54 protein-coding genes and 1 tRNA gene (1 of these 55 cut by a window edge) are annotated in these 56,223 nt (G+C 64.4%); 21 read left to right on the plus strand and 34 right to left on the minus strand.

Annotation, left to right across the window (positions count from 1 at the left end):
- Positions 1-82: 82 nt before the first annotated feature.
- Positions 83-886 carry an NADPH-dependent F420 reductase gene (locus AAGT95_RS20625; protein WP_342594999.1) on the minus strand — a complete coding sequence of 268 codons (804 nt, stop codon included), beginning with the start codon at positions 884-886 and terminating at the stop codon, positions 83-85.
- Between the two features lie 100 nt (positions 887-986).
- On the opposite strand from AAGT95_RS20625, the gene AAGT95_RS20630 reads away from it, so the two are divergent.
- Entirely contained in the window at positions 987-1,886 is a 900-nt protein-coding gene (locus AAGT95_RS20630) for a LysR family transcriptional regulator (RefSeq protein ID WP_342595000.1), read from the plus strand.
- A gap of 47 nt (positions 1,887-1,933) precedes the next feature.
- Here the strand turns inward: AAGT95_RS20630 and AAGT95_RS20635 are convergent, their stop codons facing one another.
- Positions 1,934-2,860 carry a DMT family transporter gene (locus AAGT95_RS20635; RefSeq protein WP_342595001.1) on the minus strand — a complete coding sequence of 309 codons (927 nt, stop codon included), beginning with the start codon at positions 2,858-2,860 and terminating at the stop codon, positions 1,934-1,936.
- A 148-nt stretch (positions 2,861-3,008) separates the two neighbouring features.
- Here AAGT95_RS20635 and AAGT95_RS20640 point away from each other — a divergent pair, with 148 nt between their 5' ends.
- The gene (locus AAGT95_RS20640; protein WP_110598526.1) at positions 3,009-3,959 is read left to right on the plus strand and encodes a LysR substrate-binding domain-containing protein; all 951 of its coding nucleotides are present in this window, start codon (positions 3,009-3,011) and stop codon (positions 3,957-3,959) included.
- Positions 3,960-4,231: 272 nt separating this feature from the next.
- Here AAGT95_RS20640 and AAGT95_RS20645 read toward each other — a convergent pair.
- From AAGT95_RS20645 to AAGT95_RS20665, 5 genes are all read right to left on the minus strand, one after another.
- Positions 4,232-4,308 (minus strand) — tRNA-Arg (locus tag AAGT95_RS20645).
- A 149-nt stretch (positions 4,309-4,457) separates the two neighbouring features.
- Complete coding sequence (locus AAGT95_RS20650) at positions 4,458-5,141, minus strand: metal-binding protein ZinT (protein ID WP_342595002.1); 684 nt, start codon at positions 5,139-5,141, stop codon at positions 4,458-4,460.
- Between the two features lie 197 nt (positions 5,142-5,338).
- Positions 5,339-6,145, minus strand: a complete 807-nt coding sequence (locus AAGT95_RS20655; protein WP_342595003.1) for a tRNA-uridine aminocarboxypropyltransferase — start codon at positions 6,143-6,145, stop codon at positions 5,339-5,341.
- Positions 6,146-6,293: 148 nt separating this feature from the next.
- Positions 6,294-7,253, minus strand: coding sequence for a bile acid:sodium symporter family protein (locus AAGT95_RS20660; protein WP_342596558.1), 960 nt, complete (start codon positions 7,251-7,253; stop codon positions 6,294-6,296).
- A gap of 199 nt (positions 7,254-7,452) precedes the next feature.
- Positions 7,453-8,181 (minus strand): NAD-dependent deacylase, encoded by a 729-nt coding sequence (locus tag AAGT95_RS20665; protein WP_342595004.1) that lies wholly within the window; start codon positions 8,179-8,181, stop codon positions 7,453-7,455.
- Between the two features lie 181 nt (positions 8,182-8,362).
- Between AAGT95_RS20665 and AAGT95_RS20670 the strand changes: the two genes are divergently transcribed.
- The 5 genes from AAGT95_RS20670 to AAGT95_RS20690 all read left to right on the plus strand — a co-directional run bounded on the left by AAGT95_RS20670 (position 8,363) and on the right by AAGT95_RS20690 (position 12,103).
- Positions 8,363-9,181, plus strand: a complete 819-nt coding sequence (locus AAGT95_RS20670; RefSeq protein WP_342595005.1) for a pseudouridine synthase — start codon at positions 8,363-8,365, stop codon at positions 9,179-9,181.
- Positions 9,182-9,191: 10 nt separating this feature from the next.
- Positions 9,192-10,124, plus strand: coding sequence for a tRNA cyclic N6-threonylcarbamoyladenosine(37) synthase TcdA (gene tcdA, locus AAGT95_RS20675; RefSeq protein WP_342595006.1), 933 nt, complete (start codon positions 9,192-9,194; stop codon positions 10,122-10,124).
- Positions 10,117-10,347: a DUF1653 domain-containing protein gene (locus tag AAGT95_RS20680; protein ID WP_110708287.1), complete on the plus strand. Its 231-nt coding sequence runs from the start codon at positions 10,117-10,119 to the stop codon at positions 10,345-10,347. Before tcdA ends, AAGT95_RS20680 begins: the two co-directional genes overlap by 8 nt.
- Before the next feature lie 161 nt (positions 10,348-10,508).
- Positions 10,509-11,015 carry a 5-(carboxyamino)imidazole ribonucleotide mutase gene (gene purE / locus AAGT95_RS20685; protein WP_110598534.1) on the plus strand — a complete coding sequence of 169 codons (507 nt, stop codon included), beginning with the start codon at positions 10,509-10,511 and terminating at the stop codon, positions 11,013-11,015.
- The gene (locus AAGT95_RS20690) at positions 11,012-12,103 is read left to right on the plus strand and encodes a 5-(carboxyamino)imidazole ribonucleotide synthase (protein WP_342595007.1); all 1,092 of its coding nucleotides are present in this window, start codon (positions 11,012-11,014) and stop codon (positions 12,101-12,103) included. Before purE ends, AAGT95_RS20690 begins: the two co-directional genes overlap by 4 nt.
- Before the next feature lie 153 nt (positions 12,104-12,256).
- On the opposite strand, the gene bfr is transcribed toward AAGT95_RS20690, so the two are convergent.
- The 4 genes from bfr to lptF form a co-directional block, all read right to left on the minus strand.
- A complete protein-coding gene (bfr, locus tag AAGT95_RS20695; RefSeq protein ID WP_110598536.1) occupies positions 12,257-12,739 on the minus strand; it encodes a bacterioferritin in 483 nt (160 codons plus the stop codon).
- A gap of 301 nt (positions 12,740-13,040) precedes the next feature.
- On the minus strand, positions 13,041-13,244 hold the full coding sequence (locus AAGT95_RS20700) for a (2Fe-2S)-binding protein (protein ID WP_110598537.1): 204 nt from the start codon (positions 13,242-13,244) through the stop codon (positions 13,041-13,043).
- A 298-nt stretch (positions 13,245-13,542) separates the two neighbouring features.
- On the minus strand, positions 13,543-14,607 hold the full coding sequence (gene lptG / locus AAGT95_RS20705) for an LPS export ABC transporter permease LptG (RefSeq protein WP_342595008.1): 1,065 nt from the start codon (positions 14,605-14,607) through the stop codon (positions 13,543-13,545).
- Entirely contained in the window at positions 14,607-15,686 is a 1,080-nt protein-coding gene (gene lptF / locus AAGT95_RS20710) for an LPS export ABC transporter permease LptF (protein WP_110598539.1), read from the minus strand. The genes lptG and lptF overlap by 1 nt, the downstream gene beginning before the upstream one ends.
- A 356-nt stretch (positions 15,687-16,042) precedes the next feature.
- Between lptF and AAGT95_RS20715 the strand changes: the two genes are divergently transcribed.
- The 5 genes from AAGT95_RS20715 to AAGT95_RS20735 all read left to right on the plus strand — a co-directional run bounded on the left by AAGT95_RS20715 (position 16,043) and on the right by AAGT95_RS20735 (position 20,907).
- Positions 16,043-17,560, plus strand: a complete 1,518-nt coding sequence (locus AAGT95_RS20715) for a leucyl aminopeptidase (RefSeq protein ID WP_342595009.1) — start codon at positions 16,043-16,045, stop codon at positions 17,558-17,560.
- 85 nt (positions 17,561-17,645) lie between these two features.
- Positions 17,646-17,930 (plus strand): YciI family protein, encoded by a 285-nt coding sequence (locus tag AAGT95_RS20720; protein WP_110598541.1) that lies wholly within the window; start codon positions 17,646-17,648, stop codon positions 17,928-17,930.
- Positions 17,931-18,081: 151 nt separating this feature from the next.
- Entirely contained in the window at positions 18,082-19,182 is a 1,101-nt protein-coding gene (locus AAGT95_RS20725; protein WP_110598542.1) for a branched-chain amino acid aminotransferase, read from the plus strand.
- A 128-nt stretch (positions 19,183-19,310) separates the two neighbouring features.
- A complete protein-coding gene (locus AAGT95_RS20730; RefSeq protein ID WP_110598543.1) occupies positions 19,311-20,051 on the plus strand; it encodes an SDR family oxidoreductase in 741 nt (246 codons plus the stop codon).
- 424 nt (positions 20,052-20,475) lie between these two features.
- Positions 20,476-20,907 (plus strand): DNA polymerase III subunit chi, encoded by a 432-nt coding sequence (locus AAGT95_RS20735; RefSeq protein WP_110598544.1) that lies wholly within the window; start codon positions 20,476-20,478, stop codon positions 20,905-20,907.
- A 38-nt stretch (positions 20,908-20,945) separates the two neighbouring features.
- Here AAGT95_RS20735 and AAGT95_RS20740 read toward each other — a convergent pair whose 3' ends face one another.
- Complete coding sequence (locus tag AAGT95_RS20740; RefSeq protein WP_110598545.1) at positions 20,946-22,583, minus strand: methyl-accepting chemotaxis protein; 1,638 nt, start codon at positions 22,581-22,583, stop codon at positions 20,946-20,948.
- Positions 22,584-22,853: 270 nt separating this feature from the next.
- On the opposite strand from AAGT95_RS20740, the gene AAGT95_RS20745 reads away from it, so the two are divergent.
- From AAGT95_RS20745 to AAGT95_RS20755, 3 genes are all read left to right on the plus strand, one after another.
- A complete protein-coding gene (locus AAGT95_RS20745; RefSeq protein WP_110598546.1) occupies positions 22,854-25,709 on the plus strand; it encodes a valine--tRNA ligase in 2,856 nt (951 codons plus the stop codon).
- Positions 25,710-25,874: 165 nt separating this feature from the next.
- Positions 25,875-26,585, plus strand: a complete 711-nt coding sequence (locus AAGT95_RS20750) for a phosphatase PAP2 family protein (RefSeq protein ID WP_157958353.1) — start codon at positions 25,875-25,877, stop codon at positions 26,583-26,585.
- Positions 26,586-26,598: 13 nt separating this feature from the next.
- Positions 26,599-27,315, plus strand: coding sequence for a phosphatase PAP2 family protein (locus AAGT95_RS20755; protein WP_240612297.1), 717 nt, complete (start codon positions 26,599-26,601; stop codon positions 27,313-27,315).
- A 62-nt stretch (positions 27,316-27,377) separates the two neighbouring features.
- On the opposite strand, the gene AAGT95_RS20760 is transcribed toward AAGT95_RS20755, so the two are convergent.
- Positions 27,378-28,430 carry a GGDEF domain-containing protein gene (locus tag AAGT95_RS20760; protein ID WP_157958183.1) on the minus strand — a complete coding sequence of 351 codons (1,053 nt, stop codon included), beginning with the start codon at positions 28,428-28,430 and terminating at the stop codon, positions 27,378-27,380.
- A gap of 373 nt (positions 28,431-28,803) precedes the next feature.
- Here AAGT95_RS20760 and AAGT95_RS20765 point away from each other — a divergent pair, with 373 nt between their 5' ends.
- Entirely contained in the window at positions 28,804-29,205 is a 402-nt protein-coding gene (locus tag AAGT95_RS20765) for a DoxX family protein (protein WP_110598549.1), read from the plus strand.
- 9 nt (positions 29,206-29,214) lie between these two features.
- Here the strand turns inward: AAGT95_RS20765 and AAGT95_RS20770 are convergent, their stop codons facing one another.
- The 3 genes from AAGT95_RS20770 to AAGT95_RS20780 form a co-directional block, all read right to left on the minus strand.
- A complete protein-coding gene (locus AAGT95_RS20770; RefSeq protein ID WP_110598550.1) occupies positions 29,215-29,901 on the minus strand; it encodes a uracil-DNA glycosylase family protein in 687 nt (228 codons plus the stop codon).
- A gap of 64 nt (positions 29,902-29,965) precedes the next feature.
- The gene (locus tag AAGT95_RS20775) at positions 29,966-30,439 is read right to left on the minus strand and encodes a TspO/MBR family protein (RefSeq protein ID WP_110598551.1); all 474 of its coding nucleotides are present in this window, start codon (positions 30,437-30,439) and stop codon (positions 29,966-29,968) included.
- 4 nt (positions 30,440-30,443) lie between these two features.
- Positions 30,444-30,884, minus strand: coding sequence for a VOC family protein (locus AAGT95_RS20780; RefSeq protein WP_110598552.1), 441 nt, complete (start codon positions 30,882-30,884; stop codon positions 30,444-30,446).
- A gap of 173 nt (positions 30,885-31,057) precedes the next feature.
- On the opposite strand from AAGT95_RS20780, the gene AAGT95_RS20785 reads away from it, so the two are divergent.
- The gene (locus tag AAGT95_RS20785; RefSeq protein ID WP_110598553.1) at positions 31,058-32,083 is read left to right on the plus strand and encodes a metal-dependent hydrolase; all 1,026 of its coding nucleotides are present in this window, start codon (positions 31,058-31,060) and stop codon (positions 32,081-32,083) included.
- A gap of 65 nt (positions 32,084-32,148) precedes the next feature.
- Here AAGT95_RS20785 and AAGT95_RS20790 read toward each other — a convergent pair whose 3' ends face one another.
- The 3 genes from AAGT95_RS20790 to metE form a co-directional block, all read right to left on the minus strand.
- Entirely contained in the window at positions 32,149-32,757 is a 609-nt protein-coding gene (locus tag AAGT95_RS20790) for an FMN-dependent NADH-azoreductase (protein WP_110598554.1), read from the minus strand.
- Between the two features lie 161 nt (positions 32,758-32,918).
- Positions 32,919-33,707: a C-type lysozyme, inhibitor gene (locus AAGT95_RS20795; RefSeq protein ID WP_110598555.1), complete on the minus strand. Its 789-nt coding sequence runs from the start codon at positions 33,705-33,707 to the stop codon at positions 32,919-32,921.
- A 284-nt stretch (positions 33,708-33,991) separates the two neighbouring features.
- Positions 33,992-36,280: a 5-methyltetrahydropteroyltriglutamate--homocysteine S-methyltransferase gene (gene metE, locus AAGT95_RS20800; protein ID WP_342595010.1), complete on the minus strand. Its 2,289-nt coding sequence runs from the start codon at positions 36,278-36,280 to the stop codon at positions 33,992-33,994.
- Between the two features lie 125 nt (positions 36,281-36,405).
- Here metE and AAGT95_RS20805 point away from each other — a divergent pair, with 125 nt between their 5' ends.
- The gene (locus AAGT95_RS20805) at positions 36,406-37,335 is read left to right on the plus strand and encodes a LysR family transcriptional regulator (RefSeq protein ID WP_110598557.1); all 930 of its coding nucleotides are present in this window, start codon (positions 36,406-36,408) and stop codon (positions 37,333-37,335) included.
- A 48-nt stretch (positions 37,336-37,383) separates the two neighbouring features.
- Here AAGT95_RS20805 and AAGT95_RS20810 read toward each other — a convergent pair whose 3' ends face one another.
- The 9 genes from AAGT95_RS20810 to AAGT95_RS20850 form a co-directional block, all read right to left on the minus strand.
- Positions 37,384-39,021 carry an ATP-binding protein gene (locus tag AAGT95_RS20810; protein WP_110598558.1) on the minus strand — a complete coding sequence of 546 codons (1,638 nt, stop codon included), beginning with the start codon at positions 39,019-39,021 and terminating at the stop codon, positions 37,384-37,386.
- A gap of 283 nt (positions 39,022-39,304) precedes the next feature.
- Positions 39,305-40,024 carry a response regulator transcription factor gene (locus AAGT95_RS20815; protein WP_110598559.1) on the minus strand — a complete coding sequence of 240 codons (720 nt, stop codon included), beginning with the start codon at positions 40,022-40,024 and terminating at the stop codon, positions 39,305-39,307.
- A gap of 327 nt (positions 40,025-40,351) precedes the next feature.
- The gene (locus AAGT95_RS20820; protein WP_110598984.1) at positions 40,352-40,999 is read right to left on the minus strand and encodes a glutathione S-transferase family protein; all 648 of its coding nucleotides are present in this window, start codon (positions 40,997-40,999) and stop codon (positions 40,352-40,354) included.
- A 66-nt stretch (positions 41,000-41,065) separates the two neighbouring features.
- On the minus strand, positions 41,066-41,605 hold the full coding sequence (locus AAGT95_RS20825) for a carboxypeptidase-like regulatory domain-containing protein (RefSeq protein WP_110598560.1): 540 nt from the start codon (positions 41,603-41,605) through the stop codon (positions 41,066-41,068).
- A 112-nt stretch (positions 41,606-41,717) separates the two neighbouring features.
- Positions 41,718-44,171: a membrane-bound PQQ-dependent dehydrogenase, glucose/quinate/shikimate family gene (locus AAGT95_RS20830; RefSeq protein ID WP_110598561.1), complete on the minus strand. Its 2,454-nt coding sequence runs from the start codon at positions 44,169-44,171 to the stop codon at positions 41,718-41,720.
- Positions 44,172-44,277: 106 nt separating this feature from the next.
- Positions 44,278-44,802 carry a retropepsin-like aspartic protease family protein gene (locus AAGT95_RS20835; RefSeq protein WP_110598562.1) on the minus strand — a complete coding sequence of 175 codons (525 nt, stop codon included), beginning with the start codon at positions 44,800-44,802 and terminating at the stop codon, positions 44,278-44,280.
- Positions 44,795-45,064: a DUF3253 domain-containing protein gene (locus AAGT95_RS20840; RefSeq protein ID WP_110598563.1), complete on the minus strand. Its 270-nt coding sequence runs from the start codon at positions 45,062-45,064 to the stop codon at positions 44,795-44,797. The genes AAGT95_RS20835 and AAGT95_RS20840 overlap by 8 nt, the downstream gene beginning before the upstream one ends.
- Before the next feature lie 6 nt (positions 45,065-45,070).
- Positions 45,071-45,694 (minus strand): YbhB/YbcL family Raf kinase inhibitor-like protein, encoded by a 624-nt coding sequence (locus AAGT95_RS20845; RefSeq protein WP_110598564.1) that lies wholly within the window; start codon positions 45,692-45,694, stop codon positions 45,071-45,073.
- Between the two features lie 153 nt (positions 45,695-45,847).
- Complete coding sequence (locus tag AAGT95_RS20850) at positions 45,848-46,546, minus strand: extensin family protein (RefSeq protein ID WP_342595011.1); 699 nt, start codon at positions 46,544-46,546, stop codon at positions 45,848-45,850.
- A 243-nt stretch (positions 46,547-46,789) separates the two neighbouring features.
- On the opposite strand from AAGT95_RS20850, the gene AAGT95_RS20855 reads away from it, so the two are divergent.
- The gene (locus AAGT95_RS20855; protein WP_110598566.1) at positions 46,790-47,566 is read left to right on the plus strand and encodes an EAL domain-containing protein; all 777 of its coding nucleotides are present in this window, start codon (positions 46,790-46,792) and stop codon (positions 47,564-47,566) included.
- A 78-nt stretch (positions 47,567-47,644) separates the two neighbouring features.
- The gene (locus tag AAGT95_RS20860) at positions 47,645-48,985 is read left to right on the plus strand and encodes a GGDEF domain-containing protein (protein WP_162302600.1); all 1,341 of its coding nucleotides are present in this window, start codon (positions 47,645-47,647) and stop codon (positions 48,983-48,985) included.
- Between the two features lie 33 nt (positions 48,986-49,018).
- Here the strand turns inward: AAGT95_RS20860 and madM are convergent, their stop codons facing one another.
- The 4 genes from madM to AAGT95_RS20880 all read right to left on the minus strand — a co-directional run bounded on the left by madM (position 49,019) and on the right by AAGT95_RS20880 (position 53,274).
- Positions 49,019-49,780, minus strand: a complete 762-nt coding sequence (madM, locus tag AAGT95_RS20865; RefSeq protein ID WP_110598568.1) for a malonate transporter subunit MadM — start codon at positions 49,778-49,780, stop codon at positions 49,019-49,021.
- A 14-nt stretch (positions 49,781-49,794) separates the two neighbouring features.
- Positions 49,795-50,196, minus strand: a complete 402-nt coding sequence (gene madL / locus AAGT95_RS20870) for a malonate transporter subunit MadL (protein ID WP_110598569.1) — start codon at positions 50,194-50,196, stop codon at positions 49,795-49,797.
- 143 nt (positions 50,197-50,339) lie between these two features.
- Complete coding sequence (locus tag AAGT95_RS20875) at positions 50,340-51,878, minus strand: malonate--CoA ligase (protein WP_110598570.1); 1,539 nt, start codon at positions 51,876-51,878, stop codon at positions 50,340-50,342.
- Between the two features lie 31 nt (positions 51,879-51,909).
- On the minus strand, positions 51,910-53,274 hold the full coding sequence (locus AAGT95_RS20880; protein WP_240612298.1) for a malonyl-CoA decarboxylase: 1,365 nt from the start codon (positions 53,272-53,274) through the stop codon (positions 51,910-51,912).
- Positions 53,275-53,477: 203 nt separating this feature from the next.
- Here AAGT95_RS20880 and AAGT95_RS20885 point away from each other — a divergent pair, with 203 nt between their 5' ends.
- Positions 53,478-54,152, plus strand: a complete 675-nt coding sequence (locus AAGT95_RS20885; RefSeq protein WP_110598571.1) for a GntR family transcriptional regulator — start codon at positions 53,478-53,480, stop codon at positions 54,150-54,152.
- 87 nt (positions 54,153-54,239) lie between these two features.
- On the opposite strand, the gene AAGT95_RS20890 is transcribed toward AAGT95_RS20885, so the two are convergent.
- Positions 54,240-54,410, minus strand: a complete 171-nt coding sequence (locus AAGT95_RS20890; RefSeq protein WP_167404614.1) for a hypothetical protein — start codon at positions 54,408-54,410, stop codon at positions 54,240-54,242.
- 201 nt (positions 54,411-54,611) lie between these two features.
- Positions 54,612-56,223 carry the 3' portion of a BCCT family transporter gene (locus AAGT95_RS20895; protein ID WP_110598572.1) on the minus strand. Its footprint extends 23 nt past the window's final position, so only the last 1,612 of its 1,635 coding nucleotides appear in the window; its start codon lies beyond the right edge, outside the window; its stop codon occupies positions 54,612-54,614.

Consider the following 56,223-nt stretch of genomic DNA (forward strand, 5'->3'; position numbering starts at 1 on the left):
TTTCGCCTCGCGCCTGAGCCCAGTCTGACTGGCCCGAATGGAGCATCGGGCACCACTGGTTGGGCGCCCGAGGTAGAGAGTTTTACTGCTTGACGGTATCGGCGCTGGCCTGTTCCAGGAACAAGTCCACATGGACCTGTGGCATCCCCTCCAAGGTTCCGCCGATCGGAGACGGGCGTACCGCTTCATTGATGAGCTGTCGAGCCTCTTCTGGGGTAACGGGCTCGCCGCGTCGCTGATAGATTCTTTTAGCTTCATCGCTCGAAATGCCCTCTGGAACGACAGGAGCATAACGCCAGAAATAGATCGGCGTACCGGGTTCGATGCGCCAGCTTTCCACGAGCGAGCCGGCGTCAACGACATCGTAGCCAATTTCCTCGATGAAACGTGTCACGGCCTTCATGGCGGCAGCGTCGTCGCCAGCGATGGGTAGGGCCGTGCGATCGGCATCGCCCTTGGGCCGGGCATTACTCTGCATGTGGATCCAACTGAGGTTGTGAAGTCCCTTGACCAGCTTCGCGCCGAGAAGGTGTCGCTGCATGAGCTCACTCGACGTCAACTCCCCCTTGTCGAGGTCCTCCCGGCGGAATCCGCCCATGCCAGGATAATAGTTCGTCTGATCGAGAACGATCTTACCGACGAGATTGACAGCAGGTAACTTCTCGAATGTCGCCAGGGGGATTGCGAGCGAGACGATATCCCCCGCTGCGATCGCCTCTTCGACCGTCCCGGCGCGTGCGAGCGGGCCGAGCTCCTTGACTAGCCCGGAGAGCGAGTCAGGGCCACGCGAATTGCTGACCACGACGTGGTATCCCGCCGCAACGGCCAAGCGCGCGACGGCCTTGCCCACGAGCCCGGCGCCGATGATTCCAATGGTCTGCTTCATCTTATCTATTCCTTCTATGAGAATGACGTGTTGCCCGGATCGCACTCTAGATCCGCCTCTCTGATTGATAAATAGCGCCAAATCACAAATACTGTTGTCCATGAACACATCAATCGATCTAGCGGAGATGCGAGTCTTCGCAGCGGTAGTGACCGATGGCTCCTTCACTGCGGCAGCGGAGCGGCTGGGCACCGACAAGGCGCGTGCCAGCCGCATCGTCCGGCGCATGGAAAAGAAGCTTGGCGCACAACTCCTGACCCGCTCGACACGTCGCCTCAGCGTGACCGAGGTCGGGCGTGACTACTTCGAGCGCGCCGTGTGCATCCTGACCGCCGCCGAGGCAGCGGAGGCTGCGGTGGCTCAACAGACTAAGGAACCCAAGGGCCTGCTCAAGGTAACGGCTGGCTCTGAATTTGGGCCAATGGTGGTAGACGACTGGATCGCGGCGTTCCTGAGGCAATCTCCGAAAGTCACGGTGGAGGCGGAATACACCAACCGCCTGGTCGACCTCATTCATGAAGGGTTCGATGTCGCGGTCCGCGTCGGCGAACTCGAAGATTCTGGGCTCTCGGCGCGCAGGCTCGGCGAGGTGGCCTACGGGCTGTATGCATCGCCCGATTACCTGAGACGCGGGCCAACGCTCTCGGCAGTCGAGGACCTGAAGCATCACGATCTGATCATGAAAAGGACGCGTGGCCGCTCCAACTGGACCTTGGTAAACGGTTCAAGCGTGGAAAGAGTCATGTCATCGCCGCGCTGTGCGGTCAACAACACTATCGCAGCGAAAAACCTGGCGCTTGCGGGGCTGGGAATCGCTCAATTGCCCTGTTTCATAGCTGAGCCGTACGTAACGGATGGAGCCTTGTCTTGCGTACTGCCCGGCTGGGCCGAGGTACCGGCTCCTGTACACGCCGTGTTCGCATCGAGTCGCTACATGGACCCTAAAGTTCGTAGCTTCGTGGATCTAAGCCTCAGCGTTTTCAGTGGTGGCTCGTCATGAATGCCTGGCCGTCGAGCGAAGCGAGCCGCGAACGATGTCATTGAGGTTTAGCCACGGGAGACAGTGACGATCCCAGCCAACAGCATGGCTCCGCCGACCAGGAAACTGACGGTCAACGGTTCATCAAGCAGTAGCGCGCCAAACATCACCCCGAAGATGGGCGACAGAAACGAGAACACCCCCAACTGCGATGCCCAGTACCGGCGCAGTAGCGCGAACCACAGCAGCAGGGCCGCGCAGGAGATCACCAGCGTCTGGAAGGCCAGGCTGGTAACGGCGATCCAGCTGAATCGTATCGCCGCGAGATCGCCGCTGAACAGCGCCACCGGCAACAACAGCACGCCCGCGGTCAGCAGTTGATAACCTTGGGTCTGCAGCGGCGGCGCCTCCGACAGCGAGGTACGCCGCAGCACCAACGTCGTGGCCGCCCAACTCATGCCCGCCAGCAGCCCGAAGATATCCCCCACCAACATGGCACCCGCATTCGCGCCCTCGCCGCTGGGCGCCATGGCGAGCACCAGGCCCGCAAAGGCCAGCGCCATGCCCCACCACTGGCGCTTGGCCAGCTGTTCTCCAGGTACCAGGAAATGCAGCCCAAGGCCCGCGAATACCGGCGCGGTATACAGGAAGACCGACATGTGAGATGCGGTGGTGTAGTGGAGTCCCAACGCCACGAACACGAACTCGAAGGTAAAGCCCAGACCAACCAGTATCCCCGGCCCGAGGCCCGCCACGAAATCACGCCACTGGATGCCTCGCAGGGCCGCCAGCCCCCATATGAGAATGGCCGCCAGCATCGAACGCAGCGCGATCTGAGTCAGCGGCGCAATGTCCGCCGCTGCCGATTTGATCGCCACCTGCTGCAGGCCCAGCGCCACACAGAACAGCACCATGGCCGCACCGGCCGGCACATCGATGGCACGACGCGTCGGTAACGCCGTTGCGGCTGTGGATGATGCGGAAGAACAAGACATGGGGCCTCTCCCTCGGTACGGCTCACACAGGCATCGGCGATATCTGCACCGTGCCTGGAAACTCGATGAATCCGATCGAAGTGGACCATTTGCCGCCTGGGCCGCCAAGCGATTATCTTGCAGGGCCAGACTCAGGAAAACTCAACTCATGAAGATCGAACGCCTGCCTCTCAATGGCCTGCGTGCCTTTGCAGCAGCCTCTCGCGAGGGCAGCTTCAAGGTGGCGGCAGACCGACTTGGAGTCACGCCTGGGGCGGTCAGCCGTCAGATCAAGCAGCTCGAGGAGCGTCTGGCGGTGACGCTGTTCGAGCGCCATGCCAACGGTGTCAGAACCACGGCCGCCGGAAGACGCCTCGCCGAGGATGTCGATGCCGGTCTGGCCCGTATCGCGGCCGGCATGGAAGCGATCGCCAATATCACGCCTGACATCACTCGCCTGCTGCTCAGCGCACCGCCCTCTTTCACCCAGCTGTGGCTGCTGCCACGGTTGGCCGATTTCGAACTCCGTCATCGCCAACTGGAGATTTCGATCGACGCCAGCCAGGCGCTCAGCGAACCCAGTTGGCACGATACGGACGCCCGTCTGGCGCTGCGCTACGGCCGGCCTCCCTGGCCCGGCGTCAGTACGCTGCCACTGTTCGGGGATGTACTGGTCCCGGTCTGCTCGCCGACATTGCTCGACCACCGGCCCATCGAACAGCCACACGACCTGCTGGCACACACCCTGTTCGATGTCTGCTGGTCGACGTCGGGGAGTGGCGGCTTTCCGAACTGGAGAGACTGGTTTGCCGCGGCGGGCCTGGCCGGGCAGCCGCTTCCAACCTTGCGTCACTACTCGCTGTATGGCCTCGCTCTGGATCAGGTCATCGCCGGTCGCGGCCTGATCCTCGCCAGCCTGCCGGTGGTAGCGGATCGCCTGGTCAGCGGCATCCTGACCTGCCCGTTCGGCGATCGATGGATGCTGCCGTCTCCGTTCCGGTATGAGCTGGTCATTCCCGACAACGGCAAGCCACCGGAAGGTATTCGCGAGTTCATCGATTGGCTGCTCGACGAGGCCCGTCAGTTCAGCCTGACCACCCCCGGCATGCCGGAGCCGTAAGTCACCTGTATGCGCTTGGTGGCTTGCACCGGCCACGCCTGCCTCGCCCAAGGTTTCAGCTTCGGGGTACAGACCGGGTTTCTCGATCCGGCGGGCGGCCAGTGACGTCCTGGTATCGCGCTCGAGTGCGAACAGGCGGTAGAGCACACGCGATACCACGAGGTTACCGCATGAACCGGAAATGACGAGGAACGGCGGGAAAGAGAGCGTCTCGAATATCGCTGCATGTCGGCAGCTCGCGAGAGAAGTCGTCGACGAGGAAGATGAGGAACTGGCGCCCGAAGCAGGACTCGAACCTGCAACCCACGGCTTCGAAGGCCGGTACTCTATCCAATTGAGCTATTCGGGCGCACGGCGCAGAAGATAACATTGCTCGGGCCTCCGATGCGAGTGCGACGGAGGCCCGAATCGGCGATTAGGCTTTGTCTGAAAAGTCGGCGAGCGAAGAACCGGTTTTTAACGCAATGGGGTTGAGCGCAGCCAGTCTTCGGACAGCGCTTAGTGCGCCATCATCTCTTCGGCGATCTCCTTGCCGCTCAGGTCGGAGGGATAGTAGGTCGGCCAGTTGGTGACCTCCTCGAGCAGTGCTTCTCGGTCGTCGCCCATGTAGAGGTGGTAGTGGTCCGCATCGTTGGGCGCGATGGTGTGGTCGCTGAACTGGAAGTATTTCGGCGCTTCCTCGTCGCCGGCTTCTCGCTCGAAGATGTAGCGCACGCCTCGATTGCCGGCTTCATAGGTCAGGATCTCATAGCCGTCGTAGACGTACTCGCCAGTATGCGCCTCGTCCCCTTCGTAGAAGGTGACATCGTCGCCGTCGATGACGATCCGATTTACGTCGGTCTGGTAGCCCTTCTCGTAGTAGGCCTTGTATTCGGCCGCCGTCTTGTCGCCATGCGCTGCCTTGTGAGCGAACACCGGGTCGAGGGTGCCGTCCTGCAGGTAGGGATAGACGGACTGCCAGTCCCCTTCCCAGTCGGAGAGCTGTCGATCCTCGACCTGGTCGTCGTCGAAGTAGCCGGCGTTGACGTCCTTGTCCTGGCCGTGGTCATGGGCATGGTCGTGGTCATGGCCATGGCCATGGCCATGATCGTGGTCGTGATCCGCCATGACCGCGGAATAGCTCCCCATCGCCAATACGCCGACGACCACCACACCCGCGCTGTGCGCTGACAACAATTTCATGAAGTGACTCTCTCTTGTGAACAGACGAAGATCGAAAACGCCATTGAACAATACGTTATATCATAACACTACATCAAATATGACGAACGCTTGCAGACGGCGCCGCTAGAGAGGATGCGTGACGCATGGGGTTCGGCGCTGGCCTCGCGTCGGTCGCTATTCCGGGCGCGAGGCGCGCTGGCAGACAGCGGACGGGATCAGACGTAGCTGACGCCGAAGGCCCGTCGGTCGAGCAGCCGCTGCATGGCGGCATTGGGCTTTTCGATCTTGTGATAGAAGCGGCTTGCGGCGTAGCTTTCGTTGAAGGCGTCGAAGTAGTCGTCGAGCACGTTGGCGGCGTTGACGTCGCCGGTCTTGCGCAGCAGCTCGGCGGCGACCTCGGCGGTGCAGAGATGCGCGGCCGAGGCCGGCTTGCGAAGCCGATAGCGGGTCAGACGATCCGTATGGAGCGGCAATACCGGCAGGTTTTCCAGATACGGGCTCTTGCGGAAGATGCGCCGCGCCTGACGCCAGGTCCCGTCGAGCAGGATGAACACGGGGATGAAGCCGTCCTGCTTGGCGCCGACCACCGCCCGCTCGTCGACCACGCGATGCTGATAGTCGGGCTGGTCGTCGGGGAAGACCACGAACGGCACGTAGCGCCGATCCGCCAGCAACTCGAGCAGGCGCGCCTCCGGGGCGGTGCGATACCAGGTGAAGGTCTCGGTCTGCGGCAATACGTCGGCGATCAGTCGGCCGGTATTGGTGGGCTTGTTGTGCTCGTAGGGATGAGTCAGCAGCCATACCTGGGCGTCGCTGGTCGCCGTCACCCGGTAGGGGCAGAGGCAATTGAGCGCTGGCAGACGACAGCCCTCGCAGCGCTCGACGAAGCTGCCGCGGGCCTTGAACTCGCGACGCGGCGGGAGCGCTTCTCCGGCCGCCGGTTCACGACGGGGGGCGGCGTTCGGCGCGTCATTCTCGCTCGGCGACCGATTGTCGGTCGTCAGGTCGGCATCGTTACGCATGGCTCGGCGGTCTCTGCACAAAAAAGCGGGGCGCGCATTCTAGCACTTCGCCCCGCTGGCTCGGACCCGCAATCGAGGAAAGATCTGTATCAATCCCTCAGAGGGTGTCTACAAAATCCCTGCGCTCGGCGGATTTGTAAACACCCTCTCAGCGGCCGAGGCTCTCGCTCGTCTTGCCCGATTCACCGTGGGCGGGAACGCCGCGCTGCTTCCAGTATCCCGCCAGCACCGAGCCGGAAACGTTGTGCCAGACCGAGAACAGTGCTCCCGGCAGCGCCGCGCCGGCGGTGAAGAACTGGTTGGCGAGGGTGACCGCCAGCCCGGAATTCTGCAGTCCCACCTCGAAGGCGATGGTGCGCGCGGTACGGATATCGAAGCCCAGCGCGCGGCTCAGCCAGTAGCCACCGGCGAGGCCGATGCTGTTGTGGGCGATGACGGCGATCGCCACGATCGGCCCCAGCGTTGCCAGGTTGCCGGCGTTGAGCGCGACCACGATGGCGATGATCAGCACGATGGCGGCCATGGCCAGCGTCGCCAGGGCCGACTCGATCTTGCGGATCCGTGCCCCCAGCAGATGGTGGACGACGACCCCCAGCGCAATCGGCGCGATCACCAGTTGCGCGATGCTCATCAGCATGCCCAGAACCGGCACGTCGATGGTCTGGCCGACCAGCAGCCAGGTGATGAACGGCGTGGCGACGACCGAGATCACGGTGGAAACCATGGTCATCGAGACCGACAGCGCCACCTGGCCGCCGGCGAGCCAGGTCATCACGTTGGAGGAGGTGCCCCCGGCGGTGGCGCCGACCAGGATCATCCCGGTGGTCAGCTCCGGGCTCAGGCCCAGCACACGGGACACCAGCAGCGCGGCCACCGGCATGATCAGGAACTGCAGCACCACGCCGACGGCGATCGGCTTGGGCGCCTTGATCACGCGGGCGAAGTCCTCGCGGGTCAGGGTCAGGCCCATGGCGAACATGATCACCACGAGCAGCGTCTTGATATCCGCTTTCAGCCCGACGAACAGCTGCGGCTCGAAGGCGGCGATGACGGCCAGCAAGACGGCCCAGACCGGGAACAACCGGTTGATGCGTTCAAACATGATGATGTGTCCTAGCGATGGTGTGACTCGCCGATGGGGCAAGCCGGGGCCGCTCGAGCGGCTCTGTCGGGATCGATACGAAAAGAAGCCACGGTTTCGATATCGACCGGGCGCGCTATTCTGCCGTACCGCGAGCCGTGACTAAATAGGCAAAAGGCGGCAGATGCCGCGGTTTCCCGCCCCCGGTCGGCAAGCCGCTGGGGATTCAGTCGCCGAAACCGCCCTGCTCTCGCCACCGTGCCGCCAGCGCCGGCACGCCCTGGCTGGCCGGTTCCGCAACGGGGCTGACGCCGGGCGGCGCCAGGTCGCGGGCGTGGGGATCGACCAGCCAGCACGGCGCCTCCAGCGGGGCCTGTTCCAGCAGCAGCGCCGCCGGCATCACCGCCAGCGAGGTGCCGACCACCAGCAGCGCATCGGCCTCGGCGACGATATCGCAGGCTTCGGCGTAGCGCGGCACCGCCTCGCCGAACCAGACCACGTCCGGGCGCAACTGGCTGCCCTTGTCGCACAGATCGCCGATCGCGATGGTGCCTCGGGGCGAGATCTCCTCCACCGGATAGCGCAGATTGGCATCGACGGACGAGCGCGCCAACCGAATCTCGCCGTGCAGGTGCAGTACGTGGCGGGAACCGGCGCGCTCGTGCAGGTCGTCGATATTCTGGGTGACCACGCTGACCCGAAACCCCGCCGCCTCGAGCTCGGCCAGTGCCAGGTGGGCGGCGTTGGGGCGCGCCCGGCGGGTCTGCTCGCGGCGCTCGTCGTAGAAGCGCAGCACGGTTTCCGGGTCACGCGCCCAGGCTTCGGGCGTTGCCACATCCTCGACACGATGGTTTTCCCACAGGCCGTCGCCGTCGCGGAAGGTTCTGAGGCCGCTCTCGGCGCTGATGCCGGCACCGGTCAGCACCACCAGATGGGGTTTGGTGTGATCACTCATGACGCCGTACGCCTCCCTTCGGGCTGGAACTTCAGCGAGGCTAGCATGGGATGGCGCCGCGGACATCCGCCGCCGGCAAAAGCCACGCGGCCCTCGCTCCTGGGCAGCGGTCGACGGGCCCCTTGAGATACCCCGGCCCAGCCCCGACAATAGCGACCCGTTCCGCTTTGCGAGCCGTTTCATGACCGCGACACTTGCCACGACCGCGCGCCCGGCGCCGCTGGCGGTGATCTACCGCGATGCGCGGCTGATCGCCGTGGCCAAACCGCCGGGGATGCTGGTGCATCGCACGGCGCTGGCCCGCGGCGAAACCCGGTTCGTGATGCAGACGCTGCGCGACCAGCTCGGCCAGCACGTCTATCCGGTCCACCGGCTGGACCGACCCACCGGAGGCATACTGCTGTTCGCGCTGGACAGCGAGGCAGCCGCGGCATTGACGCGCTCCTTCATCGAGCAGCAGGTGACCAAGCGCTATCTGGCCGTGGTTCGCGGCTGGGGGCCGGAAGCGATCAGCATCGACGCCCCGCTGCGTGAGGAGGATGGAATCCGACCCAAGGCGGAGATGCCGGCGCAGGCGGCGCTGACCCATTTCCGGCGCCTGGCGACGGCAGAACTTCCGGTGGCGATCGACCGCTATCCGCAGTCGCGCTACTCGCTGATGGAAGCGCGGCCGGAAACGGGGCGTCGCCACCAGATCCGTCGCCATCTGGCGCGCTGCGGTCACCCGATCATCAACGACGCCAAGCACGGCAAGGGCACCCACAACCGCTACTTCCGCGATCACCTGGATTGTCCGCATCTGCTGTTGTCCAGCGTACAATTGACGCTGACACACCCGTTCGAGGGTCGCCGACTGACGCTGGAAGCGGCCCCTGACGACCATTTCTCCGCCCTGCTCGTCCGGTTCGGCTGGCAGGCGCACCTGACACGAAACGACGCCCAGTGGCAGACGCCCGGCGAAAGCATGACGCCAGCCGAACCGAGCGATGCCCTTTCATGATCGAGATCCCATGAGCGACGACGCCAAGACTCTTCAGGACGCCCCCGAATCCGGCGACGACGGCCTGCGTGACGACTACGATTTCCGCTTCGGCGGTATTCGGCGCCTCTACGGCACCCGTGCGGCCAGCGCCTTTCGTCGCGCCCACGTGGTGGTGATCGGCGTGGGCGGTGTCGGCAGCTGGAGTGCCGAGGCGCTGGCGCGCTCCGGTATCGGCAAGCTCACCCTGATCGACCTGGACGATGTCTGCGTCTCCAACGTCAATCGCCAGCTCCACGCCCTGGACGGCCAGATCGGCAAGCCCAAGGTGGCGGTGCTGGCCGAGCGCTGCCGCGCGATCTGGCCGGGCATCGAGGTGGTCGCCGAGGAAGCCTTCATCACCCCGACCAACCTCGCCGAACGCATCCCCGCCGACGCCGACCACGTGATCGACGCCATCGATCACGTCGGCGCCAAGGCGGCGCTGATCCACTACTGCAACCGCCACAAGTTGCCGATCACCGTGACCGGCGGCGCCGGCGGCCAGAGCGATCCGACCCGCGTGCGGGTCGCCGATCTCACCCGTACCGAACACGACCCGCTGCTGGCCAAGGTGCGCTCGAAGCTGCGCCGGGATTTCGGCTTCTCGCGCAACCCCAAGCGTCGCTTCGGCGTCGAGTGCGTCTATTCGGACGAGCAGCTCGTCTATCCCGGCGAGGATGGCGAGGTCTGCCTGCAGAAGCCTGCGCCGGGTGAATCCACGCGGCTCGACTGCGCCGCCGGCTTCGGCGCGGTCAGCGTGGTCACCGGCACCTTCGGCTTCGTGGCGGCCGGGCGCGTGCTGACCCGGCTCGCCGCCAGGGCGGAACGCTCTGCCGCCCCGGCGGAGGCGCTAGCGTCGACGGAGACGACCCGCACATCGGCAGAACCGTCAATCGACACCCAGGAGGCCCCCCATGAGTGAACATCACAAGCCGGTCCCGGGCATCTACCGTCACTACAAGGGCCAGCTCTACGAGGTACTCGACGTCGCCCAACACAGCGAGACCGAGGAGTGGCTGGTGGTCTACCGCGCGCTCTACGGCGACTACGGGCTGTGGGTGCGCCCGCTCGCCATGTTCTGCGAACAGGTCAGCGTCAGCGACGAACCGGTGGCACGCTTCGCGCTGGAGAAAGCATTCCGCTAAACGCTGCCTGAAAGATGATGGTTTCCCCGCAGGAACGATTTTACGGCTGATCGATTTTGCGTATTCCCGTACAATTCGCTGCTTTCCAAGCGACGGCCCGACGATTCCACACGGTGGTAGCCACAACGGGGGCCGGCGAATCATTTCCCACGGGAGGAAGCATGAGCGTACGCGTCGGCGTGATCATGGGTTCGAAGTCGGACTGGTCGACTCTCTGCCATACCGTCGAGACCCTCGAAAAGCTGGGTATCGAGCATGAAACCAAGGTGGTCTCCGCCCACCGCACGCCGGACCTGCTGTTCGAATACGCCGAGACCGCTGCCGACCGGGGCCTGGAAGTGATCATCGCCGGCGCCGGCGGCGCGGCCCATCTGCCGGGCATGTGCGCCGCCAAGACGCGCCTGCCGGTGCTGGGCGTGCCGGTGAAGTCGAGCACGCTCTCCGGGGTCGACTCGCTGCTCTCCATCGTCCAGATGCCGGCCGGCATTCCCACCGCGACGCTGGCGATCGGCCGCGCCGGGGCGATCAACGCCGCCCTACTCGCCGCCGCCATGCTGGCCAACCACGACGAGCGCATCCGCGAGGCGCTGGAGGCCTTTCGCGCCGAACAGACGCAACAGGTGCTCGACAACCCCGATCCTCGACCCGCAGATCAGGAGCCCTCATGAGAATCGGTATCGTCGGCGGCGGCCAGCTCGGCCGCATGCTCGCCCAGGCGGGCGCGCCACTGGATCTTCGCTTCACCTTCCTCGACCCCGGCAGCGAGCCGTGTGCCGCCGTCCACGGCCAGCACCTGCAGGCCGACTGGCAGGACCCGGAGGCGTTGAACACGCTGACCGCCAGCTGTGACGCCATCACCTTCGAATTCGAGAACGTGCCGGCCGAGGCGGTCGAACGGCTGGCCGAGCGCCGTCCCGCCTATCCGCCCGCCTCGGCGCTGGCCACGGCAAGGGATCGCTGGCTCGAGAAGTCGCTGTTCCGTTCGCTGGATATCGACGTGCCGCCCATCGCCCGGATCGACAGCCAGGCCGACCTCGATACCGCAGTGGCCGAGATCGGCCTGCCGGTGGTGATCAAGACCCGAACCCTGGGCTACGACGGCAAGGGCCAGAAGGTGCTGCGCGCGCCGGAAGAGGTCGCCGGCACCTTCGATGAACTCGGCGGCGTGCCGTTGATCCTCGAGGGTTTCATCGACTTCGACCATGAGATCTCGGTGATTGCCGTGCGCGGCCGCGACGGCGAGATCCGCCACTGGCCGGTGGTGCGCAACGCGCATCGCCAGGGCATCCTGCACTGCTCGGTGCCGCAGATCGCGCATCCGCTGCAGGCCCAGGCCGAGGACTACGCCAGCCGGGTCATGAACGAGCTCGATTATGTCGGGGTGATGGCGTTCGAGTTCTTCGTCACCGCCGCCGGGCTGCTCGCCAACGAGATCGCACCCCGGGTCCACAACTCCGGCCACTGGAGTATCGAGGGCGCGGTGACCAGCCAGTTCGAGAACCACCTCCGCGCCGTCGCCGGCCTGCCACTGGGCGAGACCGCCCGCCTGGCACCGTGCGCGATGCTCAACGTGATCGGCGCCTTCCCGGAGCGCGACGCCGTGCTCGCCGTGCCCGGCACCCGCTGGCACGACTACGGCAAGGCGCCCCGATCGGGCCGCAAAATCGGCCATGTGACGGTGCTGGCCGCGGACGACGAGACGCTCAAGAAGCGTATCGAGGCGGTCGAGGCGCTGCTGGTCAACGACCTGGGCTAGCCTCTGCTAGGGCGGCGGGCGCTCGCGACACTCACGCCAGCCGCCGCGCCCTTGCCCGCAGCCAAGGCGTGAGCAGGCAGAATGAAAAAGGCCCCGCTGTCGGTGACAGCGGGGCCTTCTCGTTGCAGCGTGCGCCTGGTCAGGCGCGGCGCCTCACTCCTTGTCCGTCGTGAACATGTGCTTCTGCAGGTAGTTCTGGATGCCGACCTTGTCGATCAGGCCCAGTTCCGCCTCGAGCTTGTCGATGTGCTCTTCTTCGTCGTCGAGAATCTTGATGAACAGATCGCGGCTGACGTAGTCACGCACGGATTCGCAGTAGGGAATCGCTTCCTGCAGGTCGGCGCGCGCCTTGTGCTCGATCTTGAGGTCGCTCTCGAGCATCTCCTGACAGTTCTCGCCGATGTTGAGCTTGCCCAGGTCCTGCAGGTTGGGGATGCCTTCCAGGAACAGGATGCGCTCGATCAGCTTGTCGGCGTGCTGCATCTCTTCGATGGACTCTTCGTACTCCCACTTGGCCAGCACGCTGAGTCCCCAGTCCTTGTACATCTTGCTGTGCAGGAAGTACTGGTTGATCGCGACCAGCTCGTTGCCGAGCACGGTGTTGAGATAGGTGATGACCTTGGCGTCGCCTTTCATTGTCGTGTTCTCCTCATGGTGTCTCTGGAATGGGGAGGCACGTTCTGGCTACGCACTCCCGTCGAATCCACGCCACCCGGCCGGGCGGCATCGATCCAGTGACGGCAGTATCACCCATGCGATCCAGAAATTACAACCATTACAGTAGGTTACGACAATATCTCATCTGCAAGCCGTTGGCAGATGGGAACGCGGCTGATAACGACTCGCGCTATCGCGGAGCCATCGCCAGCACGGCGTGATGAGGGAAATCGGTTGGTAATCAAGCAGAAGCGGCAGCCACGGGAGGTGCCAGTCGCGCTCAGACCGCGTAGGCGAGATCTGGATCCATCGCCATTTCCTGGCTGATCGCCTCGCGCATCACGCTCTTGCCGGTGCAGGCGCACTTGCCGCACTGGCCGGCACAACCGGTGCTCTCGCGAACTTCACGCCAGCTGCGGGCGCCGTCAGCAACGGCATTTTCGATATCGCGGTCAGTGACCCCTACACAGAGACAGACGTACACGGGCAAACCTCACTGGTAACGTGATAGCAAATGTAAATGATTCGCATAGGCAATTTCAACCCGTAATCGAAATCATCTCGCCAGACATTACTCGAGGCTGACTTAACGCAACCTGAAGCCGCCGACGCTCGCCATCCACGCTCTCCCCCGCCCCCCGTACCCCTGAATCCGCCGCCGCTGGCGATAGTCCCCGAACGCAAGAACGCCGCGCCCTTTCGGGTCGCGGCGTCCTGTGATTCATCCTGATCACGATGTCTGCAGGAGTCTGTCTTACGAGCCAGCGAGCGAGGAGTGGCTCTCAGCCGGTACGGCGCAAAAGCCAGAACCCCAGCAGGTAGCAGGCCGCCGTCGGCACCACTACCGCCAGCGAAGGCGAGAAGCCGAACAGCACCGACGCCGGCGCCAGCAGGTCCTGAAGATACTTGAAGGTCAGGCCGACGATCACGCCATAGAAGATACGCGTCCCCGCGGCCACGCTGCGCAGCGGACCAAACACGAACGAGGCCGCCAGCAGCACCAGGCCGGCCAGCGTCACCGGCAGCAGGCTCTTCTGCCAGAAGTAGAGCAGTGGCTGCGTGGCCTCCTGCCCCTGCACTCGCAGATAGTCGGCATATCGCCAGAGACTGGTGATGGGCTGGCTGCCCAGGGGGCGCAGCAGGCGGTTCAACTGCGCCGGCGTCAGCGCCGTGTCCCAGCTCTCGCTGGGCAGTGTCTCGGCACGCGTCGCGCCATCTTCGAAATGGGTGATCCTGACATCCTCCAGCGTCCAGGCGTCGCCATCCCATACCGCTCGCGCTGCCTGGGTGGCATCGACCAGGCGCTGGCCATCGAAGTGGTACCTGGTGACGTTGATCAGGGTATCGTCGGCGCGAATGGTGCCGAAGCGGTAGAAGTCATCCCCCTCACGCTGCCAGCCACCGCGATGCGACAGCACGGCCTCCGAGCCTTCGGACTGCTCCAGCCGCCACGCCTCGGCGTGCTGCTCGGTCGCCGGGCTGACGAACTCGCCTATCGCCATGGTCAGCAGGATCACCAGTACCAGCGGCTTGAGCACGCCCAGCAGGATTCGCCCCAGTGAACGGCCCGAGGCACGCATCACCGTCAGCTCGTTGTTGGATGCCATGCCACCGAGACCGACCAGCGCGCCGATCAGCACCGCAACGGGGGCGTATTCGTAGAAACGCCAGGGCAGCCGCATGACCAGGTAGATCAGCACATCCAGCGCGGTGTAACCGCCCGAGACGTCCCCCAGGTCGTTGATGTAGGAGATCACCAGGTCCAGGCCCAGCACCATGACCTGAACCACCAGCATCGCGCCGAGCACGTTGCGGGCGATATAACGGTCGAGACGATCGATCAACATCAGCGGCCCCCCCGTGCCTGGTCACGACGGATCAGGAAAAGCCCCAGCGCCAGGTAGACCAGATGGATCGGCCACATGCCGATACTGGGCGGCAAGCTGCCCCGTGCGATCGCGTCCTGTGCCGCCAGCAGCAGGCTGAGGTAGCTGATGTGCAGGAAGATCGCCGGCAGCAGCTTGGCGAAGCGCCCCTGGCGCGGGTTGACCCGCGCCAGCGGCAGCGCCAGCAGGGTCAGGATGGGAATCATCAGCGGCATGGAGATACGCCACTGCAGTTGCGCCATGGACTCGTCGTCGCCGTCGGCGATCAGCTCCGGCGTGCTCATCAGCTCGCTGTCGACATCGACCTCGCCGGTATCGTCGGTCGCCAGACGAACGCCGTAGCTGCCGAACTTCAGTCTTTCCGCGACCGGGCTGCCGGGCTCGACGCTGTAGCGCTGGCCATTCTCGAGTACCAAGTAGCGGCTGCCGGTATCCGGATCGGTGGTCTGGTAGCCACCCTCGGCCCGCGTCACCACCTGCTGCGGCGAACCGTTGCCGCCGGTCTGGCGCTCGCTGATGAAGACATTCTGCATGCGTGACCGGTCATCGTTGAGAGACTGGGTGTAGGCGGTACGGTCATTGCCGAAATCCTGGAATCGACCCGGCGTCAGCAGCGAGAAATCGAGCTGACTCTGTTGCTCGTCGATCAGGCGCTCGTTGTGAGCGGCACCCGCCGGTGTCAGCCACAGGCTGCAAAGCCCGACCAGCACCGCGATCAGCGCCGCCGGCAGCAGGGTGACCTGCAACAGCCGATTGGGACTGATGCCGCAGGCGACCAGCACGGTGATCTCGCTGTTCAGATAGAGCTGGCCGTAGGCGAGCAGAATCGCGAGGAAGAACGACAGCGGTAGCACCAGCTCGAGGAAGCTGGGCATATGGAACAGCATCAGCGTGCCCAGCGCGCTGAGCGGCAGTTCGCCCTGGGCCGCGTCGGTGAAATAGCGAATGAAGCGACTGCCCATGATCACCAGCAACAGCACGCCGGCCACCGCCGACATGGTCAGCAGAATCTCGCGTGTCAAATAACGGGATACAATCAACTTCGACTCCTGATTTGGCTTCCTGCCGCAGCTCGACCCTGCGCTCGGACTGGACGACCCAGGCCATCGGACTTGCTGCCGGGAAAACGGTCGCTGCCCGCCACTACGTCCCGAGAATACGAATCACCGATACGTCTTGTGCAACGCGCTTCGGCTTTGCGTAAACTGGCCCATCGATGGGCCATTCATCGGCGGCGATGGGTTTGGCTGCTCGAGAACGTTCGCGATGGCGTTCCCGACTGACTGTCACTGCCGCGCACCTTCACCCGGCGCCATTATCCTGAATCACCGCTCGCTTGTCTCGTTGCCGACAGGCATGTGACGTGAAGCCAGCGCAATCGTTCATTGGAGACGACATGGAATTTTCCGTACTGACCGTCAATCCGGCCAAGGTCGAGACAGCCTGCCTCGTGGTGCCGCTATTTCAGGATGGCGAACTGCTGTCTGTCGCGGCCAAGCTGGATGACGCCAGCGAGCGCTTGATCGCACAGCTCATCGAGCGCGGCGATTTCACCCCGGAGCTGGCCAATGTCCAACTGATTCCTTTCGCGCCGGGGCTGGCCGCCGAGCGACTGCTGCTGGTCGGTCTGGGCAAGCGCGACGCCTTCAATGAAGGTGCCCTGCGCAAGGCGCTGGATGGCGCCTTCACCGCGCTCGCCAAACTGCCGGTGGATAGCGCCGCGGTGGCCTTCGCCGACGCCGAGGTCGAGGATCGCGATGCCGCCTGGAACGCGCAGATGACGCTGGAGGCCGCCACTCGCGCCGTCTACCGCTTCACCGAGTGCAAATCCACCCAGCCGACCCTGCCGCAGTTGGCCACGATCGAACTGCTGGTCTCGGAGGCCAACCAGGCCGATGGCGCCAAGGCCGGCGCCCGCGTCGGCGCGGCCCTGGGCGATGGCGTCAACCTCGCGCGCACGCTGGGCAACCTGCCCGGCAATATCTGCACCCCGAGCTATCTCGCCGGCCAGGCCGAGACGCTGGCGGGGGAATCCGCCGGTTCGCTGACGGTGGAGATTCTCGACGAAGCCGAACTGGAGGCGCTGGGCGCCCACTCGCTGCTGGCGGTCGGCCGCGGCAGCGCGGAACCCTCGAAGCTGATCGTGATGAAGTATCAGGGCGCCGAGGACCCCGAGGAGTCGCCCCACGTTCTGGTCGGCAAGGGCATCACCTTCGATACCGGCGGCATCTCGCTGAAGCCCGGCGCCGGCATGGACGAGATGAAGTTCGACATGTGCGGCGCCGCCAGCGTGTTCGGCGCCATGAAGAGCGTGATCGCGCTGAAGCCGAAGCTCAACGTGGTGGCGATCGTCGCCAGCGCCGAGAACATGCCGGACGGCCGCGCGATCAAGCCAGGCGATATCGTCACCACGCTCAAGGGGCTGACCGTCGAGATTCTCAATACCGACGCCGAAGGCCGGCTGGTGCTGTGTGACGCCCTGACCTATGCCGAGCGTTTCACGCCGGCCAGCGTCGTCGACATCGCCACGCTCACCGGTGCCTGCGTCATTGCTCTGGGCGATCACGCCAGTGGCCTGTTTTCCAACGATGACGATCTCGCGCTGGACCTGCTCGAGGCCGGCGAGGCTTCCTGGGATCGGGCCTGGCACATGCCACTGTGGGACGACTACCAGCAGCAGCTCGAGTCCAACTTCGCCGACCTCGCCAATATCGGCGGCCGTCCGGCTGGCAGCATCACCGCAGCCTGCTTCCTGTCACGTTTCGCCGACAGCTACCCGTGGGCGCATCTCGACATCGCAGGCACCGCCTGGGACAGCGGCAAGCAGAAAGGCGCCACCGGCAGGCCCGTGGGTCTGCTGACCCGCTACCTGCTGGATCGCGAGAGCGAACGGGTGATAACGCAGGAGGCGTAATGCCGAATCACGAACCGGGCGACTCACGCCCGGTTCGTCGTTCAGAGCATCACCGACACTCCCCTCTCAACAAGGAAAATCCGACGTGTTCATCGTTTCGCTCTCCTACAAGGTGTCGATCGACCAGGTCGAGGCGCACCTCGAAGGCCACATCGCCTGGCTGAAAGACGCCTATCAGCGCGAGATAGTGGTGGCATCGGGACGCAAGGTGCCACGGACCGGTGGCGTTCTGCTCGCGCGCGGGGACCGTGCCACGCTCGAGGCGTGCCTGGCCGAGGATCCGTTCAAAATCCACGATCTTGCCGAGTACGAGATCGTCGAATTCGAGCCGTCCCTCACGGCGCCAGGCCTGGAAGGGCTGCTGGAATAAGCCGCTATCCGCCACTACCCACACCAACGCTTTGCATGCTAATTTGGATGGTCCGCTGCCTGGGGTCCCGGGCAGTTTTCAACCGAGGTCGTCGACCGCCTGCCGCCCCGCTCGCGTGGTCAGGCATCATGGACTGTCAGGAGAAGTCGCAGTGTCCACTTCAGGTTTCGAAGCCCGCCTTTCCTCCAACCCTCTCGATGCCACGCTGCGCAACGAGATTCTTGCCAACCCGGGCTTCGGCCGCTACTTCACCGACCATATGGTACACGTACGCTGGACCAAGTCGGACGGTTGGCAGCGTGGCGAGATTCGCCCCTACGGACCGCTGCTGATCGACCCGGCTTCACCGGTGCTGCACTACGGCCAGGAGATCTTCGAGGGCATCAAGGCCTACCGCCATGCCGACGGCTCGGTCTGGACCTTCCGCCCGGAGAAGAACGCGGCGCGCTTCCGCGCTTCCGCCCGCCGCCTGGCCCTGCCGGAACTCGATGACGAGACGTTCCTCGGATCGCTCAGAACGCTGGTCGCCCAGGATGCCGACTGGGTGCCGACCCCGCGGAACGACACCGAGGAGTGCAGCCTCTACCTGCGTCCGTTCATGATCGGCAACGGCAAGTCGCTCGGCGTGAAGCCCGCCGCCGAGGTCGACTACTACCTGATCGCCTCGCCCGCCGCGTCCTATTTCAAGGGCGGTGGCAAGCCGGTCTCGATCTGGCTCTCCCAGCACTACAATCGTGCCGCGCCCGGCGGTACCGGCGCCGCCAAGTGCGGGGGCAACTACGCGGCTTCCCTGCTGGCCCAGGCCGAGGCCGAATCCCATGGCTGCGACCAGGTCGCGTTCCTCGACGCCGCGGAGAACAAGTGGATCGAGGAGCTGGGCGGCATGAACCTGTTCTTCGTCTACCGCGATGGCCGTCTGGTCACGCCCGCGCTGACCGGCACCATCCTCGAAGGCGTCACCCGCGACTCGATCCTGGAACTGGCCCGCGACGAAGGCCTCACGCCGGAGGAGCGCCCGATCAGCATCGACGAGTGGCGTGAAGGCGTCGCCAGTGGCGACATCGTCGAGGTGTTCGCCTGCGGCACCGCCGCCGTGATCACCCAGATCGGCCAGTTGCTGACCGAGGAAGACCGGATCGTGACGCCGGCCACCGATGGGGAGCCGGTCAGCGCGAAACTGCGCAAGCGACTGCTCGACATCCAGTACGGTCGCAGCGAGGACACCCGCGGCTGGCTGATGCAATTGGCCTGATGCGAGTGGCCCGGTTTCGTCCTAAGCTGCTGTAAGCACTGGATCGCTCGCCGGTCCCGAAACGACCGCCCTCCGGCGGTCGCTTCGTCTGGAGAGCCTCGACGCCCATTGATGAAAAGGATGATGCAATGAAACCCGTGATGATCATCACCGGTGCCGGCCGCGGCATTGGCGCCGCTACCGCGATCATGGCCGCCCAGAAAGGCTACGCCGTGGCCGTGAACTATCGCAGCGACAAGGCTTCCGCCGACAAGGTGGTCGCCGAGATCGAATCCGATGGCGGCCGCGCCATCGCGGTTCAGGCCGACGTGGTCGACGAAGCCGCCATCGTCGCCATGTTCGAGACGGTCGATCGTGAGCTGGGCCGGGTCGACGTACTGGTCAACAACGCCGGGGTGGTCGACCAGATCAGCCGCGTCGACGAGATGAGCTTCGCGCGTGTCGACCGGATGATGAAGATCAACGTGGTCGGGCCCTTCGTCTGTGCCCGCGAGGCGATCAAGCGCATGTCCACCCGCCACGGCGGCAACGGCGGCGCCATCGTCAACGTCGGCTCCGCCGCCTCGCACCTCGGCGGCGCTGGCGAGTACGTCGACTACGCCGCCTCCAAGGGCGCCATCGACACCATGACCGAAGGCCTGGCCAAGGAGGTCGCCGGCGAGGGCATCCGCGTCAATACCGTGCGCCCCGGGGTGATCCGCACCACCATTCACGCCAGCGGCGGCAACCCGGACAAGCCCGATGTCGCCGGTGAGGTGATCCCGATGGGCCGGATCGGCGAGCCGGAAGAGATCGCCAACGCGGTGCTGTGGCTGGCCGAAGCCGGGTTCACCACCGGGGCGCTGATCGACGTCGACGGCGGCGTCTAGAAGAGGTCGGGCCTGCGCGAGCGACTGGCTTTGTTGCACGCCGCGTGCGGGCCTCGCCTAACCCCTGTTATATCTCGTTCCTCACGCGCCGCGCACCTAGCCACTCATCTCGCTCGGCGCCGACTCAGCGAGAAGATGCTGAAGCTAGCTCGCTCGATCGCTCGGGTTCGCTTGCGAGCACTCATCTCGCTCGGCGCCGATTCAGGTAACATTGGTAACTCGCAACCTGGGCTCTTAGCTCTTAGCTCTTAGCTCTTAGCTCTTAGCTCTTAGCTCGTAGCTCTTAGCTCGTAGCTCGTCGCTCGTCGCTCGTCGCTCGTCGCTCGTCGCTCGTCGCTCGTCGCTCGTCGCCCAGATTGTCTTTCTTCCCGCTTCCAGGCGCGAAGCGCCGCTCTTACCGCTTACAGCTCCCCGAAGGGGATTTATGACCAAAGTCGATTTCTACATCCTGCCGGATACCACGCTGGAAGCCCGGCTGACCTTCGCCTGTCGACTGGCGGAGACGATCTATCGCAAGGGTTACCAGCTGCATATCCACACCCAGGACGAAGCCATGGCTCGCGAGCTCGACGAGCTATTGTGGACGTTCCGCGAGGATAGCTATGTCCCGCACCGGGTCGCGGGAGACGAGATGGACCCTGCCCCACCGGTCACCATCGGCTGGGAAACCGTGCCGGAACCGGGCGTGCAGGCGATGCTCAACCTGAACGACGAGATCCCCGAGTGGTTCTCGCGGCTGGAGCGCGTCGCCGAGATCATCAACCAGCATCAGGATGTGCTGCGCACCAAGCGCGCCTGCTGGAAGACCTACAAGGATCGGGGGTACCGGGTCGAGGCGCACAAGCTGGGGCAGTGAGCCCCAGCCTGGCGCCGGCCTCACGAAGAGGATGTGATCTACAGCTTGAAGATCCGAATCGCCTCGCGCAGTGCTACCGATCGCTCCCGCAGGGCATCCGCCATGCTCGAGGTCTGCTCGACCAGCGCGGCGTTCTGCTGAGTGGTCTGGTCTAGCTGGGATACGGCGTCGTTGATCTGCTCGATACCACCGGTCTGCTCCAGTGCCGCATTGGCGATCTGGTCGAACAGCGTGTCGATCTCGCGGATCTGGCCGTCGATTTCCTGCATCTGCGCCTTGGCATCGTTGACTCGCGTTGCGCCGGTGGCCACCTGCGCGCTGGAGGTCTCGATCAACCGCTTGATATCCTGCGCGGCCGTCGCCGAGCGGTTGGCCAGCTGCCTCACCTCACCGGCCACCACCGCGAAACCGCGTCCATGCTCACCGGCACGAGCCGCCTCAACCGACGCATTCAGTGCCAGGATGTTGGTCTGGAATGCGATGTTGTCGATCAGGCCGATGATCTCGGTGATCTGACTGGCGCCTTGGCGGATCTCCTGCATCGACTCCACCGCGCCGAGAATCGCCCGCTGGCCGGTCTGCGAGGTCTCTCCGGTCAGCTCTACCAGCGCACGGGCACGCTTGGCGTTATCAGCGCTGTGACGGGTCGTCGCGGTCATCTCCTCCATGCTGGTCGAGGTCTGCTGGAGCGCCGCGGCCTGCTCCTCGGTGCGCGATGCCAGCTCCTGATTGCCGGCCGCGATCTCCTCGGCGCCCTGGCCAACGTCCAGACTCGACGCCTGGATATTCCCCACGGCCGCTCGCAGGCGATCCCGCATGCGCTGGATATCTCCCAGCAGGCTGTGCGCGTACCGACGATCCAACGCGATATCGACACCCAGATCGCCTCCGGCGATACGCTCCACCACGCCGGCGGTGTAGGCCGGCTCGCCACCGAGACGGCGCAGCACCCGAGCGATCATGAACCAGAAAGCGATCGTCACCAGAGCGCCGGCAACGAGGCTGACGAGTGCCGAACGCAGCAGTTGCGCCATGACATGAGCGTCGACGTCGCCCATGAAGACACCACTGGCCGCGTAGACGCCCCAGGGTTTGAAGGCTTCCACGAACGAGTGAACGCGTGGCTGCGCCGACGCGCCACGGGCGAAGTTGGAGCGATAGTCGACGAAGCCCTGACCGCTGGCCCGCGCCGCCTGGATCATATCGACGAAGATCAGCTTGCCGGTGGGGTCCGTCGCCTTGGACACGTCCTGGCCCTGCTCACGCTTGGGATGGGCACGGATATGCAGATCGTCACCGAAGACGTAGATGTAGTTGTCACCGCCCTCGAATCGGATCTCCCGAATGGCGTCGAACGCCTGCGCCTGTGCCTCGGCGTCACTGATCTCGCCGCGTTCGACGCGCTGCCGGTAATGCGCCATCAATGACACCGACATCTCCACTGCGGTCATCATGCGCTTCTCGCGCTCCTCGATCAGCGCACTACGCATCTGCAACGCATTGGTGACCAGCATCGCGATCAGGATCAGCCATAGTACGGCGATGCCGATCCATCGCTGCCGGCGCAGCGACACGCCCCTTCGCGTCGTGCCATCGGCCGGCGGTGCGACGTCACTCCTGCCCGCCTCTCGTTCGATGCCGCCCGCTGCAGCCTGATATTCCGTTGCCTGGTTCATGTACTATCGAATGCTCCCTGTCATCTATCCAGCCATCACATACGACTAAAGTCGTATGACGAAGCGGCTTTATCGTCCCGAGAGCAGGGAGATTGAGTTTTGTTGCTAAATAAAGCGGCTCCCTGACGCCACCCTTGCTCAAGCGTTATAATCCCCGCCATTTTCGCGACGCCACGCCTCGATCCAGCTCCGGGATCCTGCAATCCCGGCCCGGGAGCCGAGGCGCGGCGACTGCCATCGACACCGATTGCCGAGCCCGATATAGCCGCCATGGACAAGACCTACCAACCCGATCAGATCGAAACCCGCTGGTACGAGAGCTGGGAAACCAACAACCGTTTCGCCCCGAGCGGTCAGGGCGAGCCGTTCTCGATCATGATCCCGCCGCCCAACGTGACCGGCAGCCTGCACATGGGCCACGCCTTCCAGGACACGATCATGGACACGCTGGTGCGCTGGAAGCGCATGCGCGGCAACAACACCCTGTGGCAGGTGGGAACGGATCACGCCGGCATCGCCACCCAGATGCTGGTGGAGCGCAAGCTGGCCGCGGAGACCGGTCAGACGCGTCACGACCTGGGGCGCGAGGCGTTCATCGACAAGATCTGGGAATGGAAGGAAGAGTCCGGCGGCCATATCACCCGCCAGTTGCGCCGCATGGGCGCCAGTGTCGACTGGAGCCGCGAACGCTTCACCATGGACGACGGCTTCTACAAGGCGGTGCAGGAGGTCTTCGTCAAGCTGTTCGACGAGGGCCTGATCTATCGCGGCAAGCGCCTGGTCAACTGGGACCCGACCCTGCATACCGCGATCTCCGATCTGGAGGTGGAGAACCGCGAGCAGCAGGGCCAGTTCTGGCACTTCCGCTATCCGCTGGCCGACGGCGTCACCACCGCCGACGGCAGGGACTACCTGGTCGTCGCCACCACCCGTCCGGAGACGCTGCTGGGTGACACCGGCGTGGCGGTCAATCCGGAAGATCCGCGCTATGCGTCGCTGATCGGCAAGTACATCGAACTGCCGCTGGTCGGCCGCCGCATCCCGGTGATCGCCGACGAGCACGCCGACATGGAGAAGGGTTCGGGCTGCGTCAAGATCACCCCGGCCCACGACTTCAACGACTACGAGGTCGGCAAGCGCCACGACCACGCGCTGATCAACGTCTTCTCGCAGGACGCGACCATTCTCGAACGCGCCGAGGCGTTCGACCTGCAAGGACGTCCGCTGCCGGACGTCGACGTCACGCTGCCTGCCGCCTACGCGGGGCTGGATCGCTACGTCGCACGAGAGCGCATCGTCGCCGACATGGAAGCCGCCGGGCTGCTCGAGCAGATCGAGACGGTCACCAACACCCTGCCCTACGGCGACCGTTCCGGCGATGTGATCGAGCCGCTGCTGACGGACCAGTGGTTCGTCGCCGTCGAGAAGCTGGCCAAGCCGGCCATCGAAGCGGTGGAGAACGGCGACATCGAGTTCGTGCCCAAGAACTACGAGAACATGTACTTCGCCTGGATGCGCGACCTGCAGGACTGGTGCATCTCCCGCCAGCTGTGGTGGGGCCACCGCATTCCCGCCTGGTACGACGCCGAGGGCAACATCTTCGTCGCCCGCACCGAGCAGGAGGCCCGCGAGAAGTACGCCATCGCCGACGGGGTGACCCTGACCCAGGACGACGATGTGCTCGACACCTGGTTCAGTTCCGGGCTGTGGACCTTCGGCACCCTGGGCTGGCCCGAGAAGACGCCGGAGCTCGAGACCTTCCACTCCACCAGCGTACTGGTGACCGGCTTCGACATCATCTTCTTCTGGGTCGCCCGGATGATCATGCTGACCGGCCACTTCACCGGCCAGGTGCCGTTCAAGACCGTCTATGTCCACGGCCTGGTGCGCGACAGCCAGGGCCAGAAGATGTCCAAGTCCAAGGGCAACGTGCTCGATCCCATCGATCTGATCGACGGCATCGACCTCGAGACACTGGTGGCCAAGCGCACCGGCAACATGATGCAGCCGCAGAAGGCTCGCGCCATCGAGAAGGCCACCCGAGCCGAATTCCCGGAGGGCATCGAGGCCCACGGCACCGATGCCCTGCGCTACACCTTCCTGTCGCTGGCCACCACCGGTCGCGACATCAAGTTCGACATGGGCCGCCTCGACGGCTACCGCAACTTCTGCAACAAGCTGTGGAACGCCTCCCGTTACGTACTGATGAACGCCGAGGACCAGGATGTCGGCCTCGGCGGCGAGAGCGTGGCGCTGTCGCTGGCGGATCGCTGGATCATCTCCCGTCTGCAGCAGACCGAAGCGCAGGTCACCAGAGCGCTGGAAGAGTATCGTTTCGACCACGCCTCCCAGGCGCTCTACGACTTCGTCTGGAACGAGTACTGCGACTGGTATCTGGAGCTCTCCAAGCCGGTACTGTGGGACGAGAACGCCTCGGCGGAGGCCAAGCGCGGCACCCGCCGCACCCTGGTACGTGTGCTCGAGGTGATTCTGCGCCTGGCGCATCCGATGATGCCGTTCATCAGCGAAGAGATCTGGCAGCGCGTGGCGCCCCTGGCGGGCACGGCATCCGCCGCGGAAGCGACGAGCCTGATGATCCAGCCGTGGCCGGAGGCGGACCCCTCGCGCATCGACGAGCAGTCCATTCGCGACATCGAGTGGCTCAAGGGGGTGATCGTCGCGGTGCGCAACATCCGCGCCGAGATGAACATCGCCCCCGGCAAGCCGCTGGATGCGCTGTTGACCAAGGGCGTCGCCGGCGACCGCGAGCGCCTCGCCGCCAACCGGCTGTTCCTGGCCAAGCTGGCCAAGCTGGAGAGCGTGACCTGGCTCGACGATCCGGCCGAGGCGCCCCTGTCCGCCACCCAATTGGTGGGCGACATGGAAGTGCTGGTACCGATGGCCGACCTGATCGACAAGGAGGCCGAAATGCAGCGGCTGGCCAAGGAGATCGACAAGCAGGACAAGCTGATCGTCGGCATCGAGAAGAAACTCGGCAACGAGAGCTTCACCGCCAAGGCACCCGAGGCAGTGGTCGAGAAGGAGCGCGGCAAGCTCAAGGAGTATCTGGCGGCGCGCCAGCACCTGGTCGAGCAGCGCAACAAGATCGCCGAACTCGACGGCTAGGCACGTTCTACCTCGCGCGAGTCAGGCGCCGGCCCTACCCAGGGGCCGGCGTCTTTTCGTTCAAGCCGATGGAAAGAGCGGCGGCGAGTCGGGACCAGTTTAGAAACACTGTTCCTTATGTATGGCTTAAATTATAATGGCGAAAAGTCACACCGAGCCTTCGTCATGGATATTCGCCGAATCCTCTTCTACAACCTGCTCGCCCTCGTGCTGGTCATCAGTTGGTGGCTCCCGACCGTACTGTTCTGGACCCGGCTGGACGACGACGTGTTTTTCTTCTTCAACCAGTTCATAGGCCCCGTCTACCCCCACTGGACGGAACTCCTGGCGGTTCTCAACACCCGCGCGTTCGACAAGATCCTGTTCGGCGTGTTGCTGGGGATTCTGTGCATGGCCATGCTTCGCGACCGCAACGGCGGGTGGCCGAAGTGGCTGGCCATTGGCCTGGTCATGTCCGCCGTTGCCGCGACGCTCGGTGCGCTATTGCACGAGCACCTGCTGATGGTGCGCCCCAGCCCGACGTTGTGGCACGGCCAGGTCAACCTCCTGAGCGATTACACCTCGCTCCACGCCAAGGATTCGGCATCCGACAGCTTCCCGAGCGATCACGGGCTGATGGCGATGGTCTTCGCCAGCTTCATGCTGCGCTTCGCCGACCGGCTGACGGCAGCGCTGGCCGTCACCCTGACGGGCCTGGTCACGCTGCCGCGAATCATGGTCGGCGCGCACTGGGTCAGCGATGTCTACCTGGGATCGCTGGCGATCGCCCTGGTGGTCCTGCCCTGGGTACTTTGCAACGCCTGGATCGTGCGGCTGATCGGCGCCATGGCAGCGGCATTCGACACCCTCTATCGGCGCCTTCGCCCGAGCCACTAACAAGGAGTTGGTCATGACACCGACGCGGATAGATCTCAAACGCATCATCGCCTTCAACCTGACCGGCCTCGCGCTGCTGCTGAGTTGGGCACTACCCCACGGGCTACCCTGGACCGACCTGGACGACAAAATCTTCTGGGCTTTCAACCAGTGGATCACCCCCGAGAACGGACTCTGGAACGATACGCTGGCGCTGCTCAACACGCGCTTCTTCGATGCCGCGTCGTTCGGCGTCATGGGCGTACTGTTTGCCATCGCCATGCGCCGCGATCCGCGACCCGACCGGGTGCGTCGCTGGTTCGGCATCGGCGTGACGATGCTGCTGACCGCCGGCATCATCGCGGTGGTCACCAACAAGGCGATCACCTACGGGCATCCCAGCCCGACACGCTTCTTCGAACATGCCGCCCACCTGACGGATATCGTCTCGATCCCCACCAAGGATTCGGCGTCGAACAGTTTCCCCGGCGACCATGGGCTGATGTTGATGATCTTCGCCGGATTCATGCTGCGCTTTGCCGATCGCCGCACGGCCGGCTGGAGCGTGGCCTTCGTGATGCTGCTGAGCGCCCCCAGGATCATGGTCGGCGCGCACTGGTTCAGCGATGTCTACATGGGCGCGCTCAGCATCGCGCTGCTTGCTCTGCCCTGGGTCCTGTGCACGCCGGTGGCGACCAGCGTGACGACGCTCGTCCAGCGCGGGCTGTCACGCCTGCCACTGCCCCACTGACCGCTCACCGGCCCGCGGTTGGAACGAAGCGCTTCCCTCCGGCGCTGCGGCGGCGATTCCCTTCAGACGCGGTCCGTCTCCAGCGCCCGCTCGACCCCCTGGGCGAGGCGCTGCGAGTTTCGCGACGTCGCGGCGCCGGCATGCCCCTCGGCCACCACTTGATCTCGCCCGGCGGACTTGGCGGCATAGAGTCGCCGATCGGCCAGTTCGATCAGTTCCCGCAGATGCAGGGCCTCGTCGGCAGTGGCGATTCCCATCGATAGCGTGACTGGCAGCTCGATACTGTCGAGTCGGCAGGGATTGCGCGCCAGTCGATTGCGCATGCGCGTGGCGGCTTCGATGCCCTGGCGCTTGCCGGCACCGGGCAACAGGATCAGGAACTCCTCCCCGCCGACCCGCCCGACGCTGTCGTCACTGCGCAGCGTCTCCCGCAGCAGGGTGGCCAAATGGCGCAGAACGGCGTCGCCGGCAGAGTGTCCATGGTTATCGTTGATCTCCTTGAAGCGGTCGGCATCCACTAGCACCAAGGCAAACTCGCGATGGGTCTTCCAGTAGAGGGAGGCCCGTTCGAAGATCGCACGCCGATTGAGCACCCGCGTCAGCGAGTCATGCATGGCGTCACGCCGATAGCGATGCTCGTGGTAGTCGGTGATCGCCAGCATGCGCAGAATCACGATGCATAGCATGGTGAAGACCAGCCCCAGACCCAGTTCGGCAAGAAACATGTCGATGCCGGAAGCCTGACGGGGTGCGCCAGGCAACGGGGGCAGATGGAGGACACCAAGAGAAAACGTGACGAGGCAGCCGGTCGCGATGATCTTGGTGCGACGACGAAGGTCGGCAAGCATCATTTCGACTTCGGCAAACAGGAGAAAGTAGATCAGACTGGCCTGGTTGGCGGTGACGACGGCACCGACAATGACGAAAACGAGAAACGCGCCCAGCTTGACCGCCAGCGCGGTCGCCACGAACAGGCGACGATGCAGCACCAGTGCCACCACGTAACCGGCAAGACAGGCCAGATTGAGCCAACCGAGGACCGGGCGGCCGACGAGAAACAGCACAGGCGCGATCATCGACTGCGCACATAGTGCCAGCAGATAGATCTCGGCCATGATCTCGAAACTTCTCCGACGCTCCGCCGGGAGGGAATCGGGCGCTTCGGTGCATTTCCGCCAAAGGGAGAAGAACTGGCTCCGCATTTACGACTCGTTGTTGTGTTTGGGTAGGACCCTTCTACGAGCACTTTGCTCGGGCCAGCGCCAGAAAAAACCCCGGCCCGGCGGGCCGATGCTCCCCCCTCACCGAAGAATCGGCACAAGTATCACCGTTTTCGACGACAGAGGACATTGTCAGAATCGCCATCGCCAACGTAGTCCATCGCTTACAAAAAGATACCAATATCCCCGCGCCACGAATCCAGCGCAAGTTCTGTTAGCCTATGCGCGCCAATAAGGCACTGGAACCTTGGACAATACGGAACTCCCTATGCGCTTCCTGCAAAACGATGATCTGGGCAAGCTTCTGCTGCGCCTGTGCGTTGGCGTCCTGATACTGCTGCATGGCATCAGCAAGCTGATGGATCCGACCAGTCTCAACGGGATTGCCCATCAGCTATCGGGCATGGGCCTCCCCTCCTTCGTCGCCTACGGCGTTCTGGTCGGCGAGATCGTCGCCCCGCTGATGGCGATCGTCGGCTGGCAAGCGCGGATTGGCGGGTTGCTGATGGCGGTCAACATGATCGTGGCACTGATACTGGTCCACATGTCGCAACTGTGGACGCTCAATAGCCAGGGGGGATGGACGCTGGAGCTGCAGGGCATGTTCCTGTTCGGCGCCCTGGCGATCATGTTCCTGGGGAGTGGGCGTATGGCGGCCCGCCCGGACTAGCCAAGCCGGTCAGGCCCCGAGCGCCGACAGCCGCCGGTCCAGCAGCTCGGGAAAGCGCTTGAACCAGCGCTGGTTGAGCGGCGAGGGGTGCGGAAGCGGTGCGAGGGTGAAGTGGCGGGTTCCGCCGGTCGGTAGCGTCAGCGCCGTGACACAGGTCGCGGTAAAACGATCCTCGCGGGCCCAGAAAGCCTCCAGCCCATCGCGCACCTCGCGCGATTGGCCGATACCGAACCACAGGAAGGCTTCCCGTCCGAGTGTGATCACCTGATCGCCAGACCACTGCTGCGCCAGCAGTGCCGCTATCAGCGGCTGGAAGCGCCGCTTCACCGCCATTGGCCAGGCCTTGTTGCCCAGCGGCTTGTAGGGGACGGTATTGATCCAGAACAGATCCTCCCCCACCTCCAGCGAGGATTCGAAATCCGGCAACGCTCGTCCGTGGCGATGTCGATAGAGCGCGTCGCGAACCTTCTGCCCTCCGGCGCCGACGAACGGCTGCCCCATCTCGACCTCTTTCCTGCCGGGATCGCGGCCGAAGATGGCCAGCTTGGCTTCTCTGGGCCCCAAACCGACGATCGGCGCCAGAGGGTCACGATCGTAGTGGTGATAGACCTCTCGATCCAGCCGCTCGAGCCCGGCCGCCTCGCGGCGCATCGCGGCCTCGATATCGGCAGGCAGCGGTCGTGTCGGCTGGGTCATGGTGACGGCTCCAGGGGTCTGTCGAGATAACGCCGATCGATGGCGGCCACGGGACGGCGCGATATCAGTCCCATGGCGCGTTGAGTATCAGTACGCCCGCGTTGAGATAGGCGGCGAAGCTCACCCATATCAAATAGGGCACCAGCAAGCCGGCCGCGAAGCGTGAATGGCGCGAGAACGTCACGATCGTCCATACGATCAGCCCCCACAGCAGCAGCAGGTCGAGCAGACCGATCAGCATCCAGTGGGCGGCGAAAAACAGCCACGACCACACGCCGTTGGCGACCAGTTGCAGCACGAACGGTGCCAAGGCGGACCAACGTCCACCCTGGGGCACCGCCAGCGTCACTTTCGTCGCCGCGACCGCCATCATCAGGTAGAGCAGCGTCCAGGCCATCGGAAACAGCCAATCCGGTGGCGTCAGGGGCGGCTTGGCCAGCGCCGCATACCACTCGCCGGGTGGGGCGAGGATGCCGCTGCTGGCAGCGATCGCCACCAGCAGCAGCCAGCCGAGAAAGATACGCGTCGAGCGATTCACGGCGTCACCAGCTACCGGTGTTTTCCATCGAAGCCCACGGCTCCTTCGGTGCCTGCGCCTCGCCCTTCTGGAGCAGTTCGATCGAAATGCCGTCGGGAGAGCGCACGAAAGCCATGTGTCCGTCCCGCGGCGGCCGATTGATGGTCACGCCACCCGCCTGCAGCTTTTCGCAGAGGGCGTAGATATCGTCGACCCGATAGGCCAGGTGGCCGAAATTGCGACCGCCGGTGTAGGTTTCCGGATCCCAGTTGTAGGTCAGCTCGACCATCGGCGACTGCTCGGCCTTGGCGCGTGGCGTGTCATTGGGCGTGGCCAGGAAAACCAGTGTGAAACGCCCCTTCTCGCTCTCCTTGCGTGACACCTCCTGCAGGCCCAGCAAGTCGCAATAGAAGTGCAGCGACGCGTCGAGATCGGCGACGCGAACCATCGTATGCAGGTATTCCATGGATTTGTTCCTGATTCGTCAGTGAGTTGGACCATCCCATGGTAGACCACCGCCGTCGATCGGTGAATGACGCCTCGCTGGTTACGTTCGAGTCGACGCGGCGGCCAACCTCGCACACACTGCGACGTTCGGCAGATGCCGTCACTCTCGACCGCCCATGATAGGGACATCGTATGGACTCCGTTACCCAAGCCTGCCTGGGCGCCGCCATCGGCGGCGTGGTCATGCCTCGACTCGGCCGGCGTGCGCTGCTGATCGGGGCCGCCCTCGGCACCCTGCCGGACCTCGACGTGCTGATCGATTATGGCGACGCCGTTGCCGACTACACCCGGCATCGCGGCTTCAGTCACTCGCTGATCGTGCTGACCGGCATCGCGACGCTTTTCGCCGGGCTCGCCGCACGCTGGTCGCGCACGCGCGAGATCGCCTCCTTCCAGCACTGGTGGTGGCTGTTCACCCTCTGCCTAACGACGCATCCGTTGCTCGATGCCTTCACGACCTATGGCACCCAGCTGCTGTGGCCGCTGCCGCTGCGACCGATCAGTTGGCACACCCTGTTCATCATCGACCCGCTCTACACGCTTCCCCTGCTGATCGGGGTGATCGTGTTCGCCATACGTCCCAGCACCCAACGGCTGCTGGCCGCGATGCTGGGGCTGTCATGCCTCTACATCGGTTTCAGCCTGGCGGCCCAGGCGTTCGTCGAGCAACGGCTCGCGCCTCTCCTGGCCCAACGGGGCATGAGCGGCGACCCCATCCTGGTTCAGCCAGCCCCCCTGACCACCCTGCTCTGGCGCGTCACCGTCATCCATGACGGCGCGGCCTACGAAGGTTGGGTCAGCCTGCTGGACGGCGATGCCCCGCCGACGCTGGCACCCTGGCCACTGGGGGATGAATGGCGACGGGCTGCGCAGCGGACTCGGGATGGCCAGCGCCTCGCCTGGTTCAGCGGCTCGTTCCTGCGTTACGAAACCCGCCGCGAGGCGGGCAGAGAGAGGCTCCTGGCCACCGACATTCGCCTGGGCGTGCCGGGTGCCCACCCGTTCACCTTCTCGATTGCCGAGCGCGGGGATGACGGCCAGTGGCAGCCCGTGACCAGCGAGCGCGTGGGTTCGGCCCGTCCGGACCGGGCCGTCATGCAGCGGCTGCTGGCGCGAATCACCTCGCCCCAGGTCGAGCCGATCACCGCGCCCGACTGAAACGAGAGCCGCCCGCTACATCGGTAGCGGGCGGCTCGGGTCGACGCTGGAACGAGGTCCGACGATCAGAAATGCGAGTCGACGTAGTGGCCGATCGCCTGCTTGGCTTCGGTCAGGGATTGATGCTTGCGATCGTCGCCCATGTTAAGGCCTTCGGCGTAGATGGCGTCGACCTCCTTGATGCCGATCAGGCCCAGCATGTGCCTGAGGTGTGGCGTTTGCGAGTCCATCTCGGTGCCGGCGTACATGCCCCCGCGGGCGGCCAGAATCAGCGCCGACTTGCCCTCCAGCAGCCCCACCGGGCCGTTGGCGGTGTACTGGAAGGTCTTGCCAGCGCGCAGGATACGATCGAACCATGACTTGAGCTGACTCGGAATGCCCAGATTGTAGAGCGGCACCGCCAGCACCAGCACATCGCAGGCATCGACCTCGGACAGCAGTTCGTCGGACACCTGAGCCAGTTGCCGCTGCTCGTCACTGCGCTCGGAGGGATCGGTCATCCAGCTCGTCATTTCGGCACCGGTCAGGTGGGGCAGCGGCTGCTCCACCACGTTGCGCTCGGTCAACTCGACGTCCCGCCCCTGCAAGGCGGCCTTGAACGATGCCGCCAGCGCTCGGGACTGGCCAGCCTCGCCGAAGAGGGAACTGGTGATGAGAAGAACACGTCGTGTCATGAAGCCGTCTCCATTATTGAAGTCACACCCAACCAAGATGCCGTCGATGAGCGGCAAGCGTTGCAGGGATTATTCGTTGCACTTCATGAAATGAAAACCGCTAAAAATAGCATCAACCTTTCGACAATTTCGTTCGTTCTCACATTCATGGCGCTGGTCGCTCAGCGGCTGGCTTCCACGCCCTGCCCGCAGCCCTGGAACTCGCGAGCCCCGTAGCGCAGCGTCACCTTGACCGGCCACGGCTGGCCACTCATGTCATCGAAGCAGGCGCCGGCGCGAAGATCGAGTTCCATGGGATATCGGCCGCTGTCGCTGACCAGCACCATGCGCGCATCGCCTCCGTTCTTCACCGAGGCGACCCGGTAGTCGAACGTATCGGTAGCCTGGCCATAATCGGACACCAGCGTCAGCGAATGGCTGTTGCGATCCAGCGAGACGTTCCAGCCGGGCTCGTTGCCGCTGGCGTAGAAGATGGTGTCGGGATGCGCCTTGCGCGTCGTCGTCTGGCGCTCGCTGGCCAGCGTGCAGACCAGCCGGCCGTTATCGCTCTCGACCCGGGCATCACGCCCCTGGCGCCAGAACGACACCCCGCCGAGCTGGTAGCGGGAGCCGGCGCCCACCACGGCGCTCGGCAGTTCGGTCTCCCCCAGCGCGGTCCACAACCGCAGTCGCCGATCATCGGGCGTGGTGGTGACCAGATCCTGGGATGGGGTACAGCGCCAGGCAGTGAACGTCTCGCCACCGTCGGCGAAGAAGGCACTCGGCATCAGCGGCGACTTGAGCGCAGCCAGGCCCGCCGACGGCGCGGTGGACTTCACCCCCTGCTGAGCGCCACCGGCACAGGCCGTGAGCAGCAGCGACGCGGCCGACAGGGCCAGCCAGCGAACCGATGGGCGATAACGACGGATGAGGGCGCGGCGGTCTTTGCCAGCCTGGAGCGCATTGGGCATGAGCAAGGTTCCCGAGAGATGTCTGGACACGAAGAGAGTGTTTACCAAAGGGCTGCGCTCGACAATGCGGCGTTGAAATTGACCTCAAAGTACTCATTTACGCCCGGTAAATTCCGCTTTCTCGTCCAATTTCGCCTTGCCTTGTCTTCGCTCGCCTGTTTTGTGAACACCCTCTGATAGCCGTCATAAAAAAGCGCCGCGGGATCGCCCCGCGGCGCAACGTTCAGCCTAACATGCCAGGCGCGCTGGCGGGCCAAACCATGAACCCGTTCATCGCGCGACGCTCATGCGTAGCGCTTGCGCAGCTCGCGGGCCGCTTCGGCCATGTTGGCCAGCGCGGGCTCCACTTCCGCCCAGCCGCGCGTCTTGAGACCGCAGTCCGGATTGACCCAGAGTCGCTCGGGCGCAATCTTCTCCGCAGCCTTGGTCATCAGGTCGACCATCCAGGCGCGCTCGGGGATGTTCGGCGAGTGAATGTCGTAGACGCCGGGCCCGATCTCGTTGGGGTAGTCGAAGTCCTGGAACGCATCCAGCAGCTCCATGTCCGAACGCGAGGTCTCGATGGTGATGACGTCGGCATCCATGGCCGCGATGGCGCCGATGATGTCGTTGAACTCGGCGTAGCACATGTGGGTGTGGATCTGGGTCTCGTCGGTGGCGACGGCAGCGCTCAACTGGAAGCACTCCACCGCCCAGTCGAGATACGCCTGCCACTCGGCCTGGCGCAGCGGCAGACCCTCCCGCAGTGCAGGCTCGTCGATCTGAATGATCGCGATACCCGCGCGCTCGAGGTCGGCGACTTCATCGCGCAGGGCCAGCGCGATCTGCCGGCAGGTCTCGGCGCGCGGCTGGTCGTCGCGCACGAACGACCACTGCAGAATGGTGACCGGTCCGGTCAGCATGCCCTTCATCGGCTTGTCGGTGAGCGACTGGGCATACTGGCTCCAGCGCACCGTCATCGCCGCTGGCCGCTCCACGTCGCCGAAGATCACCGGCGGCTTGACGCAGCGTGAACCGTAGCTCTGCACCCAGCCGTTCTGGGTGAAGGCAAAGCCATCGAGCTGCTCGCCGAAGTACTCGACCATGTCGTTACGCTCGGCCTCGCCGTGTACCGGCACATCGAGCCCGAGCTGCGCCTGGCGCTCGACGACCATTGCAATCTCCTCCCGCATGCGGGCTTCGTAATCGGCCAGGTCGAGGATCCCCTTCTTGAAGTCGCGGCGTGCCGCGCGAATCTCCTGGGTCTGCGGGAAGGACCCGATCGACGTGGTCGGGAACAGCGGCAGGGCGAGACGCTCCCGCTGCGCGCTGGCGCGTACCGCGTAGACGTTGCCACGGCGCGTGTCGGCAGCGCTCACCTTGGCCAGACGCTCGGCGACCCGAGGCTTGTGGATGCGCCGCGACGCTCGGCGCGCCGCCAGGGCCTGGCTGGCCTCCTCCACCCGCTGGCGATCCGTCGCCGTCTCGGTGCCATCGAGCACGTGGGCGAGCGTCACCACCTCGCCGAGCTTCTGCCGCGCGAAGGCCAGCCAGCTCTTCAGCTCGGGATCGAGTCCGGTTTCGTTGTCCAGGTCGACGGGGACGTGAAGCAGCGAGCAACTCGGCGCCAGCCACAGGCGGTCGCCCAGGCGAGCCTTGGCGTCCGCGAGCTCGCCGGCAAGTCGGGTGAGATCGGCACGCCAGATGTTGCGGCCATCGATGGCGCCTACCGAGAGCACCTTGTCGGATGGCAGCCTGTCGAGCACCGCGCTCAGCTGCTGCGGCGCCCGCACCACATCCACGTGCAGCCCCTCCACCGGCAGCGCGACGGCCAGCCCCAGATTGTCGCCGAGCCCGCCGAAGTAGCTTGCCACCAGCAGCTTGACCGGTGTCGACTGGAGCGTGGCGTAAGCCGATTCGAAGGCGCGCTGCCAGTCGCTGGGCAAGTCCTGCACCAGCGCCGGCTCGTCGAGTTGCACCCATTCGACGCCTGCGCTCGCGAGGCGACCCAGAATGTCGCTATAGGTCGCGACGAGCTCGTCGAGGAGCGAGAGACGTTCGAGCCCGTCGCTCTTGGCCTTGGCCAGCCACAGCCAGGTTACCGGGCCGGTCAGCGCCACCTTGACGGGATGGCCTTCGGCCCGGGCTTCCGCGACCTCGTCGAATAGCCGCTCGCTGGCAATGCAAAACGTCTGTCCCTGGTATAGCTCCGGCACCAGATAGTGGTAGTTGGTATCGAAATACTTCGTCATCTCGCAAGCCGCTGCCGGCTCGCCGCTGGGCGCGCGGCCACGTGCCATCCGAAAGCTGGTGTCGAGATCGACCTCGCCGCCGGTGCGGCCGAAGCGCGGCGGAACGGCGCCGATCATCACCGAGACGTTGAGCACCTGGTCGTAAAAGGCGAAGTCCCCCACCGTCACCAGGTCCAGGCCTGCATCGACCTGATCCTGCCAGTGCGTTTTGCGAAGGCGCGTACCTTCCCGCTCGAGTCCATCGCGGTCGAGTTCGCCTTTCCAGTAGGCTTCGACGGCTTTCTTCAGTTCGCGATGGGCACCGATTCTCGGGTAGCCCAGGGTATGCACCGGCGTGGTCATGTGTAGGGTCTCTCAGAGTTAGCGGTTAGAATGGTGAAGATGATGGCTTGGCGGGCAGTGTCCCCGGCGATATATCCTGAATCAAACGCGTTTATCTAATCCTCAACGTGAGCAGAATTCATAGCATGCTCGAACTTCGCCACCTCCGCACGCTGATCGCCCTGCGCGATACCGGTTCCCTCGTCGAGGCGGCGGAGCGCGTCCACCTGACCCAATCGGCGCTGTCCCACCAGATCAAGGATCTGGAGTCGCGTCTCGGCATGCCGCTGTTCACGCGCAAGACACGTCCGGTGTCGTTCACGCGCGCCGGGGAGCGCCTGCTGACACTGGCCGAACAGGTTCTGCCTCAGTTGCGTCTGGCGGAGCGGGACCTGGCTCGGCTGGCGGGACACGAACAAGGGCGCCTGCACATGGCGATCGAGTGCCACAGCTGCTTTCAGTGGCTGATGCCGACGGTCGACCACTTTCGCAATCACTGGCCGGAAGTCGAGGTCGACATCCCCAGCGGCCAGAATTTCGACCTGCTGCCCGGCCTGACCCGCGAAGTTCTCGATCTGGTCATCACCGACAATCCCGAGCCGCTGCCGGGCGTGCACTACGAACCGCTGTTCCGCTACGAAGGCTTGCTGGCAGTGGCCAAGCAGCACGCCCTGGCGACCCGAAGCTGGGTCGAGCCATCGGACTTGATCGAGGAGACGCTGATCGTCTACCCGGTGGACCACTCCCGGCTGGACGTCTTCACCCAGTTTCTGGACCCGGTCAGCGTGCGGCCGAAGGAGATCCGCAGTGCGGAGCTGACGGTGATGATGATGCAGCTGGTAGCCAGCGGGCGCGGCGTCTGCGCCCTGCCCAACTGGGCACTGACCGAGTATCTGGAGCGCGACTACGTCAAGGCGCTGCCGCTGGGCAAGGAAGGGGTATGGAGCACGCTGTATGCGGCGATCCGGGAGGAGAATCTGGCGCTACCGTGGATGGAGGACTTCATTCGTACCGCCAGAGACACGTCGTTCGCGGTACTGAACGGGATCAAGCCGGCGGGCGCGGAGCCCACCTGAGCCACGAACCACGGTGCGGACGCCGAAGCGCGTGCCGGCGCTGGCTCGTCAGGACGACTCCTCCTCGTCGAAGTTCAGCGGGTGAATCGCCTCCCGCCCATGGAGCGGTAGCAGCAAGCTGAACCGGGCGCCCCCCAGGCTGGCACTGCGATCGACCACGACATTGCCACCGTGCCAGGCCATGATCTTCTGCACGATGGAGAGCCCCAGCCCGTAGCCGCCGGAGCGGCGGGTGCGGCTGTCGTCCAGCCGGGCGAATGGCTTGAAGATGGCAATCCGCTTCTCTTCCGGCACCCCCGGACCATCGTCCTCGACATCGATCCGGACAGCCCTCGGCTCGCGGTGGATCGTCACCATGACCCGGGATTCGGCATGGCGGCAGGCATTGGCGACCAGATTCTGTACCGCACGCTGCAGGTAGCGCGGCTCCGCTTCCACCTCGAGCTCCTCGCCATCGACGACGCCGAGTTCGAGGTGCGGATGCAGCGGGCTCAGCGTATCCAGCACTCGCCAGGCAACCGCCCGGCACTCCATGCTCTCCGTCTTGAGCGTGACGCCTTGCGCGTTCTCGCTGTCGAGCTTGGCATAGGTGAGGATCTCGTCGATCAGCCGGTCGAGCTCGGAAATGTCCTCGTCGATGCCCGCCAGCTGGCGCTGGGCGCTTTCATCCTTGCTGAGATCCTCGAGCATCTGGACCGCGAAGCGAATGCGGGCCACCGGCGTGCGCAACTCGTGGGAAACGGCACGGATCATCTCCTGCTGGCTGCGCAGCAGCGACTGGACCTGGGCGGCCATGCCATTGAGCGCCATGCCCAGGCGACCGACGAAGTCGTTGCTGTCGACCCGCACCCGCGAGTTGAGATGCCCGGCGGCAATCCTCGTCGCGGCGCGCTCCAGCCGCCCCACGCGCCCTTCGACACTCCAGACGATGAGATAGATGGCTCCCGCCAGGGTCAAGAGCACCATGATCAGCAGCGCCAGCGCCAGCGACAGCGGCATCGATTCGAAACTGGGCAGCGGACCGATTCGCAACCAGCGATCCGGGCCGACTCGGGCGTGGATATAGAGCGCGCTGAGGCCCGTTTCGAGACGCACCACCACCTCGCCGGCGTCGAGGCGCGTCGCCTGGATGGGGTCGACATCCGTCGGTGGCGCGGTGTAGAGACCGAGTGGCACGTGGAACTGCTGTTTGACCCGCTCGAAGCGACGGGCCTGGATCTCGTCCGTCTCGCCGCTCAGCCAGCTTCGCAGCACTTCGGTGATGCCGCGCAGCTGCATCTCGTTGAGACTGTTGATGCGTGCCGCCAGCACCCATTGGGAGTTCGGCAACTGATAGAGAGAGCGCCAGCCCTTGTCGGTCGACTCGATGACGGGGCGGTTCTCGCGCAAGCGGGCTCGCTCGAAGTAGTTGAGCGAGAGCTCGTCGAGCTTGAACAGCCCCAACGGCATGCCCAGTGTCGATGCCATCGATGCCAGCCAGTCATTTCGCTGCGCCAACGGTTGGCGAGAGACGAGATCGGAAAGCAGCGCCAGCGGACCGCTGACGAGATTCTCCCGATAATGTTCCTGGCGCACCTTGTCGACCATCAGGAAACCGAGCAGCACCAGCGCGAAGGTGATGACCAACGCCGCCAGCAACGACACGTAGAACCGAAAGAATGTGCTGTCGGTAAAGGAACGACGCATGTTGAATCTCGCGCGGCAATCGGCTTCGTGGATGGCCAGAAGGCTAGTTTCGCCCGTCTCCGCGAAGAGACGGGGGCCTGCTGCAGGAGGCGATCGATGTCCGCCATGCGGCACCCGTGGCCCCGCGCTCGGCCGGCGTCGCGACGACTCGCCTATCGCCCCTGCCTGGCGTGGCCGGCCGAGCGACGGTAGTCGTGATCGCGAAGCTACTGACCGCAACAGCCCGGCAACCTGCCGGTTTCACGGCCCAGGAGAACCGAGCGGACACCGTGATCGGTTCGCTTCAGCTATCCCTGACGAATAGATACCCCTTGCTCCGCACGGTCTTGATGCGATGGGGGTGGTTGGGGTCGTCACCGATCTTGGGACGAATACGCGAGACGCGCACGTCGATGGAGCGATCCTGTCCATCGTATTTGATGCCGCGCAGCTGGGAAAATATCTCTTCCCGGGTCAGCACGCGGCCGGCGTTGTCGGCCAGCAGCCAGAGGAGGTCGAACTCGGCGCTGGTGAGATCGACCCGCTCCTCCTCCAGCCAGGCTTCGCGAGTGGCGCTGTCGATGACCAGGTTGTCGAAGGTCAGGCGGGTCGCTCCACTGGAGGAGACCAGGCTGTCGGCGCGGCGCATCAAGGCCCTCATGCGCGCCAGCAGAACCCTGGGCTGAACCGGCTTGGGCACGTAGTCGTCGGCGCCCATCTCCAGGCCGAGGACCTGATCCATGTCGTCGGTGCGCGCGGTCAGCATCAGGATGGGGCCGGCATAGTGCGGTCGCGCCCGCCGGCAGATGGACAGACCATCCTCGCCGGGCAGCATCAGATCGAGGATCACCATGTCCGGCTGCTCCTCGACGATACGCTCCACGCCGTGCGCGCCATCATGCTCCAGCCCGACCTGGAACCCGTTGGCCTCCAGATACTCACGCGTCAGATGTGCCAGACGCTCGTCGTCTTCGATGATCAATACGCGATCTTGATGTGCAGTGCTGTCCAAGCTGTCATCCATCCCTTTGAGTTGGCCTCGAAACCCTGCATACCGATATTCATTTATTATGTGGCGGCTCACGGCAATCACGATTCACGCAACTGCATTATGGCTTGCCATCATGATACTGCTGTCTCTGAAAACCGACTTCGAAAACAAAGACTGACGCTACGCTTAAAAACAGAACATAGCGAATTAAACAGCATCATACCCGAATTGTTCCCTTTGTAACCCAGTATCGCTGGCGGCCAAAGTACCTTGGGTTGGAATCCTCCGGGAGCGCACCATCAAGATGCCCGTCGTGACGCCATGCAGGGTGTCGCTCCTGGCGAATTTCTTAGCGCGGGATCAGTAAGTCAGGCGTCCGTAAAGTTCGCCGAAGGGGCGCATGACGTGGCGTTGATAGTGGGGGCGCTGCTGCAGCCGTCGATACCACGCTTCCACGTTGGGCAGCGACGGTCGCGGTATCTCGAGTTCGAAGTAACGGTAGAGCGTGGTGCCGGCCGGAATATCGGCCAATCCCAGCCGATCTCCGCTGAGGAACGGACTCTGGGCCAGGCGCTCGTCGAGGAGGCGGTAGAGCCGGTCGCACTTGGCCAGCGAACGTTCGATGGCGACATCGTCATGCTGGTCGCCCGGCGTGCGATAGAAGCCCCAGAAGATACCACCAAAGAAAGCCGGCTCCAGTTCGGACAACGACCAATCGAGCCAGCGATCGATCAGCGACTGGGCGGCCGGAGAGGCGCGCCGAAAATCCTGTCCGCCATGCGCCGAAGCCAGGTAGCGAAGGATTGCGTGCGTTTCCCAGACGATGGTCTCGTCCTCTTCGATGACGGGAATCCGCCCGTTGGGATTCATCGCCAGAAACGCCTCGTCGTCCAGGCCGCCCTGCTCTCCCCCCGCCGGTCGATGGGCGTAGTCGAGTCCCAGTTCGTCAGCCAGCCACAGCACTTTCTGGACGTTGTATGAGCTCTCGCGCCCCCAGATCGTCAACATCGTTCGCCCCTCCGGTTCACGGCCCGTCTCTCGCGCCGTCTCGACCTCCATTTCCCGTCGCCGACCTCAGCGGCTCAAATCCACATCCCGGGTCTGCCCCTCGCCGAGTTCGATCTGCTTGATGATGATCGGACTGCGCGAGTTGCCACCGGGAAGCAACACGCTGCCGGCGACGTAGAAGACACCGGCGGGGATGCCGCGCACGACGAAATAGCCGTTGTCGTCGGTCTTGGCGTAGTGCGTGTATTCCCGGGCCCGTGGGTCGGCAGGTTCGATCTTGCGCCCCGAGAGCGCCACGTCGGCGGCTTCGGCGGCATAACGGGTCGCGGGCGCTACCGATACCGTCTCGCCGGCACCGATCAACGTCTGGCCGGCGGAGGTCTCGTAGGTCAGACGCCCCTGCACGGCAGACGTCCCTTTTTTCTCCAGCTTCGCGTACTCGTCGGCCGGAAAGGGGATCTGGCGCTTCACCACGGTTTCATCGCTGTCGGCACCACCGAAGATATCGGGCATCTGAAACGATCCCGTCGAAAGGCTCTCGCAGCCCGCCAGCACCAGCGTCACCGTCAGCGCCAAAGCGCCGAGCCGAAGATTTCCCGCCACCATCGATTCTCTCCTTGAACATTGACGCTGGTCGTCAGCGTCACGAGCCTCATCCTGCCTGCCAATCGGGCAACAAGTTCGCAAGCCGTCATTACCATGACGCCATGCCGTTCGCTCACGGCAGCGCGTCCCGAGGCAATGCATAAGCCACGACATAGTCCCCCATACGGGAGCCGAAAGTCCCGTGCCCGCCGGCCGTGACGACCACGTACTGGCGGCCGTCCCTGCCCCGGTAGGTCATTGGCGTGGCCTGTCCGCCTGCGGGGAGCCGGGCTTTCCAGAGTTCGCGACCACTGGTCAGGTCGTAAGCCCGCAGATATTGATCGAGCGTGCCGCTGAGAAAACTGACGCCACCGGCGGTGGTGATCGGCCCGCCCAGCGCCGGGACGCCGACGGCCAACGGGATCGGCAGGTCGAACGGCATGCTGTCTCTCGTGGTGCCGTTGCGATGTTGCCAGACCACTTCACGACTGCCGAGATCGATCCCCGCGACCTGGCCCCAGGGCGGCGCCTGGCAAGGCAGGCCGAGTATCGACAGGAACGGCCCCAGTTCGACGGCGTATGGCGCCCTTCGATTGGGTCGAACGCCCTGCTCGCTGGCGGACGCCTCCGGATCGTCTTCGCCGTCGCGGGGGATCAGACGCGAGACGAAGGCGAGATAGTTGGGGCTGGTGAACATCGCCTGACGCGCCGGATCGACGGCCACTCCGCTCCAGTTGAAAACGCCGACATTGCCGGGATAGACGAGACTCCCGTTCAGCGACGGCGGCGTGTACTGCCCTCGATAGTCGAGAGCGTGGAACTGGATGCGGCACAGCATCTGATCGATCGGCGAGACGCCCCACATGTCGCTGCCGGTGAGTGGCGGCGGCAGCAGGTTGAGTGTCGAACGCGGCTGGGTCGCCGCGGTGAAGTCACCCTCGACCGCACCGCTGGGCGCCTTGACCTCCTCGATCGGCACGATCGGCTCCCCGGTCCCCCGGTCGAGCACGTAGAGGCTGCCCTGCTTGGTCGGTTGAATCACCGCCGGCAACATGCCGTCGGGCGTCTGGAGGTCGAGCAGGACCGGCTGGGCGGGAGTATCCATGTCCCAAAGGTCGTGGTGGACGAACTGCTGCCGCCAGCGGACCCCGCCGGTGGCGAGACCCAGCGCCACCAGTGCCGCGCCGTAGGTCTCGTCATTCTCGTCGCGATCGGCACCGTACGGGTCCGGCGTGGCGTTGCCGGTCGGCAGATAGACCAGTCCCAGGCGCTCGTCGACGCTGAGCGGCGCCCAGGCATTGGGGGAGTTGCGGGTGTAGGTCGCCTCGGGCGCAATGGGAGCGGTGGCTTCCGGATTGCCGCTGTCCCAGTTCCAGACCAGCTCTCCCGTACCGACATCGTAGGCCCGGACGACCCCCGAGGGCTCATCGGTGGAGCCGTTGTCGGTGACGTGACCGCCGATGATGACCAAGTGTTCGGTGACCACCGGCGGCGACGTGGCGTAGTAACCGCCGGGCGCGAAATCGCCGATATTGCGCGTCAGGTCGACTTCGCCATCGACCCCGAAACCGGGACAACGCTCGCCGCTCTGGGCGTCCAGCGCAATCAGCCTGGCATCGGCCGTCGGCACGAAGAGTCGTCGCGGGCACATCACGTCCGTCTGGCCAATCGACGGCACTCGCGGCGCGACGGGGCCTTCGTCGCTCCCGGCAGCGCCACCCCCGGTCGCGACGCCACTCCCCGCCGTGTCGGCGTAATCGGATACGTCGTAGTAGGCGACACCGCGACAGGTCATGTGCGCCCAGCCAGAGAAATCGTCGGCGCCCATCCTGCTGAGCTCGGGATCGAAGGTCCATCGGACGTCGCCGGTTTCCGGTGACACTGCTATCACTCGGCTATGGGAAGTACACAGAAAGAGATTGTCGCCCACCTTCAGCGGCGTGTTCTCGTTGGTAATCTCCGGTGGCGAGGTGGACGTCGCGATGTCACCGGTTCGAAGGCGCCAGGCTTCCTGGAGCCTGCCGACATTCGCCGGCGTGATCTGGTCGAGGGACGAGTAGTGGGTACCGGCATTGGTGCCGCCGTAGGCGGGCCAGTTCTCTCCTGCCACCTGCGCCTCGTTGATCACCTGCGCCCTGCGTTCGGGATCGAGTCGTCCCTCGATGGTGCCCGGCGCGATGAACTGCGCGACCACCGCGATCCCGATCGTCAGGCCGACGGCCAGCGCCAGCGCGCCGCTTCCCAGCGGAGAGGCCACCGGCTTTCTCCACCACGGCAACAGCAGCACGATCCCGAGCACGCAGGGCAGCGCGACCCGCGGCGCCAGTTGCCACCAGTCGAATCCCACCTCCCACAGCGACCAGGCCAGCGTCGCCAGCAGTACCATCGCGTAAAGCAGCAGTGCCGCCGGATGGCGACGAATCAGCAGCCCGCCACTGGCCAGGAGGCCGAGACCGGCGAGCAGATAGTAACCGCTGCCCCGCAGGACGATCAGCCAGCCCCCGCCCACGACCAGGATCAGGCCCACGACCACCATGACGGCGCCCAGCACCCAGGCAGCGAGCCGATACGGTTTGCGTGCGCTCATGTCGATGGCACTCCCCTCGCTGGCAAGCTCTCCCCGTGGGGACATCGATGTCGCTCGAGTCCGGGGATCTTTTTCCAGTACCGCCGAATTCCCAGTATGGCTCAAATCAAGGGTCTGGCGGGCCGACGATCATCTGACTGCCGCGTATCTGAATATCGAACCGGCCCAGAAAGCTCATGCCGAGCAGCACCACGTCGTCGCCGATACCCGCATGGATCGAACCGGGCACCTGTCGGGCGGTCAGCCCTCCCAGCCTCACACTCTCCAGCGTGGCCAGATTGCCGCTGACGCGACCGTTGGCCGTGGTAAACATGACCTCCGGCCCAGGTTCGATCTGCAAGGTGCGGGCGAGAGACTGCGAAAGCGAGACGTAGGTGGCGCCGGTATCGATCAGGAACGTCACCGCCTGGCCATCGACCTCCCCCGGCGCCACGAAGTGGCCCTGCGCATTGCGCTCCAGGGTGACCGGCGCCTGATGCTCGAACGTCGCGGTCGCCAGTTCCGCGTTGGGATGACTACGCCGCTGTTCCACTCCACGAAACCACCAGCCCGCCAACAGCAGCAGGAGCACCCAGAACAGCACCATCATGCCGACGCCGGTGCGGCGGACACCTCGCGCGTCGTCATCCATCGCGATCGGCCGGCAACTGCAGCCGGATCGCCCCGCGCCAAGCCTCTTCCGGCGACAGTGCCCGTCCCCGCTGGAGCACAGCGAGACGCCCCTCGCGGGCCAGCTCGCGCGAACTGGCCCGTATCGGCGCCATCAGGGGGCGCCAGTCGTCATCCAACTGGCGCGCCACTTCCGAGGGACAGAAGGTCTTGGCGGAACCGCGCGATTCGGCCATGGCCAGGATCGCACGGCGCAGCGTCGCCGGGTGGGGTGACGACGCCATGACGACTCAGCGCAGGTCCGGGTTGAGCGTATAGGTCCCGGTGACGCTGGATTCGGCCAGGACGTGACCGGCCATCGCCTCGCGGACCTGTTCACCGGTGAACTCGCCCGCCAGCCCCAGCGTGGGGATGTCCAGCGCGAACAGGCTGAACGTGTAGCGGTGGACGATCTCGTCGTTCCACGGCGGACAGGGACCGTCGTAGCCACCGTAGACACCCGCCATGTCGGGATCGCCGGCCAGGAAACCGGTGTAGCCGTTGATGCCGCTGATCCCCTTGGCGGTCTGCCCCGGCGGTTTCCCCTTGGGCACCACGCCGTCGGCCATCTCGCCTTCCTCCAGCAGGTTGACTTCCGCCGGGATGTCGACCAGCACCCAATGATAGAAGTCGACTCGCGGCAGTTCCGGCGGCAACGTCTTGCCCTCCTGGTTGACGTCATCCGCCACGCCGGGAACGTCGGGGTCGGTCACCAGCATCACGAAGCTTCGCGTCCCCGATGGCGCGTCCAGCCAGCGCACTTCCGGATTGCGATTGTCGCTGAGGCGCATGTGCTGCTCCGGATCCGGGACGGCAAAAGCGAAGGTCGCCGGGATCGGTTTGCCCTCCTCGACACCCTTGATGGTCAGACGCATGGACTACTCCTCTCGGTGGAAAAACAGGATCGGGCGGCAGCGAACGCCCCGTCACTATCGATGACAAGCGCATCCGCGAGAGATACCGACAACCTTAGGTCCCCGCGAGGTTTTTGTCATGACCGAAGCCAGCGAAGGCGTCGAGCGGACCGATTAGCGACAGAACGAGATACCTCGCATGCCGAGATGAAAATGGTTGGCATGGGCGGCATTGTAGTCGGGCCCCAAGGTGGTCCCGAAGTAGTGGCAGGCACCCTTCTGGGCCTCCTCGAGGAACCGGCCGCGTTCACCGCCGTCCCGCCAATCGTCGAGCACGCTGATGCTGCGACCATCCTCCAGCCCGAAGGCGGCGACGTCCAGCGCCGACGCCGTGGCGTGCTCGCTTCGTCTCGCGTTCTCCCGGTGATAGATGTTGCGACAGGCGAAGGAGCCATAGTGGCGGACGCTGGCGACCCGCTCGCCGAAGATCCGCTGCGACAGCGGTTGCAGCTCGTGCTGCTCGAACATGGTCCAGGCCAGGGCCAGGGGGCAACTGGCGACGAAACTGGCATTGAACCGGACCTGGGTGTGATTTACGCGCACCACGTTCTCCAACGGACAGCCGGCGACCGGCGTGTAGTCCGCCAGCGGGGCGTAACGAATGTCGGGGGCGGTATCGAGCGCCGCCAGACAGGCGTCGCGATCTCCGGAGAGCGCCTTCAGCTTCCAGCGAGTGACTGGCGTCACGGGGTCGCTGACGACCAGTGGCGCCAGCGGATTCCACTCCCGCGGGATCTGCCAGACGCCTTTATCCAGCGCGACGCCCAGCGCGATCAGCAAAATATAGAAGAGGGTAGCCGGAGACGGTTTCATAGACCTCGCGAATTGGGAAAGAGAGTCGTCATCGGGCGGTAGTACTCGAGAGTGTCTTTTCCAGGCGGCACGACCGTCGGCGATCTGCGACGATCCTCGCATCAGGATTCACACTTACCTACCAAATCACTGCTATTCGATCATAGTCATCTATTCTAAGCTTAGTTAACTTGTCAGGACCGCAATGGAGTGCGTTGCTGGCAAGGCTCATCATGGCAGTGCATGTCGTCAGGGAGGACAACAATGCCGGGTTGCGCCAGACACGATAACGTCTGCGGACGCTGCGATGCGCCGCTGGATTTCGATTTCACCATGGCATTCCAGCCGCTCGTCGACATCGACGAGGGCCGCGTCTATGGCTACGAAGCCCTCGTCAGAGGTCCCGAGGGAGAGTCCGCCGCAGCCGTGCTGGCCAAGGTCGATGACAGGACACGCTATCGTTTCGATCAGGCCTGTCGTGTCAAGGCGATCGAAATCGCCCATCGGCTGAACGCGCGGGGCGTGCTGTCGATCAATTTTCTGCCCAACGCCGTCTATGAACCCGAAGCCTGTATCCAGGCGACGCTGGCAGCTGCCGAGCGCGTCGGATGGCCGGTCAGTCGACTATGTTTCGAGATCGTCGAAAGCGAGAGCGTCACGGATCGGCGCCACCTGCAGAAAATCGTGGCCAGCTACCGTGCCATGGGCATGAAGACGGCACTCGACGACTTCGGCACCGGCTACGCCAACCTCGATCTGCTGGCCGAGATCTCGCCCGACATGCTGAAGATCGACCGCCAGTTGATCAGCGACATCGATGCCTCACCCCGAAAACAGATCGTGATCCGCCATCTCGTCGACCTGGCGCGCCATCTCGACATCAAGCTGGTCGCCGAGGGCATCGAGACCTTGGAAGAGGCTCGCTGGCTCTATCGGCACGGTATTGCAAGGCAGCAGGGATACTGGTTTGCCCGGCCGGTCGCGGAACGGCTACCCGTCTGCCCGGACTCGCGCTTCGCGCTGGTCAAGGGACGGTACTGACCGTCGCAGGACGCTCGGCAGCTCTATTCACCGTAGGAACTCACGGTACCCTGGCTCATGGTTGCATCGAAAAGACGATTGTCACGACAGGCGCGTCCCTCGACGCCGGATGGTCTGGACACGCTGGATATCGCGGCACTGATCTACCGGCTCGACAGCGGCGTACCGCTACTGGTCGACGCCAATGCAACGGCAAAACGCCAGTTGCGACTGGACGACCGCTTCCCCATGGCCGACCCCTGGCAGTGGCTCGATGCCGGACGGCATCCGGCCGCGGGCCGGGATCACCCCGCCCTGCTGAGTGTCGCCGTCGACGATTCACGACAATGGCACAGTTTCTACATCCGCCAGCACCGTCAGCCACCGCTGGCCGTGAAGCTCAAGGTTTCCTCGCTCGGGGCGCCTGGCGATACCGAGTCCTCACGCCACGTCTTGATCGCCATCGGCGAGGTGGCCGCTGACGACGCCACGGCAAACCTGCTGCCCCGGCACCAGCCCCAACTGCGTCAGATCCTCGAGAACCTGCCCATGGGCGTGTGCACGATCGATGCGGGCGGATATCTGCGCCAGGTCAATCGCGCGTTCTGCGAGTTCTTCGGCTACGCGGAAAACGAACTGCTCAACGCCCACTTTCGCAAGCTGCTACCCCCGCAGAGTCGACAGGCCGCGGAAAAACGGCATGCCGCCAGCTTTCCCCATGCCTTGAACCAGCGCCACTCGCTGGAGGTGAGGCTTCACGACGGTACCCCCCGCACCGTGATGCTCGAGGACACGGTCAGCCGTGACGAACGGGGCAACCCCCAGCGAGTCGCCTTTCTGGTCGACATCACCCAGCGGCGCGACGTCGAACGTCGGCTGGAAGAGAAAAACCGGCGTCTCGAGTATCTGGCGACACGCGACGACCTCACAGGTCTGCACAACCGTCGCATGGGCGGGGAGTTGCTCGAGCAGGCGCTGGAGCGCGGCAAGCGGGTTGGCGACAGGATCTCCGTCGCGATGCTGGATCTGGATCACTTCAAGGCGATCAACGATCGCTATGGCCACGCCGTCGGCGACACGGTGCTGAGGGAGTTCAGCCATTTCGTTGCCGGCGCGCTGCGCTCCAGCGACACCCTGATTCGCTGGGGCGGAGAGGAGTTCCTGATGATCCTGCCGGGCATCGACCGCTTTTCGGCACAGGCGACGGTGAACCGTGTGCTGGGCCAGCTCCGCCATCAAGCCTTGAGTACACTGGACCTGCGCGTCAGCTTCTCCGCGGGTGTCGGCGAACACCGCCACCAGACTTCCAAGGGATTGCTGGAGGAGATCGACCTGGCACTCTATCAGGCCAAGTCCGCGGGTCGAGGCTGCGTCGCCATCGCTCCGGTCCCGGCGTCCCGCCCGGGCAGGTGTCTCAACCGGGCGTTCTCGTCGCCTTAGTGGAGCGGCCGGCTCCCGCCGGCCACCCTTGTCTCAGAAGATCGCGCGTACGGCCAGAAACAGCACCGTCGGCGCCAGCAGGATGCCGAGCCCGGTGTAGAACGTCGCGGTCATCGCCCCGTAGGGCACCAGGCGCGCGTCAGTGGCGGCCAGGCCAGCGGCCACGCCACTGGTGGTACCGATCAGGCCACCGAAAATCATCGCCGAGCGCGGATTGTCCAGGCCGATCAATCTGGCCGTCAACGGTGTCGCGATCATGGTGAGAATCGATTTCACCAGACCGGCGGCGATCGACAGCGCGATCACCTCCGAACTCGCGCCCAGGGTGGCACCGGTCACCGGCCCGACGATGTAGGTCACCGCGCCGGCCGCAATGGTGGTGATGTCCACCGGGTCGGTGTAGCCGAAGCCGATCGCCACGGCGGCACCGGCGACGAACGACACCAGCACGCCGAGGAACAGTGCGATCACGCCGCGCAGGCCAGCTTTCTTGATCTCCTGAAAACGCACGCCATAGGCGGTGGCGATGATCGCCAGGTCCCGCAGCATGCCGCCCCCCATCAGGCCGAGGCCGGAAAACAGCGTGACGTCGGAGAGCCCCTTGCTGCCGCCGGTGGACACGCCACCGACGTACGCCAGTGCCAGGCCGATGATGATCGCGATCGCCGAGCCGTGCAGGCGCCCAGCGGTCAGATGCCGACTCAGCCAATAGGCGATGTACATGGTCAGACCGACCACTGCAAACGCAGCGATCAGGTGATACTTGTCGACCAGGGAGACGATGGAGTCGTTCATGTCGGTATCCTCTCTCAGTGGCCGCTAGGGGTGGTCGGGGCCGACTCGAGCGGGCTCGCGTCGTCGACTTTCTTGCCGGTCAGCACCGGTACCAGCGCCAGCCCCAGCACCACCGCCAGGACGCCGGCGAGAATCGCCACCATGCCACCGCTGAAGGCCGCGGCCACGTTCTGGCTCGCCGCCATAGCGACGACGATGGGAATGTACATCGCGTTCCAGAAGTTGATGCCACTTTCGGTCGTTTCCGGCAGCTTGCCGCGATCCTTGAGATATCCGGTCACGAAGATCAGCAGCAGCATGGCGATACCCACGCCACCCAGGTTGGCATCGATTCCCAGCATCTGGCCGAGTACGTCGCCGATGATCAGCCCGGCCAGCATGCAGCCGGCCAGGAGTGCTACACCGTAAATCACCATCGTTATCACCTCATGGGGCGTTATTGTCGAGAATGGTCATGATTAGCCCGGTTATCGGAGCTTGGCGTGTGTCGAGACAGCCACTCACGCGTGGCTGTGGTGCCGCGTTACCCACGCGGCGGGGCCATCAGTGAAACGACAGGCTACTTGCCGACCGTTTCGGCACTACGGTAGATATCGGCATAACGGTCGCGCAGTGCGTTCTTCTGCACCTTGCCCATGACATTGCGCGGCAGGCTGTCGATGAAGAACACGCGCTTGGGCTGCTTGTAGCGAGCCACCTTGTCTTCGAGCGCCGCCAGCACCTGGGATTCGTCGAGCGACTCGCCGGGTTTCAGCACCACTGCGGCAGTCACGCCCTCGCCGAGATCGGGATGGGCCACGCCGATGACGGCCGACTCGGCGACCTGCGGCATCTCGTCGATCCACTGCTCGATCTCTTTCGGATAGACGTTGTAGCCGCCGGAGATCACCAGATCCTTGTCGCGCCCGACGATCTGCAGGTAGCCATCCGCATCGATCAGGCCGAGATCGCCGGTAATGAAGAAACCGTCGCCGCGGAACTCGGTGGCGGTCTTTTCCGGCATGCGCCAATAGCCCTGGAAGACGTTCGGGCCGCGAACCTCCACCAGTCCCGTCTCCCCGGCCGCCAGAGTCTTGCCGCTCTCGCGGTCGGTGATACGTACCTCGCTGCCCGGCAGCGCGAAACCGACCGTGCCCGGGCGGCGCTCGCCGTCGTAGGGGTTGGAGGTGTTCATGTTGGTTTCGGTCATGCCGTAGCGCTCGAGAATGGCGTGCCCGGTTCGCTCGGAGAATTCGCGATGGGTTTCCGCCAGCAGCGGCGCGGAACCGGAGACGAACAGCCGCATGTTGGCGGTCGTCGTCCGGTCCAGGCGCGGGCTGGCGAGCAGGCGGGTGTAGAAGGTCGGCACGCCCATCAGCACCGTCGCCCGCGGCATCAGGTCGAGCAGTTGCTCGGGGTCGAGCTTGGGCAGGAAGGTCATCGACGCGCCCACGGTCAGGACGATATTGCACGCCACGAACAACCCGTGGGTATGGAAGATGGGCAGCGCATGCAGCAGATGATCATCGGCGCTGAAGTGCCAGGTCTGCGCCAGCGCCTGGCTGTTGGCCGCCAGATTGCCGTGGCTGAGCATCGCCCCCTTGGAGCGCCCGGTGGTGCCGGAGGTGTAGAGAATCGACGCGAGCTCATCGGCTGCGAGTTCGACAATGCTCGTCTCCTCCTCGGCGCGCGCTGTCAGCTCCATCAGAGATCCATCCGCCTCGCTGCCCAAACTCTCGACGGCCGGCACACCGCAGCGTCGCGCCAGCTCCCGTGCGGTCTCGACATCGGCCGGACGACACACATAGAGCCGCGGCTCGGCGTCGGTCAGGAAGTACTCGACCTCGGCTTCGGTGTAGGCGGTGTTGAGCGGCAGATAGACGGCCCCCGTCTGCAGACAGGCCAGATAGAGCATGATCGCCTGCGGGCTCTTGTCGACCTGGACGACGACCCGATCGCCCCGCTCGACCCCGAGATCGAGCAACACCCGCGCCAGCCGCCGCGATGTGGACAGCACGTCGCGATAGCGATACGTCTCGCCACTCGGCGTGTCGATCAGTACCTTGTCGGGATCGCGCTCGAAGTTACCCGAAAACTGCAGATACAAGTTGTGATTCATTCCACCTCTCCTGCTTTGAATACGCGACCGATCAGGCGTCGGTGCGGGAGCCATGACGGCAACGTGAGCGCCCCTGCTTGGCATCGCGACGGATGTCGCTGGTGCAGACCACCGTGCCCTCGCGACTGAACGCTTCGTGGTTCTGCTCGATCCGGTCGAGCTCGTAGAGATAGTTGACCATCAGGCCGTGGGACTGGCGGCGGCCGTTCTCGGACGTGTCGCCGGGCCAGTTGAGGCGATGGAGACTGGCGCCATTGCCCAGATGAAAGCGAGCGACCGGGTCCAACGGCAGGCCATTGTCGCGCTTGGCGTCGATCAGGTAATGCGCCGCCAGGCCGCGCACCTCCGGCGTGAGTTTCTCGCGCAGTTTGGGGTTCTCGACCCAGCCTTCGGCATCCAGACCGTCTGCGACCTCATCGCTCAGCTGGCAGGCGCCGCTTTCACGCTCGGCCGCCAACCACTTGGCAAAACCCGGCACCGGCGACAGCGTCACGAACTTCTCCAGGTTGGGCAGTTCGCGCTTGAGCTCCTGAACCACCTGCTTGATCAGGAAGTTGCCGAACGAGATACCCCGCAGGCCAGCCTGGCAGTTGCTGATGCTGTAGAACGCGGCCGTATCGGCCTCTTCCGGGCGCACGTCGTCGCCCCCTTCGAGGATCGTCTGGATACTGTTGGGAATGCCCTTGCACAGCGCCACTTCGACGAAGATCAGCGGCTCGTCTCCCGTGGCCGGGTGAAAGAAGGCGTAACAGTGACGGTCCTCCGGGTCCAGGCGGCGGCGCAGGTCCGACCAGTCGCCGATCGCGTGCACCGCCTCGTAGTGAATGATCTTCTCGAGCACCGCCGCGGGTGTGTTCCAGTCGATGCTCTCGAGCACCAGAAAACCGCGATTGAACCACGAGGCGAACAGGTGCTCGAAGTCGGCGTCCAGCGGCGCCAGCTCGGGGTGGGTCTTGAGACAGCGCAACAGGTCCGCGCGCATCTTGACCAGTTCGTAGGTGCCGCCGGGGCACAGATTCAGTCGGCGCAGCAGATGCTGTCGTCGCGGCTCGCAGGCGGAGAACAGCCGCTGCAGACTGGCGTTGTCCCCAGTATCGCGATACGCCGCATAGGCTTGATGGATGGCATCGGGCTCGGCGGCGTAGCGCTCCCCCAGCAGTTGGAAAAATGCGACACGGTCGCTGTCATCCAGCGAGGCGTAGCGCTCCAGCGCCTCCTGGGCGATCAGGATCTGCGAGGCTTCACCGCCGGGGTGCATCAGCGTCTCGCACACCGAGGTCAATCTCGCCAGACTGCTCGGCTTGTCGCCGTCCTTGCCACCGAACAGGTACTGGCCTCGGGTTCGGCGGCCGATACTGGAGAGCAGATCCTGCAGAAAATTCATGTTGACGTTCATGCCGTCCCTCTCGGATCGGAGACTGAAGCTTCCACCGGTGCCGCGCGACGTCGCCGGTGAGCGTGAACGGAGCGAGACAGCGGGCCGGAACCCCATCCGATCGCGCGAATCGGCAACCGGCAGTTAACATACATGTCATCGCTCTGTTATATATAACAGTTATGCCCCCGCCGACCGGGTGTCAACATAGGAGAAAGTCTAATATGGCCCGCATCCCGCATGCCCAGCGGCTTCGCGACCTGCTCGAGGATGCCATCGTCGACGGCCATTACGCGCCGGGGGACAGACTGGACCCGGAAGCTCTGGCCAGGGAGTACGACTGCTCGCGCACCCCGATTCGCGAAGCACTGCAGCAACTGGCGGCGTCGGGCATGGTGCGCGTCCTGCCGAAGCGCGGCACCTTCGTCGCTCAACTGAGCGTCACCGAGCTGGTCGAGCGATTCGAGGTCATGGCGGAACTGGAGGGCATGTGCGCTCGGCTGGCGGCGCGACGCGCCACCCCCGAAGAGCTGGCGGCACTGCATCGCGCCCAGGCGGCCTGCCGGGCGTGCATGCGTTCGGGAGACGCCGATGGCTACTACTACGAAAACGGCATCTTCCATCATCTGATCTACGAAGCCAGCCACAACGACTTTCTTACCCAGGAAGCGGCCCGCCTGCATGCCATCCTGAAACCCTATCGTCGCCTGCAACTTCACGCCCGCCACCGCCTCGCCAGCAGTTTCGACGAGCACGAGGCCATCATGGCGGCGCTGGAGCGAGGCGAGGCCGACGCTGCCGAGGCCGCGATCAAGGCGCATGTGCAGGTTCAGGGGGAACGGTTCAACGATCTGGTGGCGTCAATGCAACGCCTGCAGGTCAGACGCCGCGAGGGCTAGCAAATCTCGCGACAGGGTGTTGCCGGCGCGGGCTCCGCGCGGAAGACCTGGGGATGGCAGGTCGGAGCCGAGCCGACCTCGAGCGGTTCAGAACAGCAGGGTGACAAGCAGCGCCGCGCCGCCGACGATCAGTGCCGTGACCACGAACAGGCTGACCAGCGCATCGAGCCATCGATCGATCCTGGAATCGGCAGACGCCACGCCGCGGCGAGTGGCGCCATGACGCGGTCGTCGGGAAGACTTCAAGGCCGGTGGCATGGATGAGCTCCGCAAGGCTTTATCATCTTATTAACGGCGGCATGAAGATGAAATCCAGTCACAAATTAGGCTGGTTCACGATTTTTCGCCACCGGCGCCAGATTCGCTCGGCGCTCCCCCGTGCGTTCCCGCCGTTCCGATCCAGCGACGAAAACGGCCCCGGTCCTTGCAGACCGGGGCCGGGACTCCCCACGCCGACGATCAGCGCGGATTGATGCGCCGGTTCTTGACGTCGGGGGCACGCCGATAGCGATCTTCTTCGCCCAGCTCCTCGGCCTCGAAGGCGTCGGCCCCGACCGGGGTATCGCTATGGCGCCGATAGAGTGCGGTCAGCATCGCCTTGCGATCGGCGCGCAGCTCCTTCAACGTCACGAATATCATCCCGTAGAGAATGAAGGTGAAGGGCAACGCCGCCAGCACCGAGGCCGATTGCAGCCCTTTCAGTCCGTTCTCGCCACCGGCGGAGAGCAGCGTCAGGCAGATCGCCGCGATCAGTACCCCCCAGATGATACGTTTCATCAGCGGCGGATTGAGCGAGCCGTTGTCCGTCATCTGCGACACGATGTAGGTCGCCGAGTCCGCCGAGGTCACCAGGAAGATGAAGATCAGGCAGAGTGCGACGACCGACAGTACGTTCGAGAACGGCATCAGGTCGAACATGCGGAACAGCGCCGAGGTGATATTGTCCGCCGTTGCCTGGGCAAGACCCGCATCGCTGTTCATCTCCATCTGAATGGCGGCACCACCGAAGACCCCGATCCACAGGCAAGCCAGCAGCGGCGGCACCACGAGCACCCCGAAAACATACTGCTTGATGGTTCGCCCGCGCGAGATTCGCGCCACGAACGTCCCCACGAACGGCGACCAGGCAATGACCCAGGCCCAGTAGAAGATGGTCCAGTTCGAGGCCCACTGACTGTCATCGTAGGGCGACATCCGCAGACTCATGCCGATGAAGTTCTGCAGGTAGTCGCCGATGCCCAGCGTGATGGTCTCGAGAATCGCGATGGTAGGCCCCGTGAACAGGACGTAGAACATCAGTGCGAAGCAGATGATCAGGTTGAGGTTGGACAGGTTCTTGATGCCCTTGTCGAGGCCCGATGTGGCCGAGATCATGTAGCAGATGAACATCGCGCCCATGATGATGAACTGCCACATCATGTTTTCCGGCACATCGAACACCGAGTGCAGGCCACCATTGATCTGCAGTACCGCCAAGCCGATGGAGGTCGCCACGCCCATCACCGTTGCGACGACCGCGAAGATATCGAGGACCGGCCCGAGACGGCGCAACTTCGGGCGTTTCGCGGTGACCGACGAGAGTACGTTGGAGACCATGCCCGCCTGGCCCTTGCGAAACTGGTAGTAGGCGATGATCAGACCGACGACCGAAAACGCCGCCCACTGGTGAATCCCCCAGTTGAAGAAAGCGTACTGAATCGCGTAACGAGCCGATTCGGCGGATTCCGGTTCCACGTCACCATAGGGTGGCGTCATGTAGTGCGTCATGGGCTCCGCCATGCCGTAGAACACCAGGCCGACCCCGAAGCCCGCCGCGAGCAGCATGCTGACCCATGAAAAGAAACCGTAAGTCGGTTTGCTGTCCTGTGGCCCCAGGCGAATCTTGCCGTACTTGCTGAACGCCAAGCCGACCAGAAAAATGACGAATCCGAACACGGAAATCAGGTAGAACCACCCGAAGTAATGTGTTGTCGCCCCCAGTGCCGCATTGGCGATATTTCCAAATCCTGTCGGGAAAATCGCGCCTATGGCCACGATCGCCGCGATCACCACCGCCGAGACGATGAATACG

Source organism: Salinicola lusitanus (assembly GCF_038648475.1).
GTDB classification, from domain to species: domain Bacteria; phylum Pseudomonadota; class Gammaproteobacteria; order Pseudomonadales; family Halomonadaceae; genus Salinicola; species Salinicola lusitanus.

Coding starts and splice junctions, on each gene's coding strand:
- AAGT95_RS20625 (WP_342594999.1), bottom strand. CDS start 886: ATGAAGCAGACCATTGGAATCATCGGCGCCGGGCTCGTGGGCAAGGCC.
- AAGT95_RS20630 (WP_342595000.1), top strand. CDS start 987: ATGAACACATCAATCGATCTAGCGGAGATGCGAGTCTTCGCAGCGGTA.
- AAGT95_RS20635 (WP_342595001.1), bottom strand. CDS start 2,860: ATGTCTTGTTCTTCCGCATCATCCACAGCCGCAACGGCGTTACCGACG.
- AAGT95_RS20640 (WP_110598526.1), top strand. CDS start 3,009: ATGAAGATCGAACGCCTGCCTCTCAATGGCCTGCGTGCCTTTGCAGCA.
- AAGT95_RS20650 (WP_342595002.1), bottom strand. CDS start 5,141: ATGAAATTGTTGTCAGCGCACAGCGCGGGTGTGGTGGTCGTCGGCGTA.
- AAGT95_RS20655 (WP_342595003.1), bottom strand. CDS start 6,145: ATGCGTAACGATGCCGACCTGACGACCGACAATCGGTCGCCGAGCGAG.
- AAGT95_RS20665 (WP_342595004.1), bottom strand. CDS start 8,181: ATGAGTGATCACACCAAACCCCATCTGGTGGTGCTGACCGGTGCCGGC.
- AAGT95_RS20670 (WP_342595005.1), top strand. CDS start 8,363: ATGACCGCGACACTTGCCACGACCGCGCGCCCGGCGCCGCTGGCGGTG.
- tcdA (WP_342595006.1), top strand. CDS start 9,192: ATGAGCGACGACGCCAAGACTCTTCAGGACGCCCCCGAATCCGGCGAC.
- AAGT95_RS20680 (WP_110708287.1), top strand. CDS start 10,117: ATGAGTGAACATCACAAGCCGGTCCCGGGCATCTACCGTCACTACAAG.
- purE (WP_110598534.1), top strand. CDS start 10,509: ATGAGCGTACGCGTCGGCGTGATCATGGGTTCGAAGTCGGACTGGTCG.
- AAGT95_RS20690 (WP_342595007.1), top strand. CDS start 11,012: ATGAGAATCGGTATCGTCGGCGGCGGCCAGCTCGGCCGCATGCTCGCC.
- bfr (WP_110598536.1), bottom strand. CDS start 12,739: ATGAAAGGCGACGCCAAGGTCATCACCTATCTCAACACCGTGCTCGGC.
- lptG (WP_342595008.1), bottom strand. CDS start 14,607: ATGTTGATCGATCGTCTCGACCGTTATATCGCCCGCAACGTGCTCGGC.
- AAGT95_RS20715 (WP_342595009.1), top strand. CDS start 16,043: ATGGAATTTTCCGTACTGACCGTCAATCCGGCCAAGGTCGAGACAGCC.
- AAGT95_RS20730 (WP_110598543.1), top strand. CDS start 19,311: ATGAAACCCGTGATGATCATCACCGGTGCCGGCCGCGGCATTGGCGCC.
- AAGT95_RS20735 (WP_110598544.1), top strand. CDS start 20,476: ATGACCAAAGTCGATTTCTACATCCTGCCGGATACCACGCTGGAAGCC.
- AAGT95_RS20740 (WP_110598545.1), bottom strand. CDS start 22,583: ATGAACCAGGCAACGGAATATCAGGCTGCAGCGGGCGGCATCGAACGA.
- AAGT95_RS20745 (WP_110598546.1), top strand. CDS start 22,854: ATGGACAAGACCTACCAACCCGATCAGATCGAAACCCGCTGGTACGAG.
- AAGT95_RS20750 (WP_157958353.1), top strand. CDS start 25,875: ATGGATATTCGCCGAATCCTCTTCTACAACCTGCTCGCCCTCGTGCTG.
- AAGT95_RS20755 (WP_240612297.1), top strand. CDS start 26,599: ATGACACCGACGCGGATAGATCTCAAACGCATCATCGCCTTCAACCTG.
- AAGT95_RS20760 (WP_157958183.1), bottom strand. CDS start 28,430: ATGGCCGAGATCTATCTGCTGGCACTATGTGCGCAGTCGATGATCGCG.
- AAGT95_RS20765 (WP_110598549.1), top strand. CDS start 28,804: ATGCGCTTCCTGCAAAACGATGATCTGGGCAAGCTTCTGCTGCGCCTG.
- AAGT95_RS20770 (WP_110598550.1), bottom strand. CDS start 29,901: ATGACCCAGCCGACACGACCGCTGCCTGCCGATATCGAGGCCGCGATG.
- AAGT95_RS20780 (WP_110598552.1), bottom strand. CDS start 30,884: ATGGAATACCTGCATACGATGGTTCGCGTCGCCGATCTCGACGCGTCG.
- AAGT95_RS20785 (WP_110598553.1), top strand. CDS start 31,058: ATGGACTCCGTTACCCAAGCCTGCCTGGGCGCCGCCATCGGCGGCGTG.
- AAGT95_RS20790 (WP_110598554.1), bottom strand. CDS start 32,757: ATGACACGACGTGTTCTTCTCATCACCAGTTCCCTCTTCGGCGAGGCT.
- AAGT95_RS20795 (WP_110598555.1), bottom strand. CDS start 33,707: ATGCCCAATGCGCTCCAGGCTGGCAAAGACCGCCGCGCCCTCATCCGT.
- metE (WP_342595010.1), bottom strand. CDS start 36,280: ATGACCACGCCGGTGCATACCCTGGGCTACCCGAGAATCGGTGCCCAT.
- AAGT95_RS20805 (WP_110598557.1), top strand. CDS start 36,406: ATGCTCGAACTTCGCCACCTCCGCACGCTGATCGCCCTGCGCGATACC.
- AAGT95_RS20810 (WP_110598558.1), bottom strand. CDS start 39,021: ATGCGTCGTTCCTTTACCGACAGCACATTCTTTCGGTTCTACGTGTCG.
- AAGT95_RS20815 (WP_110598559.1), bottom strand. CDS start 40,024: ATGGATGACAGCTTGGACAGCACTGCACATCAAGATCGCGTATTGATC.
- AAGT95_RS20820 (WP_110598984.1), bottom strand. CDS start 40,999: ATGTTGACGATCTGGGGGCGCGAGAGCTCATACAACGTCCAGAAAGTG.
- AAGT95_RS20825 (WP_110598560.1), bottom strand. CDS start 41,605: ATGGTGGCGGGAAATCTTCGGCTCGGCGCTTTGGCGCTGACGGTGACG.
- AAGT95_RS20830 (WP_110598561.1), bottom strand. CDS start 44,171: ATGAGCGCACGCAAACCGTATCGGCTCGCTGCCTGGGTGCTGGGCGCC.
- AAGT95_RS20835 (WP_110598562.1), bottom strand. CDS start 44,802: ATGGATGACGACGCGCGAGGTGTCCGCCGCACCGGCGTCGGCATGATG.
- AAGT95_RS20840 (WP_110598563.1), bottom strand. CDS start 45,064: ATGGCGTCGTCACCCCACCCGGCGACGCTGCGCCGTGCGATCCTGGCC.
- AAGT95_RS20845 (WP_110598564.1), bottom strand. CDS start 45,694: ATGCGTCTGACCATCAAGGGTGTCGAGGAGGGCAAACCGATCCCGGCG.
- AAGT95_RS20850 (WP_342595011.1), bottom strand. CDS start 46,546: ATGAAACCGTCTCCGGCTACCCTCTTCTATATTTTGCTGATCGCGCTG.
- AAGT95_RS20855 (WP_110598566.1), top strand. CDS start 46,790: ATGCCGGGTTGCGCCAGACACGATAACGTCTGCGGACGCTGCGATGCG.
- madM (WP_110598568.1), bottom strand. CDS start 49,780: ATGAACGACTCCATCGTCTCCCTGGTCGACAAGTATCACCTGATCGCT.
- madL (WP_110598569.1), bottom strand. CDS start 50,196: ATGGTGATTTACGGTGTAGCACTCCTGGCCGGCTGCATGCTGGCCGGG.
- AAGT95_RS20875 (WP_110598570.1), bottom strand. CDS start 51,878: ATGAATCACAACTTGTATCTGCAGTTTTCGGGTAACTTCGAGCGCGAT.
- AAGT95_RS20880 (WP_240612298.1), bottom strand. CDS start 53,274: ATGAACGTCAACATGAATTTTCTGCAGGATCTGCTCTCCAGTATCGGC.
- AAGT95_RS20885 (WP_110598571.1), top strand. CDS start 53,478: ATGGCCCGCATCCCGCATGCCCAGCGGCTTCGCGACCTGCTCGAGGAT.
- AAGT95_RS20890 (WP_167404614.1), bottom strand. CDS start 54,410: ATGCCACCGGCCTTGAAGTCTTCCCGACGACCGCGTCATGGCGCCACT.